General features: G+C 54.2%; 54 protein-coding genes, 1 tRNA gene, 1 pseudogene and 1 riboswitch (1 of these 57 running past the window's edge). Of the genes and pseudogenes, 48 read left to right on the top strand and 8 right to left on the bottom strand.

Annotated features, from left to right (window positions below; genetic code table 11):
• The 6 genes from NSS88_RS00005 to NSS88_RS00030 all read left to right on the top strand — a co-directional run.
• A partial coding sequence (locus tag NSS88_RS00005) for an IS110 family transposase (protein ID WP_341082413.1) occupies positions 1–1,254 on the top strand: 1,254 nt, incomplete at its 5' end.
• A gap of 496 nt (positions 1,255–1,750) precedes the next feature.
• Positions 1,751–5,911 (top strand): tetratricopeptide repeat protein, encoded by a 4,161-nt coding sequence (locus NSS88_RS00010; RefSeq protein ID WP_341082414.1) that lies wholly within the window; start codon positions 1,751–1,753, stop codon positions 5,909–5,911.
• An 81-nt stretch (positions 5,912–5,992) separates the two neighbouring features.
• Positions 5,993–6,262 carry a hypothetical protein gene (locus NSS88_RS00015; RefSeq protein ID WP_033016997.1) on the top strand — a complete coding sequence of 90 codons (270 nt, stop codon included), beginning with the start codon at positions 5,993–5,995 and terminating at the stop codon, positions 6,260–6,262.
• Positions 6,263–6,304: 42 nt separating this feature from the next.
• A complete protein-coding gene (gene yidC, locus NSS88_RS00020) occupies positions 6,305–7,054 on the top strand; it encodes a membrane protein insertase YidC (RefSeq protein ID WP_033017024.1) in 750 nt (249 codons plus the stop codon).
• 166 nt (positions 7,055–7,220) lie between these two features.
• Complete coding sequence (locus NSS88_RS00025; protein ID WP_121650087.1) at positions 7,221–7,772, top strand: cysteine hydrolase family protein; 552 nt, start codon at positions 7,221–7,223, stop codon at positions 7,770–7,772.
• Between the two features lie 80 nt (positions 7,773–7,852).
• Positions 7,853–9,322 carry a nicotinate phosphoribosyltransferase gene (locus tag NSS88_RS00030; RefSeq protein WP_015374911.1) on the top strand — a complete coding sequence of 490 codons (1,470 nt, stop codon included), beginning with the start codon at positions 7,853–7,855 and terminating at the stop codon, positions 9,320–9,322.
• A 383-nt stretch (positions 9,323–9,705) separates the two neighbouring features.
• On the opposite strand, the gene pepF is transcribed toward NSS88_RS00030, so the two are convergent.
• Entirely contained in the window at positions 9,706–11,562 is a 1,857-nt protein-coding gene (gene pepF, locus NSS88_RS00035; protein ID WP_341082418.1) for an oligoendopeptidase F, read from the bottom strand.
• 89 nt (positions 11,563–11,651) lie between these two features.
• On the opposite strand from pepF, the gene NSS88_RS00040 reads away from it, so the two are divergent.
• From NSS88_RS00040 to pflA, 4 genes are all read left to right on the top strand, one after another.
• The gene (locus NSS88_RS00040) at positions 11,652–12,542 is read left to right on the top strand and encodes an aldo/keto reductase (protein WP_055358323.1); all 891 of its coding nucleotides are present in this window, start codon (positions 11,652–11,654) and stop codon (positions 12,540–12,542) included.
• 12 nt (positions 12,543–12,554) lie between these two features.
• Positions 12,555–14,711 (top strand): DNA topoisomerase III, encoded by a 2,157-nt coding sequence (locus NSS88_RS00045; protein ID WP_049624865.1) that lies wholly within the window; start codon positions 12,555–12,557, stop codon positions 14,709–14,711.
• A 288-nt stretch (positions 14,712–14,999) separates the two neighbouring features.
• The gene (gene pflB, locus NSS88_RS00050) at positions 15,000–17,249 is read left to right on the top strand and encodes a formate C-acetyltransferase (RefSeq protein ID WP_049624864.1); all 2,250 of its coding nucleotides are present in this window, start codon (positions 15,000–15,002) and stop codon (positions 17,247–17,249) included.
• A 58-nt stretch (positions 17,250–17,307) separates the two neighbouring features.
• Positions 17,308–18,057, top strand: a complete 750-nt coding sequence (gene pflA, locus NSS88_RS00055; RefSeq protein WP_033016988.1) for a pyruvate formate-lyase-activating protein — start codon at positions 17,308–17,310, stop codon at positions 18,055–18,057.
• Between the two features lie 54 nt (positions 18,058–18,111).
• Here pflA and NSS88_RS00060 read toward each other — a convergent pair whose 3' ends face one another.
• On the bottom strand, positions 18,112–18,930 hold the full coding sequence (locus NSS88_RS00060) for an IS982 family transposase (protein ID WP_051049851.1): 819 nt from the start codon (positions 18,928–18,930) through the stop codon (positions 18,112–18,114).
• Between the two features lie 198 nt (positions 18,931–19,128).
• Here NSS88_RS00060 and NSS88_RS00065 point away from each other — a divergent pair, with 198 nt between their 5' ends.
• Positions 19,129–20,496, top strand: a complete 1,368-nt coding sequence (locus tag NSS88_RS00065; protein WP_341082419.1) for an ISLre2-like element ISGsp3 family transposase — start codon at positions 19,129–19,131, stop codon at positions 20,494–20,496.
• A gap of 368 nt (positions 20,497–20,864) precedes the next feature.
• Here the strand turns inward: NSS88_RS00065 and NSS88_RS00070 are convergent, their stop codons facing one another.
• Entirely contained in the window at positions 20,865–21,746 is an 882-nt protein-coding gene (locus NSS88_RS00070; RefSeq protein WP_033016982.1) for a glycerophosphodiester phosphodiesterase family protein, read from the bottom strand.
• 173 nt (positions 21,747–21,919) lie between these two features.
• On the opposite strand from NSS88_RS00070, the gene NSS88_RS00075 reads away from it, so the two are divergent.
• The 21 genes from NSS88_RS00075 to cobO all read left to right on the top strand — a co-directional run bounded on the left by NSS88_RS00075 (position 21,920) and on the right by cobO (position 40,654).
• A tRNA-Gln gene (locus NSS88_RS00075) sits at positions 21,920–21,991 on the top strand.
• 256 nt (positions 21,992–22,247) lie between these two features.
• Positions 22,248–22,733 carry a ribonuclease E activity regulator RraA gene (gene rraA / locus NSS88_RS00080; protein ID WP_049626337.1) on the top strand — a complete coding sequence of 162 codons (486 nt, stop codon included), beginning with the start codon at positions 22,248–22,250 and terminating at the stop codon, positions 22,731–22,733.
• 60 nt (positions 22,734–22,793) lie between these two features.
• Positions 22,794–22,987, top strand: a riboswitch (cobalamin riboswitch).
• A 185-nt stretch (positions 22,988–23,172) separates the two neighbouring features.
• Positions 23,173–23,571, top strand: coding sequence for a (2Fe-2S) ferredoxin domain-containing protein (locus NSS88_RS00085; RefSeq protein WP_033016979.1), 399 nt, complete (start codon positions 23,173–23,175; stop codon positions 23,569–23,571).
• A gap of 27 nt (positions 23,572–23,598) precedes the next feature.
• Positions 23,599–24,315 (top strand): energy-coupling factor ABC transporter permease, encoded by a 717-nt coding sequence (locus NSS88_RS00090; RefSeq protein ID WP_230581405.1) that lies wholly within the window; start codon positions 23,599–23,601, stop codon positions 24,313–24,315.
• Positions 24,316–24,319: 4 nt separating this feature from the next.
• Positions 24,320–24,613 carry an energy-coupling factor ABC transporter substrate-binding protein gene (locus NSS88_RS00095; RefSeq protein WP_011231298.1) on the top strand — a complete coding sequence of 98 codons (294 nt, stop codon included), beginning with the start codon at positions 24,320–24,322 and terminating at the stop codon, positions 24,611–24,613.
• Positions 24,597–25,322 (top strand): energy-coupling factor transporter transmembrane component T family protein, encoded by a 726-nt coding sequence (locus NSS88_RS00100; protein WP_011231297.1) that lies wholly within the window; start codon positions 24,597–24,599, stop codon positions 25,320–25,322. The genes NSS88_RS00095 and NSS88_RS00100 overlap by 17 nt, the downstream gene beginning before the upstream one ends.
• Positions 25,319–26,158, top strand: a complete 840-nt coding sequence (locus NSS88_RS00105) for an energy-coupling factor ABC transporter ATP-binding protein (protein WP_033016974.1) — start codon at positions 25,319–25,321, stop codon at positions 26,156–26,158. Before NSS88_RS00100 ends, NSS88_RS00105 begins: the two co-directional genes overlap by 4 nt.
• A 21-nt stretch (positions 26,159–26,179) precedes the next feature.
• A complete protein-coding gene (cobJ, locus tag NSS88_RS00110; protein WP_080986164.1) occupies positions 26,180–27,961 on the top strand; it encodes a precorrin-3B C(17)-methyltransferase in 1,782 nt (593 codons plus the stop codon).
• 37 nt (positions 27,962–27,998) lie between these two features.
• A complete protein-coding gene (locus NSS88_RS00115; protein WP_033016971.1) occupies positions 27,999–28,823 on the top strand; it encodes a sirohydrochlorin chelatase in 825 nt (274 codons plus the stop codon).
• A gap of 22 nt (positions 28,824–28,845) precedes the next feature.
• Positions 28,846–29,622, top strand: coding sequence for a precorrin-6A reductase (cobK, locus tag NSS88_RS00120; protein WP_049624533.1), 777 nt, complete (start codon positions 28,846–28,848; stop codon positions 29,620–29,622).
• Positions 29,623–29,678: 56 nt separating this feature from the next.
• Entirely contained in the window at positions 29,679–30,326 is a 648-nt protein-coding gene (locus NSS88_RS00125; RefSeq protein WP_049624532.1) for a precorrin-8X methylmutase, read from the top strand.
• Positions 30,327–30,332: 6 nt separating this feature from the next.
• On the top strand, positions 30,333–31,451 hold the full coding sequence (locus NSS88_RS00130) for a cobalt-precorrin-5B (C(1))-methyltransferase (RefSeq protein WP_049626335.1): 1,119 nt from the start codon (positions 30,333–30,335) through the stop codon (positions 31,449–31,451).
• Positions 31,417–32,622, top strand: coding sequence for a bifunctional cobalt-precorrin-7 (C(5))-methyltransferase/cobalt-precorrin-6B (C(15))-methyltransferase (locus tag NSS88_RS00135; RefSeq protein WP_049626334.1), 1,206 nt, complete (start codon positions 31,417–31,419; stop codon positions 32,620–32,622). The genes NSS88_RS00130 and NSS88_RS00135 overlap by 35 nt, the downstream gene beginning before the upstream one ends.
• Positions 32,619–33,320, top strand: a complete 702-nt coding sequence (gene cobI, locus NSS88_RS00140) for a precorrin-2 C(20)-methyltransferase (RefSeq protein WP_033016964.1) — start codon at positions 32,619–32,621, stop codon at positions 33,318–33,320. The genes NSS88_RS00135 and cobI overlap by 4 nt, the downstream gene beginning before the upstream one ends.
• Entirely contained in the window at positions 33,317–34,090 is a 774-nt protein-coding gene (gene cobM, locus NSS88_RS00145) for a precorrin-4 C(11)-methyltransferase (RefSeq protein WP_341082430.1), read from the top strand. The genes cobI and cobM overlap by 4 nt, the downstream gene beginning before the upstream one ends.
• Position 34,091: 1 nt before the next feature.
• Positions 34,092–35,276: a cobalt-precorrin 5A hydrolase gene (locus tag NSS88_RS00150; protein WP_061580585.1), complete on the top strand. Its 1,185-nt coding sequence runs from the start codon at positions 34,092–34,094 to the stop codon at positions 35,274–35,276.
• A complete protein-coding gene (locus NSS88_RS00155) occupies positions 35,222–36,589 on the top strand; it encodes a cobyrinate a,c-diamide synthase (protein WP_061580584.1) in 1,368 nt (455 codons plus the stop codon). The genes NSS88_RS00150 and NSS88_RS00155 overlap by 55 nt, the downstream gene beginning before the upstream one ends.
• Positions 36,582–38,084: a cobyric acid synthase gene (locus tag NSS88_RS00160; protein WP_061580583.1), complete on the top strand. Its 1,503-nt coding sequence runs from the start codon at positions 36,582–36,584 to the stop codon at positions 38,082–38,084. The genes NSS88_RS00155 and NSS88_RS00160 overlap by 8 nt, the downstream gene beginning before the upstream one ends.
• A gap of 221 nt (positions 38,085–38,305) precedes the next feature.
• Positions 38,306–39,361 (top strand): nicotinate-nucleotide--dimethylbenzimidazole phosphoribosyltransferase, encoded by a 1,056-nt coding sequence (cobT, locus tag NSS88_RS00165; protein WP_055358473.1) that lies wholly within the window; start codon positions 38,306–38,308, stop codon positions 39,359–39,361.
• Positions 39,358–40,128 (top strand): uroporphyrinogen-III C-methyltransferase, encoded by a 771-nt coding sequence (gene cobA / locus NSS88_RS00170; protein ID WP_055358472.1) that lies wholly within the window; start codon positions 39,358–39,360, stop codon positions 40,126–40,128. Before cobT ends, cobA begins: the two co-directional genes overlap by 4 nt.
• On the top strand, positions 40,109–40,654 hold the full coding sequence (cobO, locus tag NSS88_RS00175; RefSeq protein WP_055358471.1) for a cob(I)yrinic acid a,c-diamide adenosyltransferase: 546 nt from the start codon (positions 40,109–40,111) through the stop codon (positions 40,652–40,654). The genes cobA and cobO overlap by 20 nt, the downstream gene beginning before the upstream one ends.
• A gap of 118 nt (positions 40,655–40,772) precedes the next feature.
• Here the strand turns inward: cobO and NSS88_RS00180 are convergent, their stop codons facing one another.
• The 4 genes from NSS88_RS00180 to NSS88_RS00195 all read right to left on the bottom strand — a co-directional run bounded on the left by NSS88_RS00180 (position 40,773) and on the right by NSS88_RS00195 (position 43,582).
• Positions 40,773–40,922, bottom strand: coding sequence for a hypothetical protein (locus tag NSS88_RS00180; protein ID WP_193442140.1), 150 nt, complete (start codon positions 40,920–40,922; stop codon positions 40,773–40,775).
• A gap of 168 nt (positions 40,923–41,090) precedes the next feature.
• A complete protein-coding gene (locus tag NSS88_RS00185; RefSeq protein ID WP_020959919.1) occupies positions 41,091–41,186 on the bottom strand; it encodes a YjcZ family sporulation protein in 96 nt (31 codons plus the stop codon).
• A gap of 142 nt (positions 41,187–41,328) precedes the next feature.
• On the bottom strand, positions 41,329–42,237 hold the full coding sequence (gene metA / locus NSS88_RS00190) for a homoserine O-acetyltransferase MetA (RefSeq protein WP_055358470.1): 909 nt from the start codon (positions 42,235–42,237) through the stop codon (positions 41,329–41,331).
• Between the two features lie 178 nt (positions 42,238–42,415).
• Entirely contained in the window at positions 42,416–43,582 is a 1,167-nt protein-coding gene (locus tag NSS88_RS00195) for an IS256 family transposase (RefSeq protein ID WP_055358127.1), read from the bottom strand.
• Between the two features lie 213 nt (positions 43,583–43,795).
• Here NSS88_RS00195 and NSS88_RS00200 point away from each other — a divergent pair, with 213 nt between their 5' ends.
• The 7 genes and pseudogenes from NSS88_RS00200 (at position 43,796) to NSS88_RS00230 (ending at position 48,482) form a co-directional block, all read left to right on the top strand.
• On the top strand, positions 43,796–44,311 hold the full coding sequence (locus NSS88_RS00200) for a hypothetical protein (RefSeq protein ID WP_055358469.1): 516 nt from the start codon (positions 43,796–43,798) through the stop codon (positions 44,309–44,311).
• A gap of 59 nt (positions 44,312–44,370) precedes the next feature.
• Positions 44,371–44,847 carry a glutathione peroxidase gene (locus NSS88_RS00205; RefSeq protein WP_055358468.1) on the top strand — a complete coding sequence of 159 codons (477 nt, stop codon included), beginning with the start codon at positions 44,371–44,373 and terminating at the stop codon, positions 44,845–44,847.
• Positions 44,848–44,870: 23 nt separating this feature from the next.
• A pseudogene (locus NSS88_RS00210) lies at positions 44,871–45,500 on the top strand (HEAT repeat domain-containing protein); the annotation flags it as partial.
• Between the two features lie 298 nt (positions 45,501–45,798).
• Positions 45,799–46,236, top strand: coding sequence for a BrxA/BrxB family bacilliredoxin (locus tag NSS88_RS00215; RefSeq protein WP_033010047.1), 438 nt, complete (start codon positions 45,799–45,801; stop codon positions 46,234–46,236).
• Between the two features lie 71 nt (positions 46,237–46,307).
• Positions 46,308–46,439: a YuzL family protein gene (locus NSS88_RS00220; RefSeq protein WP_080706497.1), complete on the top strand. Its 132-nt coding sequence runs from the start codon at positions 46,308–46,310 to the stop codon at positions 46,437–46,439.
• A gap of 252 nt (positions 46,440–46,691) precedes the next feature.
• Positions 46,692–47,876 carry an LL-diaminopimelate aminotransferase gene (locus tag NSS88_RS00225; RefSeq protein ID WP_055358467.1) on the top strand — a complete coding sequence of 395 codons (1,185 nt, stop codon included), beginning with the start codon at positions 46,692–46,694 and terminating at the stop codon, positions 47,874–47,876.
• Positions 47,877–47,891: 15 nt separating this feature from the next.
• On the top strand, positions 47,892–48,482 hold the full coding sequence (locus NSS88_RS00230; RefSeq protein WP_033014071.1) for a YpjP family protein: 591 nt from the start codon (positions 47,892–47,894) through the stop codon (positions 48,480–48,482).
• Positions 48,483–48,822: 340 nt separating this feature from the next.
• On the opposite strand, the gene NSS88_RS00235 is transcribed toward NSS88_RS00230, so the two are convergent.
• Complete coding sequence (locus tag NSS88_RS00235; protein ID WP_289667381.1) at positions 48,823–50,259, bottom strand: DDE-type integrase/transposase/recombinase; 1,437 nt, start codon at positions 50,257–50,259, stop codon at positions 48,823–48,825.
• Positions 50,260–50,426: 167 nt separating this feature from the next.
• Between NSS88_RS00235 and NSS88_RS00240 the strand changes: the two genes are divergently transcribed.
• From NSS88_RS00240 to NSS88_RS00280, 9 genes are all read left to right on the top strand, one after another.
• Complete coding sequence (locus NSS88_RS00240) at positions 50,427–51,131, top strand: anthrax toxin lethal factor-related metalloendopeptidase (protein ID WP_033014073.1); 705 nt, start codon at positions 50,427–50,429, stop codon at positions 51,129–51,131.
• A 157-nt stretch (positions 51,132–51,288) separates the two neighbouring features.
• Positions 51,289–52,536, top strand: coding sequence for an RNA-guided endonuclease InsQ/TnpB family protein (locus NSS88_RS00245; protein WP_339240482.1), 1,248 nt, complete (start codon positions 51,289–51,291; stop codon positions 52,534–52,536).
• Positions 52,537–52,661: 125 nt separating this feature from the next.
• Entirely contained in the window at positions 52,662–53,456 is a 795-nt protein-coding gene (gene thyA, locus NSS88_RS00250; protein ID WP_033014075.1) for a thymidylate synthase, read from the top strand.
• 13 nt (positions 53,457–53,469) lie between these two features.
• A complete protein-coding gene (locus tag NSS88_RS00255) occupies positions 53,470–53,970 on the top strand; it encodes a dihydrofolate reductase (RefSeq protein ID WP_055358279.1) in 501 nt (166 codons plus the stop codon).
• Between the two features lie 90 nt (positions 53,971–54,060).
• The gene (locus tag NSS88_RS00260) at positions 54,061–54,504 is read left to right on the top strand and encodes a YndM family protein (protein WP_055358278.1); all 444 of its coding nucleotides are present in this window, start codon (positions 54,061–54,063) and stop codon (positions 54,502–54,504) included.
• A 262-nt stretch (positions 54,505–54,766) separates the two neighbouring features.
• Positions 54,767–56,038 carry a threonine ammonia-lyase IlvA gene (gene ilvA / locus NSS88_RS00265; protein WP_033014077.1) on the top strand — a complete coding sequence of 424 codons (1,272 nt, stop codon included), beginning with the start codon at positions 54,767–54,769 and terminating at the stop codon, positions 56,036–56,038.
• A 96-nt stretch (positions 56,039–56,134) separates the two neighbouring features.
• Positions 56,135–56,386 (top strand): YpmP family protein, encoded by a 252-nt coding sequence (locus tag NSS88_RS00270; protein ID WP_033014079.1) that lies wholly within the window; start codon positions 56,135–56,137, stop codon positions 56,384–56,386.
• Between the two features lie 175 nt (positions 56,387–56,561).
• Positions 56,562–57,434 (top strand): DegV family protein, encoded by an 873-nt coding sequence (locus NSS88_RS00275; protein WP_055358277.1) that lies wholly within the window; start codon positions 56,562–56,564, stop codon positions 57,432–57,434.
• Positions 57,435–57,470: 36 nt separating this feature from the next.
• Positions 57,471–57,671: the beginning of an SCO family protein gene (locus tag NSS88_RS00280; RefSeq protein ID WP_061580917.1), read on the top strand. 372 nt of this gene lie beyond the right edge of the window; only the first 201 of its 573 coding nucleotides appear in the window; it begins with the start codon at positions 57,471–57,473; its stop codon lies beyond the right edge, outside the window.

Here is a 57,671-nt window from a genome sequence, read left to right on the forward strand (position 1 = left end):
GATCAAGTTACGGAACAAACGCTTGTCGTGGGCATCGATATCGCGAAACGAACCCACTACGCCTGCTTCGTGGATGACCGGGGGCGCGTGCTTCGCAAGTCGTTCCCGATCTTCCAGTCGAAAGAGGGGTTTCAGCAGCTGTATAAAGCGATTCAGGAGGCGATGCAAGCGTTTGGGAAGTCAGAGGTGATCGTCGCGGTGGAGCCGACCGGGCACTACTGGTTGAACCTGGCCTACTTCCTCGAGGAGCACGGGATCCCGTTGGTCATGGTCAACCCGGCGCATGTGTGCCGGTCGAAAGAACTTGATGACAACCTGCCGACGAAACACGACGCCAAAGACGCCCTGGTCATTGCCAGACTGGCAAAAGACGGACGATTCCTCGTTCCCCGGCTGCTGCACGAGATTGAAGCCGATTTGCGCGTGGGAAGCACGCTCAAAGAGAAGCTCCGCAAGGAACAGACGGCGGTGAAAAACGCGATCGTCCGCTGGACGGATCGGTATTTTCCAGAGTTTTGGACCGTGTTTCGTGACTTGGGGAAAACGGCGCTTTCGGTGTTGGAGTGGACGCCGCTTCCGGCTGATATGGCCGGCCGGACGGTGGAGGAGCTTCTTGAGGTGTACCGGCAAAGCGAAGGGATGAAATGCCCGCAGAAGGCCAAAATTCAGGCGTTGATCAACACCGCGAAGGACTCGATTGGGGTGACGGAAGGGACAGCGATGGCCCGGTTTGAGATCGCCGCGCTCGTCCGCCGATACCGCCAATTGGAGGCGGAGATCGCTGCACTGGACGCCGAGTTGAAGGCATTGGTTCAAACGACGATGGAGTACCAATGGTTGAAAACGGTCGACGGGTTGGGAGACGCCACGATCATCGATCTGCTGGCGGAGATCGGCAGCTTCGCCCATTATCGGGACCCGCGCCAATTGGTGAAGTTGGCGGGCCTGACGCTCAAGGAGAACTCCTCCGGCCAGCGCAAAGGGCAAAAGCACATCTCCAAACGGGGACGGAAACGGTTGCGCTCGGTGCTGTTTCGGGCGATGATTCCGCTGATTCGGCATAACAAGGCGTTTCGCGAGCTGCATGAGTATTATACGACCCGATCCGTCAATCCGCTGACCGGAAAGCAGTCCATCGTCGCCTTGTGCCGGAAGCTGTTGAATGTGCTGTTTGCGATTTGTACGAAGAAACAAGCGTTTGACGCGGAGCGAATGAAACAGGACGTCTTGTCCCAGGTGCAACGGGCGGCCTAAGGCCTCCCCCCTGCGAACGGAAGAATCGTTGGACAACGAGATGACACCGGAGAAGCTGGCGTGATTTCATCCATTCGACCTTGAGTCCCTAAAGGAGCTTGGCCGGCCTCCGCCTGATGACGAGACCGAACGAGGGAATGTTGGCGCGAAGACGCCCGGAGACATGGGAGGGTTCGTCCTCATCAGCGACGCGGAGATCCAAAGGGTGCATCGAATACGCTTCCCCCACGGCAGGAAAATATAACCAGCCGTGGCCGCGAAGCGCACCCTAGGTCTGTAAGATATCCACAAAACTGAAAAAGGATGTAAGGGATTTTGTCGAAAAATATTTTTTGGACACCCCTGAGAGGCCGAAAAGCCTTGATAGATCAACATTTCTAGAGGGAGAGGCCATTTTTTGTTTGTCGGTATTTTTGTGAAAAAATATGTGGCTGTTTTGCCGGGCTTGTTCTACACTTAATAAATAGCTGGAAAAAGAATAAGGGAGTTTCTTTGTATGAATCATATCAAACCGATCGCATTGCTCGTTGAAGAAAAACGAATCGTGGATGCCCTTGCCCAGGTGCGGCCGCATTTAGAAAACATGGGATTGTTTCAATGGCGGCCGCTCATGGCTTCGTGGGACGAGATCGAACCGTTTCGGACGCTTGTCCGCCTGTTCGACTACGCGCTTATGTACCGGCATAGCGGGCTTGTCGCCCGGTACGCCCACCGGAAGTTCAACACGCTGCAGACGCTCGCGTGGTTGTGCGACGAATGGCTCGATCAACGCCGGCCGCTCGATGTGGAAGAGGCGCTCACTCCGCGCCTGACCGCCGCGCTCGAAGGCCGGGTGGAGGAGCCGAGGGAAGCGATCGCCCGGGCGGCGTTTGCGTTGGTGCGCGCTTTATTGGATATGCAGCGGATCGATGAGGCGCACGAATGGATGGATGTGGTTGCCCGCTATGAAACGGCGCCGATGCATGACAAGTGGGGCTATTTTTATATCGAGACCGGCGACCGGAAGCGCGCCGAACAGGTGATTCGCGCCGGTCTCGATGACCCGGAGCGCGGCGATATGTGCTATTTGCTTCTTGCCGATTTGTATGCGCTCGATGGCCGCCACCGCGAGGCGCTTGCCGTTTTGGAAGAAGGAAAGCAGCGTTTTCCGCAAGTGTTAGCGTTTTACGCTGAGCGCGTGCGCCGCCTGCGCGATGTGCGCGCCTACCGCGAGGCGCTCGCGGCGATGGAGGAGCTTGACCGCCTGAATCCGCTTCATATGCATCGCCGTTATTTCGCCCATTTGCGCGCCGAACTGTATTACCAGCTTGAGGAATGGGAGAAGCTTGAATCGCTTGTGAAAGCGGAGCCGCAGCTTGAAAAAACGCCGTACGCCCGCGCGCTTGGGCGGAAAGGGAAACGGTCGGTGGCGCTGCCGCTTGTGCCGGTCGTGCAAAAGCACAACTATTGCGTGCCGGCGAGTCTGGAAATGATGCTTCGATTGCTTGGTTCCCCCCGCACGCAGGATGAAGTGGCGGAACATATTTTTGATGTGCGCGGATCGAAGTTGTCCACGACCGTACATTATTTGGAAGATATTGGATTTGTTTGCCGCTTTTTCATCGGCACGCTGCCGCGCTGGAAGCGGCTCATTGATGAGGGCGTTCCGGTGCTGTTAAGCGTCGATTACGAACAGTCATCACACGTCCAAGTGCTGTTTGGCTATGACGAACGGCTCGAGGCGTTTTATGTGCAAGACCCGAATCTGTTTGATCCGTTTGTCGTTTCCGAGGACGAGCTTGCCAAGTGGTATGCAGGGACGCATTATTTGTCGATTGTGGCGCTTCCCCGGGAAAAAGCGGCGCTCGCCGCCGAGCTTCCGGAGGAGGAGGACCGCTATTTCCGTGAGCTGCACGCGTTGGCTGAAAAGATGGACGAGGACGAACAGGCGCATTTCGCCGCCTTTGTCGCCTTTTTGCGCCAGCATGAGCACATCCCGTACACATGGCTGTATGTCATGAAGCATTTCGGCATCGACGAGGCGAAGCCGCTTGTATTGGAGTATACGGAACGAGTCTTGAACGAGTATCCGGAACATAACGACTTGCTGCTGATGGCGGCGAAAGCGTACGTCTACACGCAAGAAATGGAGAAGGCTGAAGACGTGCTCAAACGGGTGAAAGGAAAGGCGCAAAGCCCGCTCTACCATTATTTGCGCGGCCGAATCGCCTTTTTTGCCAGCCGCTATGAAGAGGCGGCTCGCTATTTTCGCACCTCGCTCCAGTTGGACCCAGACCAGCCGGAAGTGTGGAGCTATTTCGGGCTCGCCTCGGCGTACGCCGGTCATATCGAAAAAGGGCTCATCTCTTCGCGCGTGGCAGTCAGCCTGTATCCGGGCGATTTGTTTATCGAAACGAATCACGGTGTGCTGTTGTTCCATGCGAAGCGGTTTGCCGAAGCGCGCGACTGGTTTGATCGTCTTGTGCGCCGCGAGCGGCGGGATGCCCAGCTTTGGTATGAGCGGGCCCGCTGCGATCGGGAGCTCGGCCGCCGGCGCAAGGCGGAACGCGGCTTTTGCGTCGCCAAAGCGCTCGACCCGCAGGAACCGTACCCGTATTTGATGTTGGCTGACTTGTATGATGACGACGGTGATCGGGAAAAAGCGAAAGCGGTGTTGGAAGAGGGATTGGCCGCCGCCTGGCGGTTGGCGCCGCTTTACGTCCGCCTTGGTGATCTCTATATGGAGGAAGGAGAGGCGGAACAAGCGGTTTCGTGCTACGAAGAGGCGATCCGCCATGACAGCGATGACGTGTTCGCCCATCTCGGCTTGGCGGCCGCCCTCGCGGAGCGCGGGGATGTGGAAGCGGCGCGCCGGTATGTAATCAAGCAGCGCACCCGTTTTGCCAACAACAGCGAATATTGGCTGAACGCGGGAAGATGGCTTGTCGCCCATGGGTTCGCCGACGAGGAGGAAGGACGCGAGACGGCGCTGTCGTGGTTGGAAGAAGGGTTGCGTCTGGCTGAGTTTGAGGCGGAAGAAGCGTACGAGTTTTACCTTGATCAGCTGGCAACGCCGTCTTTAGAGGAACGCGGCCGGGCGTTTTTAGAGCAGCTTGTCTCGGCTCGCCCGACACTCGCTTCGGCCCATTCCGCTCTCGGCGCCCTTTATGAACGGCAAGGCCGGCCGTCGAAGGCCATGGCGTTTTACCGAGAAGCTGCCGCCATGGGCCATGCGCTTTCCCTCTTCCGGCTCGCGGAGCTGTGCGCCTCGCTTGGACGCCACGAAGAGGCGAAACAACAGTATGAGGCTTGTCTCAAAGCCGATCCATCGTTTGTCCTTTGCCATTTTCGCTTAGCTTCACTCTATGAGGCGGAAGAAAACGAAGAGCGGCAGCACGCGCATTTGCTTCAGGCGGTGCGCTTGGCCCCGAAGCGCATCGATATGGAGCAGCTTGCCGCGATCGCGGAGCCTTCCGCGCTTCTCCGCGCGTTGGCTGACGCCCGTCCGCATGCAGGGGAGGTGTGGTATTACGACAGCCTTGGATATGTTTATGGAGCGCTTAAGCGCCGCGATCAAGAAAAGGCGGCCGTCGAGAAGGCGCTTGCTCTTGACCCGGACCATCCTGAAGTGCTCCGCCATTGGGCGATGGTGCTGATCGCGGAAGGAAGCCAAAAAGAGGCGGCGAAACTGCTCGAACAGTTGATGGTGCGCCATCCGGACGATGAATCGTTGTACCCGTTGTATGTGGCTCTCTTTCCGAAAACGATGCGCGGCTTAGGGAAGCTGCGCCATCGACTCGAGCGGCTGAAGGCAAGCCGCGAGGCGAAAAGCGTGATGTATCGGAACACCGCCTCGGCTCTTTTCCCGTATTTTGGCGAGGAGCAGGGGGGGCATGACGAACCGGTGCGATGGTGGACAAAAGCGAAAGAATGGGTCGGCACCGTTGTCTTGTTTTCGATTGTGACCGATTTCTACGACGAAGCGATTCGCCTCAACCGCAGCGATGCGGAAGCCTACAGGCGGCTCGCCCGCTTATATGCCGCGCTCGAATTGGACAGCGATGCCGTGAAAACGTGGCGCAAAGCGCTCGCCCGCGTTTGGGATCCGTCTTTGGCGCAAGAATTTGTGGAATATTTATTGGCCGCCGATGAGGAAAGAAAACGCGAGGAAGCGAAGCGCTGGCTGGAGCGGCTGCTGGCTGATGACCCGGATGATGTCGACCTGCGCGTGTTGCAGGCGGTCGTTTGGCTTCAAGAAGGACAGCGCGAGAAAGCCGAGCGGCAGCTCGAGGAGACTGTGGCGGAAGAACCGCTCGCCCGTGAGGCGCTCATGTTGCTTGGCGAGCATTATATGGAAACGGGCCGCTATCAAGAAGCAGCGGCGCTTTGGGAGCGCTATGCTGATTGGTATCCTGAGGATGAAGAGTTCCATATGCAGCTTGCGGCTGTTTATGAAGAAGCGGGGCGCATCGATCAGGCGCTCGCGACCATCGAGCGGTGCGTCCATATGGCCAACGATGCCCGGCTTCGCTACGAACGAGCCCGCTATCTCGCACTGCTTGGACGCTTCGATGAGGCGAAAGAAGAGCTTCGGGCGGCGCTGGCGGCCGATGAAAGCGGGGAGCTGGCCGTCTTGGCAGCCGACGAGCCGGCATTTCACCGCTTGGAGCGGATGTGATCAATTGTTGCTTTTCTTTCGGTTGAAAGTTTGCTATTGTATGGAAAGAGAACAATCGACAGGCGAAAGGGAGGTGGACGCATGGAAGCGCCTATTGATTTGCTTGTGTATATGTCGCTTGTCGGCGCGCTATGGATCATCATGAAAGGACATACGAGCGCGCGCCGGATGGCAGGTTCGCTGTTTTATGAACCGGCGTTGGCAGCGGTTCGCGAGCATGAAGCAGAGGGAGGCGCCGAACGGGCGGCGCTTCCATGGCGCCCGCTGTTTTTGCCGCAGCGGCGGAAAATTCCCGTTTGGGAACGGACAAGCCGAACGGATGAGGATGGAAGGCCCTTTCCTTTATGTTGAAACGGCATGATTTTGCAACATGATATTGAAGGAGGGCTTTTCATGAAAAAATGGGTATTGGTGCTGCTTGGCGCCGTTTTGCTTCTTGCCGGCTGTAACCGCAACGAACCGATCGACGAACATAGTCAAGGCATTTGGAACCATTATTTTGTCTATCCAATGTCGAAGCTTCTTTTGACGCTTGGGCACTGGTTTGGCGACAATTACGGCATCGCCATTATCGTGCTGACGCTCATCGTCCGCTTTTGCTTGCTGCCGCTCATTTTGAAGCAGTTCCGCGCATCGATCGCCATGCAAAAACTGCGCCCGGAGCTTATGAAGCTGCAAGAAAAATATAAAAGCAAAGACCCGGAAACGCAGCGCAAGCTCCAGCAAGAAATGATGCAGCTGTATCAAAAGCACGGCGTCAACCCGGCGAGCGGCTGCCTGTCGGTGCTCATTCAAATGCCGATTTTTATGGCGCTGTATTACGCGATTTCGCGGACGCAAGAAATTAAAACGCATTCGTTCTTATGGGTCGAGCTCGGCCATCGCGATCCGTATTTCATTTTGCCCGTTTTAGCGGCGTTGACGACGTTCATCTCGCTCCGCCTGTCGCCGTCGATGGCTGAAGAACAAATGCCGCAAATGGCGATGATGTCGTACATCATGCCGGTTATGATTTTTATCGGCGCCAGCTCCGTTCCATCGGCGCTGTCGCTCTATTGGGTCGTTGGCGGCTGCTTCTCGATCATCCAGTCGCTCATTTTGCGTGCTCAAATGAAAGCGGCCAAAGCGGCGGAAAACAGCTAAAACGACTTCGACAATCCCCTGTCTGCTTCAAAGCAGGCAGGGGATTTGTTGTCTTATCTGCTATCCATATTGCTATGGTATAATGGTAGAAAAGCCCAACAAGATGTAGGCGGGATGAAAAAACAGCAACCCGACCATGCAGGAAGAGGAAAAGGAGTGAACGGGAATGAACAAAGCGCTTATTAACATCGACTACACCGTCGATTTCATCGCCGATCATGGCGCGCTTACATGCGGGAAATCGGGGCAGGCTATTGAAAAAGAGCTCGTGCGGGTGACGAAACAGTTTATTGACAACGGTGATTTTGTCGTCTTTGCCATTGACAAGCATGTGGCGGGAGACGACTATCATCCGGAAACGAAGTTGTTTCCGCCGCATAACATTGAAGGGACGGAGGGGCGAAAGCTGTACGGGGAGCTCGAGGCGGTGTATCAGGGGAACAAGCATAAAAACAATGTGTATTGGATGGACAAAACGCGCTACAGCGCGTTCGCCGGAACGGATTTGGAGCTGAAATTGCGCGAAAGAGGCATCACGGAAGTGCATTTGGTCGGCTGCTGCACCGATATTTGCGTCCTCCATACGGCGGTCGATGCGTACAACAAAGGATTTCGCATCGTCGTCCACCGGCGGGCGGTGGCGAGCTTCGACGCGGCGGGACACGAATGGGCGCTCCGCCATTTTCGCCATACGCTAGGCGCGAAAATAGTGGAATAATGGAGAAAACGTGATAGAATAGACGATGAACATTGTTTTATTCGGCGGCGCCGTCATTCGTGTGTTGGAGGTAGCAATTCATGAAGACATATGCTGATGACAGCTTGATGCTTCATACGGACTTATATCAAATCAATATGGTCGAGACGTATTGGGAAGATCGTATGCATGAGCGCCGCGCTGTGTTTGAAGTGTTTTTCCGCAAGCTGCCGTTTGGCAACGGCTATGCGGTGTTCGCTGGGTTGGAGCGCGTCATTCAGTTTTTGCAGCAGTTCCGATTTTCTGACAGCGACATCGACTATTTGCGCCAAGAACTTGGCTACCGCGACGACTTTTTAGACTATTTGCGGACGCTTCGCTTCACCGGCACGGTCCGTTCGATGCGCGAAGGGGAAGTGGTGTTTGCCAATGAACCGATTATGCGCATCGAGGCGCCGCTCGCCGAGGCGCAGCTCATCGAAACGGCTATTTTAAACATTATCAATTTCCAGACGCTCATCGCCACGAAAGCGTCGCGCATTAAGCATATTCTCGGGGATGAGCCGGCCTTGGAGTTCGGCAGCCGGCGGGCGCAGGAGATGGATGCGGCGCTTTGGGGCGCGCGCGCAGCGTATATCGGCGGGATTGAGGCGACATCAAACGTGCGTGCCGGGAAGCTGTTTGGCATTCCGGTCGCCGGAACGCACGCCCATTCAATGATTCAAGCGTATCAGGATGAATACACGGCCTTTTTGAAGTATGCACGCCGCCATAAAGACTGTGTCTTTCTTGTCGATACGTACGATACGTTGAAGTCGGGGGTGCCAAACGCCATTCGCGTCGCGAAGGAGCTGGGCGACCAAATCAACTTTATCGGCATCCGCATCGACAGCGGCGATTTGGCCTATTTGTCGAAAGAAGCGCGGAAAATGCTCGATGAAGCCGGATTTCCGAACGCGAAAATTTTCGCCTCAAACGATTTGGACGAAGATACGATTTTAAACTTGAAGTCGCAAGGGGCGAAAATCGATGTGTGGGGGATCGGCACCAAACTCATTACGGCGTACGATCAGCCGGCGCTCGGCGCCGTGTACAAAATGGTGGCGATCGAAAACGAACGCGGTGAGATGGTCGATACGATCAAAATCAGCGGCAATCCGGAAAAAGTGACGACGCCGGGGCTGAAGCGGGTGTACCGCATCGTCAACAAAATCAACCATAAAGCGGAAGGCGACTACATCGCCTTAGAGAGCGAAAACCCGCAGCAAGAAGAGCGGTTGAAAATGTTCCATCCGGTGTACACGTTCATCAGCAAATTCGTCACCAATTTCGAAGCGCGTGACTTGCATGTGACGATCTTCGACAACGGCCGGCTCGTGTATACGTCGCCGCCGCTTCCGGACATTCAAGCGTACGCAAAAGAAAGCTTGCGCTTGTTTTGGGAGGAGTACAAACGGACGCTCAATCCCGAGCAATATCCCGTTGATTTGAGCCAAGCGTGTTGGGACAATAAGATGGAAAACATCCGCAAGGTGAAAGAAAAAATTGCAGGCGCATCTTTAAGTGAATAACCGTCTTGGCTGCGGGGCAAGCGCATGATGTCGCTTTGTACGCGATCGACCGCCTTAACCGGTCCCGCGCGTTGCAACGCAAAGCGATATTCTTTTTTCCGCCGCAATAACAAAGGTGTCCCGAACGGCGCGGGACACCTCTTTCATGTATATAGATGTAACGAAGAAGTTTAACATATCCTTGACGGAAAAGCGGTTTGTCCATTTTCGACTGTCGAAGGCAAGCGTGTGGCTTGCCCCGTCACGCCAAGGCGTGACGGAAGACCGAACAACCACCTGCTTCACAGACCCATATATGGGTCTTTAAGCGGCGTTGTTCGGTCACTCGACAGTCGGATGCAATGACCGGCAAAGTCAAAAAATGTTAAAGCTTTAAATTGCATCTATATAGACCGCTGACGGTTTTGGCTTGGCAGCTGTCGATCGAGTTCGTCAACGAGTTCGGCGAAATGACCTAAGACCCGCTCGATCGGTTCGGGGCTTGTCATATCCACTCCGACTCGCTTGAGCAGACGGATCGGATCATCGGATGCGCCGGAGCGCAAAAATTGTGTGTACCGCTTCACCGCCTTGCCGCTTGCATCGGTTTGGATGCCGCTCACAATGGTGTACGACGCCGCGAGCGAAGTGGCATATTTGTATACATAAAAGGCGTCATAAAAATGTGGGATGCGCAGCCAGCCGCGCGCGGCGCCGGGATCGGCGGCGTACGCCGGGCCGTAATACGTTTTCAGCAGGCCAAGCCAAAGATGGTTCAGTTCGTCCGCTGTCAGACTGCCGCCTTGGCGCACTTTGTCATGAATCATCCGTTCAAATTCGGAATACATCACTTGCGTGTACAACGTGCCGCGGATTTGCTCGATTTGTTCGACGAGCAGGCGGAGTTTTTCTTCTTTTGTTTTCGCCTGTTTGTACAAATAATCGAGCATGAACCATTCGTTCGCGGTCGAGGCGACTTCGGCGGTGAAAATCGAATGACCGGAATAATGGTACGGCTGCGCGCGGTTCGTGTAGACGGAATGCATGGCGTGCCCAAGCTCGTGAGCCATCGTCAATACGCCATCAAGCGAACCGTTGTAATTGAGCAAGATGAACGGATGGGTGTCATACGCTCCCGTGTTGTAGCCGCCGGTATATTTTTTCGGGCGCGGGAAGACATCAAGCCATCGCTCTTGAAACGCTCGGTGCACCTGTTTGATATAGTCGGCGCCGAGCGGCTTGAGCCCTTCGACAATGAACGTTTTCGCTGTTTCAACTGGGATCGATTTCGCCGTTTCGCCGACAAGCGGCACGTACAAATCATAGCTGTGAACGCGGTCAAGCCCGAGCGCGCGCCGCCGCAATTCGATATAGCGGTGCAGCGCCGGCAAATGGCGGCGGGTGGCGGCGATTAAGTTGTCGAACACTTCCTTCGGGACATCGTCGGCGGCCAGAGCGGCGGCCAGGCCGGATGGATAGCGGCGCACGTTCGCATACAATTCGTCCGCTTTGACCGAGGCGTACAACGTCGCCGCGGCGGTCTGCTCGAGCGCCTCATAGCTTTTCGCTTTCGCTTCAAACGCCGCCTTTCGATAGCGGCGGTCCGGGTGCTCGAGCATGGCGGCGTATTGGTCGTCGGTCAATGTCACTGTTTTTCCATTCGGCATCGTGACAGACGGCGGCTCGTAATCGCCGCGGACGGCGTGGTCATAAATGTTCTCCGTCTCGCCGAGCACCGGCGATAGTTTCGCGAGCAGCCGTTCTTCGCGTTTCGTAAGCGTATGCGGCTTTTGCTCGCGCAACTCATGGAAGTAATAGCGGTACGCTTTCAGCTCTTTGCTCGTTTGGAGCTTCTTGAGCGTCCGCTCGGGTAGGGCGAGCAGTTCCGGCTCGATGAACGCTGTTTTCGCCGCATATTGGGCGGCGAGCGCTTCCACTTTTGCCCCAAGCCGGGCCGCTGCCTCGTCTTCAATGTTCAGATCGCGTTTTAAATGGGTGTAAAGCGCCAGTTTTTCGAGCTTGCGGGCCGTTTGTTCGTTGAGGGCGAACAGTTTGGCGATCGTCTTTTCATCATCGAGTTTTCCTTCAAACGCCGCCAGTTTCGGCAAGGCGTTTTGCACCGCCTTGTAGTCGTGCATCCACTCGGCTTCGGATGGATAAATGTCGGCTAGGTTCCATTCGTATGCGGTTTCGGCGGCTGATGCCGGCCATGGGGAGGCGAAAAGAAGCACAGCGGCGAGCCCAAGAAGCCAGCGCTTCATATCATCACGTCCTTTCCGTTTTTTCCTCTTGTTGGTAGTATGCGCAAGCGGAACGATTTTAGCCAAAAATAAAGAAAGGGAGACAATCAATGGAACGAATTCGGTTGGCGGACGATTTGACGTTTTCCCGCCTCATTCACGGCTGTTGGCGGCTTGCGGACTGGGGCTATTCGCGCGAGCAGCTGCTCGGGCTCATTGAATTTTGTCTTGAGCGCGGCATTACGACGTTTGACCATGCTGATATTTACGGCGACTATACGTGTGAATCGCGCTTTGGCGAAGCACTGGCGTTAAAGCCAAGCTTGCGCGGTCAGATCGAGATCGTGACGAAATGCGGCATCAAGCTGCCATCGAAGTACGGGATGAAATTATACGATACAAGCAAAAATCATATCATCGCTTCGGTTGAGCAATCCCTTCGACACTTCCATACCGATTATATTGATGTATTGCTTATCCACCGCCCGGATCCGTTTATGAACCCGGAAGAGGTGGCCGAGGCGTTTCTCCAACTCAAGCAGGATGGAAAAGTGCGCTATTTTGGCGTTTCCAACTTTAAACGTTTGCAGTGGGAAATGCTTCAGTCGTATTTGCCGTTTCCGCTCGTGACCAACCAAATCGAAGTATCGGCGTATCGGTTGGAAAATCTTGAAGACGGCACCGTTGACCTTTGCCTTGAGAAGCGCATTCCGCCAATGGTATGGTCGCCGCTCACCGGCGGGGCGATTTTTTCCGCTGACGATGACCGGGCGGTGCGGTTGCGCGGGACGCTTGAACAAGTGCGGGGTGAGGTGGGCGCTGAGACGATCGACGAAGTGTTGTACGCGTGGCTTCTCGTTCATCCAGCGCGGATGATGCCGATTGTCGGCTCGGGGAAACAAGAACGCATCGAGCGGGCGGTGCGGGCGTTGTCGCTTCCGCTTTCCCGCGAGCAATGGTTCGCTATCTTACAAAGCTCCATGGGGCATGATGTGCCGTAAGGGGAGAGGACGATGAAGGTCATTATCGCGGAAAAGCCGGACCAAGGGGCGACGCTCGCCTCGATTTTTCGGACGAAAAAACGGCAAGGCTATATCGAAATTTTGCCGAATGACTTGTTTCCCGACGGGGCGTATATGACATGGGCGATCGGGCATTTGTTCCAGCTCGCCCCGCCGGAGCGGTATCGGCCGGAGTGGAAGCGGTGGACGCTCGGCACGTTGCCGATCATCCCGGAACGGTTTGAGTATGAGATCGAAAAAGCGAAGGCGAAACAGTTCAAGGTTGTGAAAGAATTGCTGCGAAAGCCGGAAGTGACGGAAATCATCCATGCCGGCGACGCGGGGCGCGAAGGGGAGCTCATTGTGCGCAACCTCATCCGCCTAAGCGGCGTGAACAAGCCGATGAAGCGGCTTTGGCTGTCGTCCTTGACTCCGAAGGCGATCGAGGAAGGGTTCCGCCGCCTGCTTGATGAACGGACGACGCGCCCGCTCTATGAGGAAGCGTACGCCCGCGCCTGCGCGGATTGGCTCGTCGGCATGAACGCCTCGCGCGTGTACAGCCTCTTGCTGAAGGAGCGCGGGATGAACGATGTGTTTTCCGTCGGGCGCGTGCAGACGCCGACATTGGCGCTGATCGTCCGGCGTGAGCGGGAAATTGAGCAGTTCCGCCCTGAACCGTTTTGGGAAGTCGTCGCCTCGTTTGTCATTGGCGACAAGCGTTATGAAGGAAAATGGACGGATAAAAACGGCCAAACGCGTCTTGGGGACGAGGAGATGGCGAAAAAGATCGCTGCCTTTTGCCAAGGAAAACGGGCGGAAGTCGCCGACGTCCACACAGAGCGGAAAACGTATCAGCCGCCGCTGTTGTTCAACTTATCGACGCTGCAAGCGACAGCGAACAAGTTGTACCGCTTCTCGCCGAAAAAGACGCTTGATGTGCTGCAATCGCTCTACCAAAAAGGGATCGTTTCGTATCCTCGTTCCGATTCGATGCATGTGACGAAAGGGGAAGCGGAAACGTTTCCCGCCATTTTGCAAAAGCTGTCCTCGTTTCCGGCGTACGCTTCGTATTTTCCGCTGCCGCAGCCGTCGATTTTACAGAATAAACGTTATGTAAACGAGAAAAAGGTGACGGACCATTACGCCATTATCCCGACCGAGCAAGTGGTGGATCCCGAGAAGCTGTCAGCCGACGAACGGAAGGTGTACGATTTGGTCGTCCGCCGCCTAATTGCCGCCCACCATCAGGCGGCGGTCATCGATTATACGACCGTCACAACGCTCGTTGACGGCCGGGCCCGCTTTGTTTCGAAAGGAAGACAAGTCGTCGAGGAAGGATGGCGCGCCGTCATCCGTCCGCATGAGGAGGAGAAAGATGCTGCGCTGCCTCTCCTTGAGCGAGGGGAGGCGGGGGAAGCGGCCGCTGTCAAGGTGAAAGAAGGGAAGACCGAGCCGCCGAAACGGTATACAGAAGGCGAACTCATCACCTTGATGAAAACGGCGGGAAAATTTTTGGACGATGAGGAACTGGAAAAAGTGCTCGCCAAAACGGAAGGGCTCGGCACGGAAGCAACAAGGGCGGCGATCATTACCATGCTGAAAGAGCGGAAGTATATTGAAGTGAAAAACAACCTCGTATATGCGACCGACAAGGCGAAAGTATTGATCGAGGCGCTCGGCGGCACGATTCTCGCCTCGCCGGAAATGACGGCGAAATGGGAGCAGCGCTTAAGCGAAATCGGCGAAGGGAGCGCCTCTCCCGCTGCCTTTATGGAACAGGTGAAAAAGTTGGCGCAAAAAGTGGTCGCTGACGCCATCGCCACTGCGCCGAATTGGAATTTCAGAGGGGTTGACACCGCCTCGATCCAACGGACAAGGAAGAAAAAAACGATGGGCGAGAAGCTTGGACCGTGCCCGCTTTGCGGCGGGACCGTCGTCGACAAAGGAACGTTGTACGGCTGCGACCAGTACGCGAAAACAAAATGCCCGTTTACGATCTCCAAACGCATTCTCGGCAAATCGATTTCGGCGGCCAATGTGAAAAAACTGCTGGCGCAAGGGAAAACGAATGTCATCAAAGGGTTTAAAAAAGGCGAAAAAACGTTTGACGCCATCCTTGTCTGGGATGAAAACGAGAAGAAATTATCGTTTCAGTTTCCGAAGCGGTGACAAGGGCGGGGGAGGAAAGGATGGAGCGCTTGGCAAAAAGGCGGACCGATGGCGGACCGCCGATCTGACCTCCCGATTTATAACAAGGGATGGAGATTTTTTATTTTTACATCCTTCTTCATGTTCATTGGTTGTCATTTCTTCTTTTTTCACTGTCTTTAAATTAAAATTGTTCAACATTTCACAAACTATTCAATAATAGATGATTCTAAGCATCCAAAAATATAGTATCATAGAGATGAGATCTGTTATATATGATTGTTCTGAACAATTGGGAGGGGATCTGTTATGAAACAAGCTGTTGCTGTATTAGACCCGTGGCGAAATTTTAAAGGGTCTAAATGGAAAAAGTCCATTGACGTCCGTGACTTTATTTTAAAAAACGTAACCGTTTACTATGGGGATGAATCGTTTTTAGAAGGACCGACCGAAGCAACGAAAAAACTTTGGGAACAAGTGATGGAATTGTCGAAGCAAGAACGCGAAAAAGGCGGCGTTCTTGATATGGACACATCCATTGTTTCCACCATCACTTCCCACAGACCAGGTTATTTAAACAAAGACTTGGAAAAAATCGTTGGCTTTCAAACGGATAAACCGTTTAAGCGCGCATTAATGCCGTTCGGCGGCATCCGCATGGCGCAGCAATCATGTGAAGCATACGGCTACAAAATAAGCGACGAAGTGAAAAAAATCTTTACGGAATACCGAAAAACGCATAACCAAGGTGTATTTGACGTTTACACCGAAGAAATGAGATTAGCGCGCAAAGCAGGAATCATCACCGGTCTTCCAGACGCGTACGGACGCGGCCGCATTATTGGCGACTATCGCCGTGTAGCATTATACGGTGTCGATCGTCTGATTGAAGAAAAACAAAAGGATTTGAAAAACACCGGCGCAAGAACGATGACGGAAGACATTATCCGCCTTCGCGAGGAAATTGCTGAACAAATTCGCGCGTTAAACGAATTGAAACAAATGGCATTAAGCTACGGTTACGACATTTCCAAACCAGCGCGAAACGCGCATGAAGCATTCCAATGGCTCTATTTCGCTTATCTCGCCGCCATTAAAGAACAAAACGGCGCAGCGATGAGCTTAGGGCGCGTTTCCACCTTCTTAGATATTTATATCGAACGCGACCTACAAGAAGGTACACTAACAGAAAAAGAAGCGCAAGAGCTTGTCGACCATTTTGTGATGAAATTGCGCCTTGTCAAATTCGCAAGAACGCCGGAATATAACGAACTATTTAGCGGCGACCCGACATGGGTAACAGAATCAATTGGCGGAGTCGCTATCGACGGTCGTCCGTTAGTAACGAAAAACTCGTTCCGTTTCCTTCATACGTTAGATAACTTAGGACCTGCGCCAGAACCAAACTTAACCGTACTTTGGTCGAAACAATTACCGGAAGCGTTCAAAGAATATTGCGCGAAAATGTCGATTAAAACAAGCTCGATTCAATATGAAAACGACGACTTAATGCGCGTTGAATTTGGCGATGATTACGGAATTGCCTGCTGCGTATCGGCGATGCGAATCGGTAAACAAATGCAATTTTTCGGAGCGCGCGCCAACCTCGCGAAAGCATTGTTATATGCGATTAACGGCGGCGTCGATGAAAAATTAAAAATTCAAGTTGGTCCTGAATTTGCGCCAATTACATCCGAATATTTAGATTATGGCGAAGTAATGCGTAAATTCGATCAAGTGCTTGAATGGCTTGCCGAACTTTATATTAATACACTCAATGTCATCCATTACATGCACGACAAATATTGTTACGAACGCATTGAAATGGCGCTTCATGATACCCACGTTTTGCGCACAATGGCAACTGGTATTGCCGGGCTATCGGTTGTCGCCGATTCGTTAAGCGCGATCAAATATGCAAAAGTAAAACCGATTCGCGATGAAAACGGCATTGCTGTTGATTTTGAAATTGAAGGCGACTTCCCGAAATACGGAAATAACGATGATCGCGTCGACCAAATTGCGGTTGATTTAGTCGAACGCTTTATGACGAAATTGAAAAAACATAAAACGTATCGCGATTCAAAACATACGTTATCGATTTTAACGATTACATCAAACGTCGTATACGGTAAAAAGACAGGCAATACACCAGATGGCCGCCGCGCTGGCGAACCGTTTGCTCCAGGAGCGAACCCGCTACACGGCCGCGACATGAAAGGTGCGCTCGCTTCGTTAAGCTCTGTGGCAAAATTGCCGTATGAACACGCCCTAGACGGTATTTCAAACACGTTCTCGATCGTTCCGAAAGCGTTAGGAAAAGACGAGGAAACACGTATTCACAATCTTGTCGCTATTTTAGACGGTTACATGGAAAAAGGCGGGCATCATCTCAACATTAACGTGTTGAATCGCGAAACATTATTAGACGCGATGGAACATCCAGAAAAATATCCGCAATTAACGATTCGCGTCTCTGGATATGCCGTCAACTTCATTAAACTAACTCGTGAACAACAAATTGACGTCATTAACCGCACGTTCCATGAAACAATGTAATCTCTCCCCCCTCCTTCTTGTGAGGGGGTATATTTCTCTTAGGAAGGAGAACATGCGTATGAAAGGATTTATTCACTCCATCGAATCATGCGGTACCGTCGATGGCCCGGGCCTTCGTTATGTCATCTTTACACAAGGATGTGTATTGCGCTGCCAATATTGCCATAACGCCGATACATGGGAAATCGGAAAAGGAAAAGAAATGACCGTAGAAGAAATTATCGATGACGTGAAAACGTACTTGCCGTTTATCAACGCTTCCGGCGGCGGGATTACCGTCAGCGGCGGAGAACCTTTGCTACAAATCGACTTTTTAATTGAGCTATTTAAAGCATGCAAAAAACTCGGCATTCATACAGCAATCGATTCGTCAGGGGGATGCTACACGACAGAAGCATCGTTCCAGCAAAAATTAAATGAATTGCTTTCCTATACGGATTTAATTTTGCTTGATTTAAAACATATCGATGAAAAAAAACATCGGAAACTGACAGGAAAAACAAATAAACACATTTTACAATTTGCTCGGTTTTTATCCGAAAAAAACGTTCCTGTTTGGATCCGGCATGTTCTCGTTCCAACCATTACCGATGACCCTAATGACTTGCGCCGTCTCGCCGCTTTTATTCGTACGTTAAATAATGTGGAAAAAATTGAAATTCTCCCGTACCATAAACTAGGGGTATACAAATGGAAAGCGCTTGGATTGAAGTATCCTTTGGAAGGAATTGAACCTCCTTCGGAAGAAAGCGTACAAATGGCCCAACAAATCTTAAATGGAACGGAAAATAGCACGCCTCTTACGTAATGTAAGAGTTTTTTTCTGATTTCACATATATATACCCGTGGTGCTAGTTGAGCTTTATCGCTCAACTAGCCCAAGTGTAACCAGGGAATAAGCTAACAATATACCGTCTAGTGCCACTTCAAATCCGATAATCGAATTGGCTCGGATCCCCGTGATGCGATAGTGGTCAACCAGAACCGAGAACACCGTCTCGATCACTTTGCGTTTTTGTTGGATCCACTGCTCCCATGTCTCAGACGCACGATGTTTCTGGTTTTTTCGAGACGGAGTCCAAAGCGCCATTTGGTATTCTTCGTACAGCCTTTTTTGCAAGTCACGGCTAATGAATCCTTTGTCCCCAAAGTTATACGGGTGGGGAATTTGGGTCATCACGCTTTCGGCTGCGATTCGATCGTGGCAAGATGCTTCCGTCACCACATACCCCATTGGCAGCCCTTGATCGGTCACTTGAAGGTGCAGCTTCAACCCGTAGTACCATTGCTTTTTGGAAGCGCAATACCCGATGTCGGCGATCTCTTGAAACCGTTTGACGCGATGCATTCTTGCCGTATGGCACAACGGGAGCGGCAAGCTGTCCACGACGGCATAGGCATGATGTTGACCGCGTTTTGCCAGCTCATGACGGATCCATTTGATGGCGAAACCAAGCGCCCGGCAACGGCGGTTGTATCGGGAGCGTTCAAGAAACGAGCCGTTTGTGAACAAATTTCCCGTGACAAAACGATGCCATGCCCGTTCGGATGTAAAACCGAGCAGCTTTCCTAAAAGATGAATGGCGATGATGACAGCGTCCTCTTGCTTGACCAAATGGCGATTTCGACGATGAAGATGCACCTGAATGCATGAAAGTTGAGCAGAAACAAAAACGAAAATGGCGGCAGTGTAAGTAAAATATTTGTGGGTGACATTCCGAAATGATCCCCGACGAGGGTTGCGAACTTTTGTTCGCGACGCTCGTCGGGGCCACCAAGCGAAGCGCGGTAGAAAAAAGCAAATGTCATGCAAAAAGGACTCTCTCCCTGCTATGATGGTGATTGTCAACATCAACCGAAAACAGGAGGGAGAGAGTCCATGAAACATCTTACCACAGAATGGCCTTTATTAAAAGAGCTGGAGGAACAATTAGTCAGAACTCTTCAAAAGGTGTTCGCTGTCTTGTTGGCGGCCCTTTTGGAGGAGATTGATCAACAACTGGCGGAAGCGCGGGACAAGCGCCGGTATCAGCTGAAAGACAAACGGCCGACTACGATCCAAACGCTGTTTGGAGAAGTGACGTTTCGACGGAACTACTACTATGACCGGCAAACGGGGAACTATACCTTCTTGCTGGATGCCGAACTGGGCTTTGATGGAGCGCAGTCGATCAGCCCTTGCCTCGAGGAAACGGCGGTCGAGTTGGCCGTAGAGTGCTCTTCCTACCGCAAAGCGGCCCGTACGTTGGAGTCGATCGTGGGGTATGCGGTCATGAGCCACGAGGCGATTCGCCAACTGGTGCTGGAGGCCCCTGTCTCGCTGCACCGCCCTGTTTCCCAACGGCACGGCCGGGTGCTGTTTGTGGAGGCGGATGGACTGTTTATTTCCCGCCAGGGGAAAGGGAAACGGGCGAAAGAAGAGAAAATCCTGGCGGTTCACGAGGGATGGAAACGAAACGGTTCGCAGCTCGAGCTCGTGAACCGGCGCCACTACCTCCATGAAGGGGAGGGAGACGTGTGGGAACGGTTCGAAGAGTGGCTGATGAACGAATATGCCTATGATCCGTGCCGGGACCTGTTGATCATCAACGGCGACGCGGCGTCGTGGATCACGGCCTGCCGGGAGTATTTTGGGAAGCGGGCGTGCTTTCAGCTGGATCGATTTCATGTGGCGCGGGAGCTGCGTCAGTGTCTGTCCGGCCATCCGCGTTGGCGGGAGGTGCGGAAGAAGCTGGCGAAACAAGACGAAGAGGGGCTTCTCGTGGAGCTGAACAGCGCGGTCGGCACGTTGGAGGACGAAGGCAAAGAACAACAGCTGGCCGCCTTGATTCGCCGGATCGAGTCGATGCCGGGATGCATCCGGGACTATCGGGAGTGGCTGTCGGAGCAAGGGGTGGAGACGACCGGCATGCGTCCGATGGGCCACGCCGAGAGCGTGATGAGCCGGTTTGCGCATCGGGTGAAATCCCGCCGCAGCTGGAAAGACCAAGGGCTTCGGGCGTTTCTGAGGGCGATGGCAGCCCGAATCGACGGGATTTGGCGGAGAAATGGGCAGTTGGTGGAGGAAGAAGAGACCCGAACGGCGGCCTCGGCCTCAACAAAGTCCAAGCGGATCGAACAGGCCAAACGGAAGGCCGGACGGTTATGGGCAGATGTGGTGCGTCAGAATCTACCGTGTCTGCAGCGGTCATCCGGGACACCGATCCATCAAGCGTTGTCGGCGCTCCGGGATGGTGGTTGGGTGTAAAAAAATGGAATATCGTATCATCGCCTCAAGATGAGGGATGAGAGTCCGAAAGCGCTTACGATATGAATTCCTGAAAATGGTTCGCTAACTAGTGATTGACAACACCCGTAGTGAACCGAAAAAATGTTCTCCACAAAGTCTTGACTGACTCTGGCGGCATATTGCTTTTGAATCTTGGCCCGATCTGTAGTAAAATGAAAGTGCTCTTGCATGGGGATTCTCCTTTCGAATGGCAGGTCGCACTTTCATTCTACAGGAGATCCGCCAGCAAGGGCTATTTTTATGCTTGCCCAAGTTTATCTAGCACCACGGGTAACCATAATAACATTATGTAAAAAATAAGCTCCCCCTGGCTCCCTGAAGGCGGGTCAATGACGGGGCAAACGACGGCAGGCGGCAATGCGGCCAGGGCGGTCTGGATAATCGGTGAACACACCGTCCACGCCCATGGCGCATAGGCGAGCGAGATCGTGTGGTTCATTGACGGTATAGACGTGAACCATGAGCCCGCGGCCATGGGCGGCGCGCACCCACTCTTCGGTGACGGCTGGGAGCGGCAAGCCGATGCCATCGGCATAGACGGCGATTTGTTGCAACAGCTCGTCGCGGCCACTTCGCGCTTCCTTTTCGCCGACCAACTGAATGAGCGGGACGCCGCGCGGGATGAGCGGGCGGAGCGCCTGCAAACTTTCTGGATGGAACGATTGAAACATGACGCTTCTGCGCTGGAGAACGCCGTGTTTTTGCAATAGGCGGGCGACCGCCCGTTCGATGCCGGGCTGTTTCGTTTCGACGTACAACGGAACGTTTACACGTTCCGCTTTCAGCATCCGAACCACCTCATCAAGCGTCGGAACGCATTCGCCGGCAAAGCGTGGATCGAACCACGATCCGGCATCCAATTTTTTGAGCTCACGCAATGAAAAATCGCTGACCCGCCATGGCGACCGGTGTGGGTAGACCGTTTCGACATTTGTCGTCCGGGCGAGCGTCGCATCATGCAGGGCAACGAGCTTCCCGTCTTTCGTTGCGCGCACATCGACTTCGATATAATCGGCATTCATGCGGGCGGCGAGGCGGTAGGATGAGAGCGTATGCTCCGGCGCGTGTCCGGACGCGCCGCGGTGGGCGATGACGGTGGTTTTCGGCTGGCTGGGTGGCTGCCAGGCAGCCGCGGCCGCTAAGACGATCGGCAGCGATAACAAAAACAATGCGCAAAGATAGATGCGAAAAACCGTGATCCGGCGCATAGACATCTCTCCCTTCCAGTATCATATCGGAAAAACAAGTGCGAGAGAAAACGAGGGGATATAGCAGGGAAAGGATGTTTGTACCGATAGTGTCGCACATCAAGCAAAAGAATATTCAGGTTGATGCATAACGTGCACCATCATGACGCATACTGTAAACGACAACAAAACGTTGGGCTATAGCCAAGCGGTAAGGCAACGGACTTTGACTCCGTGATGCGCTGGTTCGAATCCAGCTAGCCCAGCTGAATCGCCGGACGGGGTCCGCACGTCCCGGCGGCCAAAACGGCTTCCGCCATGTTGTGCGGGGCCGTTTTTTCGTTCGCCGGAAAGCGGGGACGAGAACATCTTCGGGGACGAGAACATCTTTTTATCGTTTTCAGCGGCCCCGCAAGGACACGCATCCGATGCCCGAGCAGAAGCAGCGCCGCAAAAAAATGTGGTGTCGGCAGGATTTTGACGAATGGTGGCGAATGAAAAAAAACGAAAGGGGAGAGGATCATGAAAACAGCTGATTTATGCGATCAATGTTTAGATGAGTTGCAAGTGTGCGAACTTTCGTTTCAATCGTACGGCGGAAAACGGATGTTTTCCGGGCCGATCGCGACGGTCGACGTGTTTGAGGACAACGTCCTTGTCCGTGAAGCGCTCGAGACGGTGCTGCCGGGGACGGTGCTCGTGGTCGATGGAAAAGGCTCGCGCCGCGTGGCGCTATTAGGCGACCGGTTGGCGCAAATCGCCTGCGACCGGGGGCTTGCCGGCGTCATCATCCACGGCTGCATTCGCGATTCGGCGGAAATCGGCCGCATGCCGCTTGGGGTCATGGCGATCGGCACGTGCCCAGTGAAAAGCAAAAAAGAAGGAAAAGGCGCCCGCGACGTTGTGCTCGAGTTCGGCGGCGTCCGCTGGGAGCCGGGCGCATACGTGTACGCCGATGCCGACGGCGTTGTCGTCGCCCGCGAAGATTGGTCGGCAAAAAACGGTTGACGGCAACGCATTGGTTGTACTACGATGAAAACGGATGCTTGTTCCATGACAGCGCATATATGGCGGTAAGACAAACAAGGTGCCTAAGCCTGCTCTAGGGTTTGGGTGAAAAGGGAAGCCCGGTGAAAATCCGGCACGGTGCCCGCCACTGTGATGGGGAGCTTTGCGGCAACAAGTCACTGAAGGATGCTTCGGGAAGACGCCGTCAAGCGATGATCCTAAGTCAGGAGACCTGCCTTGTTTGGATCGGACGGATGCCTACGGGACTATAGGCAGACGTGCGGGAGAATGATGGCTGCATTGGGCCTGTTTGGGCCGTTTACGGCTTTCGTATACATTTTTCTGCACCTCTGCTGTAGAGGTGCTTTTTCTTTTGCCGAAAACCTGCCCGTCTGTCTGCGTCTAAATTCTATCATTCTAGCCAAAAAGGGGGGATTCGGTGGCGACATGGGATTTGCGGGGAATGAAGCATCATGTGCTCATTTGCAACGGAGGGACGTGCCTCCGCCATGGCGGGGATGATGTGACAACGGCGGTGCGCGAGGAGATCGCCCGTCTCGGGCTTGACGACGCTGTCCATACAACAAGGACGCGCTGCAACGGACGATGCCAAGACGCGTGCGTGATGATCGTCTATCCGCAAGGCGTCTGGTATCGACAGATAACGCCGGAGCGGGCGAAGGAGGTTGTGCGCGCTCATTTGGGTGAGGGGGTTCCGATGCGGGAGTGGGCGACGTATGAATACGAAGGCGAATTGGTGTTGACGCCAGCCGGCGAACGGGAGGCGCCAAGCGGAAAACGGAAAACGGAACATGCTGCGAAAGGAGTGAAGGGATAAATGAAGAGAGCGGTTCGATGGAGCAAAATGGCGGCTTTGTTCGTTTCCTATTTTTTGTTGACGAATGAAAATGAAGCGTATGCCATGCACATTATGGAAGGATTTTTGCCTGTCAAATGGGCGCTGTTTTGGTGGCTGTTGTTTTTGCCGTTCTTTGTGTTCGGATTGCGGCGGCTTGTGCATACGCTGAAGCAGCACCCCGAACATAAGCTTCTGATGGCGTTAGCTGGCGCGTTTACATTTGTATTGTCGGCGTTGAAAATTCCATCCGTCACCGGCAGCAGCTCGCATCCGACCGGGATCGGCTTCGGCTCGGTTTTGTTTGGACCATGGGTGATGGTGGTGATCGGCACAGTCGTTCTTCTCTTTCAAGCGCTGCTTCTTGCCCACGGAGGAGTGACGACGCTTGGGGCCAATGCGATGTCGATGGCGATCGTCGGCCCGTTCGTCGCGTACGGAGTGTATCAACTGTGCCGAAAAGGGGCGGTATCCAATCGAGCGGCTTTGTTTCTTGCCGCTTGTTTGTCTGATTTGGCTACATATGTCATGACGTCCCTGCAGCTTGCCCTGGCGTTTCCGTCTCCTGATGGGGGAGTCACCGCCTCGTTTTTGAAATTCGCCGGCATTTTTGCCATTACTCAAGTGCCGTTGGCGGTGACGGAAGGCATCATAACGGTAATCGTCTGGAACTGGCTTTCCTCCTATCAAGCTTCTCCGCTGTTCCAAAAGGAAAAGGAGGCGTAATGCGATGAAGAAAAATGGCTTGCTCGTGTTGCTGGCTGCTTTGCTTGTCATCATTCCTCTTTGGTGGGCGCGCGGATCGGAATTCGGTGGAACGGACGATCAGGCGGAAAAAGCCATTCAAACGCTCAACCCGCATTATCGGCCGTGGTTTGAGTCGATCTTCACCCCTCCAGGCGGCGAAGTCGAAACGCTTCTGTTCTCGCTGCAAGCCGCGCTTGGCGCCGGCGTGATCGGCTACGTCGTCGGGTTGTACAAAGGGCGTTCGGAGCGGAAAAACAGCCATGATTCGCGAGTTTGACCGTTGGGCGTATGACAACCGGCTGCGGGCATGGCGGGCGGAGTGGAAGCTGATCGTGGCGTTTGTTATGCTTGCCGTTGTCATGATGGGCGGCTGGCGCGAACAATGGCTTGTGCTCATCGGAATGGCGTATTGGATTGTCGCTCGTGCACGAGTGCCGTTTTCCGTGTATGGAAAAGCGATGCTCGCCGCCTCCGTTTTTTTAGGGCTCAGCCTGCTGACGCTCGTTGTGTCCGTGTCGGTTCCTTTTCAAATAACTTTCATCGACAGCCAGCTGCAGCCGGCTGCAAAGCTCGCCGTCCGCTCCCTTGCCGCCTGGTCGTGCTTGTTTTTCCTTCTCATTACGACGCCGGCGCCGGACTTGATTGCGGTGCTGAGGCGAATGCGGCTGCCGGCGGCGCTCGTGGAACTTTGCTTTCTTATGTATCGCTTTATCTTTTTGCTCGAGCAGGCGGCCGCAGAGCTGATGCTGGCGTTGCGGGCCCGCAGCGGGGGAACGCATTGGCGGCATGGCGGGATGCTGATGTACCAACTATGGATGAAAACGTGGCAGTCGTATGAAGCGTTCAGCCGTTCGCTTGCGGCGCGTGGAGGCGTCGCGTCGGCTGGGCATACGCATCAGCGGGAAAAAGCGCATGTGCCTCTTGTCGATGTTGCGGCCGGCATCATCATGGCCTTGCTGCTTGGGTGGGCATGGCGGAAAGGGTGAAAACGTTGCTGCTGCGAATGGAACGAGTGAAATACGCTTATCAAGCAGAACGGTACGTGCTGAATGGGATTGATTGGGAAATTCCAGAGCGAAAAAAATGCGCCTTGATCGGGCCAAACGGCTGCGGCAAAACGACGTTGTTTCTTCATTTGAACGGGCTGCTGCGGGCGCAGGAAGGAGCGGTGTATTGGAAAGGGCGCAACATGTATGAACGCGGCGCTGATTGGACGCAATGGCGGCGTGAAGTCGGCATCGTCTTTCAAAACCCGGAGCATCAAATCCTCGCCCCGCTCGTGCGTGATGAATTGGCGATCAGCTTAGTCCATGCCGGAATCGATCGAGAAAAAATGAGGGAGGCGCTTGCCGCGATTACGGCGGAATACCACCTTCAATCTTGGCTGGACCGCCCGACCCATCAATTCAGTCTCGGACAGAAAAAATGGCTGACGCTCTGCTGTACGATGGCGGCCAAGCCGGACTTGCTCGTATTGGACGAACCGACCGCCTATTTGGATCAGCATCAGACAAAGCAGTTTCTCAAACAAATTGACGCCATTCACCAGGCGGGGACGACTGTGTTGATCGCCACCCATGACATGGATTTCGTCTGGCAGTGGGCGGATGTCGTCGCAGTCATGCACGAAGGACGGATCGTGATGCAAGGGGCGCCCGAAGACGTATTCGCCGACCGCCAGCGGCTGTTGGACATTCGCTTGGATGTTCCGCTGTTCGTGCGGCTTTGGCAAGCATGGCGGCCAGAGGAAAAGATCGTCCCCGATGTGTTGCGCCGTGAAAGGGACATGAGCGGCGAATGGAGTGTGAAAAATGGGTGCTAGTCGGCAAAAGGAGGGATCATGATGAGCGGCAAATTGCTCATTGTCGGCTTCGGCCCGGGAAGCGTCGACCATATGACGAAACGGGCTCGGGAAGCGATTGAAGAAAGCGACGTCATCATCGGCTACAAAACGTACATCGAACTTGTGCGCGATCTCATTGCTGGAAAAGAGATCATTAGCACGGGTATGACCGAAGAAGTGAGCCGCGCCCAAGCGGCGGTGAAGTGGGCCGAGCGCGGCAAAACGGTTGCCGTCATCTCCAGCGGCGACGCCGGGTTGTACGGCATGGCGGGGCTCGTGTATGAAGTGTTGATCGAAAAAGGGTGGACGAAAGCGCGTCCGATTGAAGTCGAAGTCATCCCCGGCATTTCCGCGATTCATTCGTGCGCGGCGCTGCTTGGCGCCCCGATTATGCACGATGCCTGTACGATCAGTTTGAGCGATCATTTGACGCCGTGGGAGCTGATTGAAAAGCGGATTGACGCCGCGGCGGCGGCCGATTTTGTCATCGCGCTGTACAACCCGAAAAGCGGGCGGCGCACTCGGCAGATTGTGGAGGCGCAGCGCATCCTGCTTCGCCACCGGTCTCCGGAGACCCCGGTCGGTCTGGTAAAAAGCGCGTATCGCGAGCGTCAGCATATCGTCCTCACCGACTTGGCGCATATGCTGGACCATGAAATCGGCATGTTGACGACGGTCATTATCGGCAACTCGACGACTTTTGTTTACGATGGGCTCATGATCACGCCGCGCGGCTACCAGCGCAAATACCAGTTGACTGCCGCCGTCCAGCCGCTCAAGCCGCATGAGCGGCTGCGCAAAGAGGCGGAGCCATGGGCGCTCGACCAGACGAAGCCGCTGAGAGAGCCGGACGAAGAAAACGGAGAAGCGTTTCGGCCGTTTGTCGCGGCTGCCTCCGCTTTCGGCGACGAGAAAGACCGCGGTTTTGCCGCCGTAGCGGTTTTGCCGCCGGCTGTGGACGCGGCCGCGAAGGAAGCTGGATTGGCGCCGGCAGCTTCCGCTTTTCCGCTGCCGGAGGAGCCATTCGTCCAAACGGAAAACCGGCCGTCATCCGCTCTGTTGCATCGGGTGAGAGAAACAGCGGAGGACGCGCTTGTAGCATTGGAAAGAAGAACGACAAAGAAGGCGTCCGCTGTGCTGTTCGAAGCGGCAGTGAGCCCAGGGGTGGCCAACAAGCAGTTTACTCCGGAGCAGCTCATCGCGCTTGCCGAAGCGGTCGGACCGGACGGGAAAATGACGTACACGCCGGATCATTATATCAAAATCGAGCGGGTGACAGAGAATCCAAAAGGGCTTGTCGATCGGCTCGCTGCTGTCGGACTGATGGTAATGCCGGTTGGTGATGTGCTGACGGTGAAGGCATGCGACTTTTGCGATGGAGAGAAAAAAGACGCCATTCCATATGCCGAGGAATTGGCGCGGCGATTTGGGGGCATGGCGCTGCCGAAAGAGTTGAAGCTTGGCATCAACGGCTGCGGCATGGCATGCTACGGCGCGGTGCACGAAGACATCGGGCTTGTGTACCGGAAAGGGAAATTTGATTTGTTTTTGGGCGGGAAAACGGTCGGCCGCAACGCCCATCCCGGCCAGCTCGTCGCGGAAGGCATCCCGCCGGAAGAGATGGTGGCCATTGTGGCGGACATCATTGAACAGTACAAAGAACATGCTTACCCGAACGAACGATTTCATAAGTTTTTTGCCCGCGTGAAACAAATCGGCCGCTTTTCGTACGAGGAGGCCAAGACGGCGGCGAATATCGAAACGCCGGCATGCAGTGAGTAACCTCGGATGGAGCGATATAAAAGAGAGGAGAGCGAATATGAGAGCCATTTTGTTTGTCGGCCATGGAAGCCGCGACCCGGAAGGAAATGAGCAAGTACAGCAGTTTGTCGACCGCCTGCGGCCGCGTCTTTCTGCTTCTTTCCATGTTGAAACGAGTTTTCTAGAGTTTGGCCGTCCGTCGATCAGCGAAGGGATCGCGCGGTGCGTTGAGGCCGGAGCGGCGGAAGTGGCGGTCATTCCGCTCATTTTATTGCCGGCTGGGCATTCGAAGCTGCACATCCCGGCGGAAATCGATGAGGCGAAAGCGCGCTATCCGCACATCATGTTTCGATATGGACGGCCGATCGGCGTCCATGAGCAGACATTTGCTATTTTGCGCGAACGATTGCAAGAAATCGGCGAGCGGCCGGAGCAGCCAGACGACGGCACAGCGGTCATTTTGCTCGGCCGCGGCGGGAGCGACCCGGACGCGAACAGCGACTTGTATAAAATCGCCCGCTTGTTTTGGGAACAAACGGGCTATGCGCTCATCGAGCCGGCGTTTATGGGGGTGACGACGCCGTCGCTTGATGACGCCGTCCGCCGCTGTCTCATGCTTGGGGCGAAGCGGATCGTCGTTTTGCCGTATTTTTTGTTCACCGGTGTGCTCATCAAGCGGCTTGAACAGCAAGTGGCGCAATACCGCCTCGATCACCCGCACGTCTCATTTGCGCTGGCCGATTATGTCGGTTTTCATCCGAAACTGATCGATATCGTGCTTGACCGCCTGCAAGAAGTGCTCGATCAAACGGTGGCGATGAATTGCGACATCTGTCAATACCGGCTGCACGTTTCTCACCATCATCATCACCATCATCACTAAAAAACAAAAAGGGGGAGCGCTGATGATTTTGATGTTGGCAGGGACGAGCGATGCCCGCGAATTGGCGGTGATGATCCAACAAGCTGGCTATTCGGTCACGGCGACGGTCGTCACCGATCACGCGGCCGAACAGCTTCGGTCATCCGGCATTCGCGCCTATGTCGGCCGCTTGGATGCGTCCCAGCTTGCCGATTTGGCCAAAGCCGAGGGAGCCAAAGCGATTGTCGATGCGAGCCATCCATTTGCGGAGGAGGCGTCGAAAAACGCCATGCAAGCGTCGGCCGCTGCCGAATTGCCGTACATCCGCTATGAGCGGCAGGCGTCTTCGCTTTCATCCGAGAAGGTGACATTTGTCGATAGCTATGAAGAAGCCGCCGAGCTGGCGGCGGAAAAAGGCGGCGTCGTGATGCTGACGACCGGCAGCAAAACGCTCGACATTTTCGCCGCCAAACTGCTCAATCGCCCAAACGTGAAGGTGATCGCCCGGATGCTCCCGAGAAAAGACAATTTGGACAAATGCGAGCGGCTCGGGTTTTCGCAAGAGCAGATCGTCATGATGCAGGGGCCGTTTACGAAAGAGCTCGATCGGGCGCTATACCGCCATTTTGGCGTCACGGTCGTCGTCACGAAAGAAAGCGGCAAAGTCGGGTTGGTCGATGAGAAAATCGCTGCCGCCGAGGAGCTCGGCATTGATGTCATCGTCATCCGCCGCCCGCGGCTGTCATACGGCATCGTGCATCACGATTTTGCCGGCGTGCTTGAGTCGTTGAAGCAGCATGCGCCGCTTCCGGCCGTGTAAAGAATGGGATTCTAGTGGCCGCTCATGCAAGCGATCATGAAGAAAGGAGAATTGTCATGGACTTCCATACAACATTTCGTCCGGCGACGGTGCAGCCGGAACAAATTGAAGCGCGCAGCTTTCAAATCATTGATGAAGAGATCGGCGAGCATTCATTTACAGAAGAACAATACCGAATCGTTCAGCGCGTCATCCATACATCGGCTGATTTTGAGCTTGGCAAAAGTCTTCTTTTCCACCCGGATGCGATTCGCTCAGGCATTGATGCCATCCGCAGCGGCAAGCTCGTCGTCGCCGATGTGCAAATGGTGCAAGCCGGCGTCAATCAAGCGCGGTTGGCGAAGTTCGGCAGCGCGGTGCGTGTCTATATTTCTGATGAAGACGTGATCGCGGAAGCGAAACGGCTGAATACGACGAGGGCGATCGTGGCGATGCGCAAAGCGGTGAAAGAAGCGGAAGGCGGCATTTTCGCCATTGGCAACGCACCGACTGCGCTGTTGGAGCTCATTCGTCTCATCAAAGAAGGAGAAGCGCGGCCGGGATTGGTGATCGGCTTGCCGGTCGGATTCGTCTCGGCGGCGGAATCGAAAGAAGAATTGGCGAAGCTCGATGTGCCGTTCATCACCAACCGCGGCCGCAAAGGAGGAAGCACCGTGACCGTCGCTGCCTTGAATGCGTTATCGCTGCTCGCCGAGCGAGCGTGACGAACGATGGAAACGAAAAAAACGCTGCGTGAAGGATATACGACCGGATCGTGCGCGGCAGCGGCAACGAAAGCCGCGCTCACAGCCCTCATCACTGGCCAAGTGCAGACAGACGCGACGATTCGCCTTCCGATCGGGCGGGTCGTCACCTTTTCACTTGCCTCTTGTTCGTTCGAAGGTGAAACGGCGACTGCAGCTGTGGTGAAAGACGGCGGCGATGATCCGGATGCGACGCACGGCGCGCTCATCGTTTCCACTGTCTCATGGGCTTCGTCGCCGGGCGTTCATATTGACGGCGGAGAAGGGGTCGGACGTGTCACCAAACCCGGCTTGCCGGTTCCGGTCGGGGAAGCCGCGATCAATCCAGTGCCGCGGCAAATGATCCGCGAAGCAGTCAACGAAGTATTGGCGCAATACGGTTTACATCGCGGGGTGAACGTTGTCATTTCTGTGCCCGGCGGCGAGGAAATCGCCAAAAAAACGTTGAATCCGAGGCTTGGCATTATGGGCGGCATTTCGATTTTAGGAACGCGGGGCATCGTCGTTCCGTTCTCGACCGCCGCCTACCGGGCGAGCATCGTACAGGCGCTTCAAGTGGCGAAAGCGAACGGCTGCCGCCATGTCGTGATCACGACCGGGGGGCGGAGCGAGAAATATGCCATGCAAGAGTATCCGCATTTGCCGGAAGAAGCATTTATTGAAATGGGTGATTTTGTCGGGTTTACGCTGAAGCAATGCAAACGGCTTGGCATCAAGATGGTGTCGATGGTCGGGATGATGGGGAAATTTTCGAAAGTCGCCCAAGGGGTGATGATGGTGCACTCGAAAAGCGCTCCGGTTGACTTCGGTTTTTTGGCGGCGCTCGCTGAGCAAGCCGGCGCCTCTTCCGCGCTGGTGGCCGCGGTGCGCGGCGCGAACACGGCGGCGCAAGTCGGCGACATGCTGCAAGAAGCCGGCTGCACGAAGTTTTTCGAACTGTTGTGTGAGGCGTGTTGCCGGGCAGCGCTCAACGAAGTCGGAGGCGGCTTGACGGTGGCGACGTCCATTTACACCTTGAACGGACAACGATTAGGAAAGGCGGTGCAAATTGATGGGGACGATGAAACTGATCGGCGTGGGAGCTGACGGGAAGGCAAGTCTTCCTGAGCTGTATCGGCGCTGGATTGATGAAAGCGAACTGCTTGTCGGCGGCGAGCGGCAGCTGGCGATGTTTCCTGAATACAAAGGAGAAACGATCGTCATCCGCCGCGGACTGGCGGAGCTGGTGGAGCGGCTTCGGCACGAGACGCGCCGTACTGTCGTGCTGGCGTCTGGCGATCCGCTCTTTTACGGCATCGGCAGCTATTTGGCCGGCAAATTGCCGATTGAGGTGTATCCGGCGGTCAGCTCGGTGCAATGGGCGTTTGCGAAAATGGGGGAGTCTTGGCAAGATGCCGCATTTGTAAGCGCCCATGGCCGCCCGCTCACCGGCCTTGTGCAACGGATCGACGGGCGGCGCAAAGTCGCCATCTTAACCGATGAGACGAACTCGCCGGCCGTCATCGCCCGCTATTTGCTCGAGTACGGCATGACGGAATATGAGGCGTTTGTCGGCGAGGAGCTCGGCGGCCCGAACGAGCGCTGCCGCTTGTTTTCGTTGGAAGAGATGGCGGAAGCCGAGTTTCTTCCATTGAATATAGTCATTTTGCGGCAGACAGCGCCAAGCCCGGTTTGGCCGTTCGGCATTGAGGATGACGAGTTTTTTCAGCGCAAGCCGGACAAAGGATTGATTACGAAAAAAGAAATCCGAGTTTTAAGTCTAAGCGCCTTGCGCTTGCGCCCGGACAGCGTCGTCTGGGATATTGGAACGTGCACCGGTTCGGTGGCGATTGAAGCGGCGAAAATCGCCCGCGACGGTGCCGTGTTTGCGATTGAAAAAAATGAACAAGATATCGAACTTTGCCGGCAAAACTTGCGCAAATTTCGCGTCGATATCACACTTGTGCACGGCAGGGCGCCCGATCGGCTCGATGAGTTTGCCGACCCGGATGCCATCTTTATCGGCGGCACGTCAGGCGCGATGTCGCCGTTGTTGGACGTCTGTGCGAAACGGCTGAAGAAAAATGGACGCATCGTGATCAACGCGGCAACGGTTGAGACGCTTGCTGAAGCGGGCCGCGAGCTACGTAGCCGTGGATTTCATGTTGACATCACGCTCGCGCAAGTGTCGCGAAGCAAGCCCATTTTAGAGTTGACGCGCTTTGAGGCGCTCAATCCAGTGTATATCATGACAGCCAAGCGGGAGGGAGACGAATGACCGGCACGTTGTACGGCATCGGTGTTGGCCCGGGCGATCCAGAGCTCATGACGGTGAAAGCATACCGCCGCCTAAAAGAAGCGGATGTCATCGCTTATCCAAAAAAAGGGCGGCAAAGCAAAAGCTATGCCGAACAAATTATCGACGCGTATTTGGCGCCGGAGGAAAAACGCCGGCTTGGGCTTCATTTTCCGATGACAAAAGACGTGGCCGTGCTTGAACCAAAATGGAACGAAGCAGCCGACGCCATTTGGGCGGAACTGTCGGCTGGGCGCGATGTGGCGTTTGTCACCGAAGGCGATCCGCTGTTGTACAGCACGTTCATCCATTTGATGCATGTGATGGAGCGACGCTATCCAGACGCGCCGATCGAAGTCGTCCCCGGCGTCAGCTCGGCGAACGCCGCCGCCGCCCGGCTTCGCCTGCCGCTTGCGGACGGCGATGAAACCGTGGCGATCGTGCCCGCCCGCGACGATGTTGAGGCGATGAAAGCAGTGCTTCTTGAGCACGATTGCGTTGTCTTTTTTAAAGTGGCGAAAGTGATCGATTTGCTGGTTCGTCTGTTGCGGGAACTCGATTTGCTTCATCGCGCCGCTGTTGTGACGAAAGTGACGTCCGGCGAGGAAGTCGTGTGGAAGGTCGAGGAGCTCGACGGAGCGGAACTCGAATATTTGACATTGATGGTGGTGAGAAAGTGAAGCTGTATATCATCGGAGCGGGGCCTGGAGCGCCGGATTTGATCACCGTTCGAGGAGCGGAGCTGTTGGCCGCGGCGGACGCCATTTTTTACACCGACTCGTTAGTGAGCGAAGAACTGATTGAGCGTTACCGGAAGCCGGAGGCAGAGGTGTTTCATACAGCCGGCATGCATTTGGAACAAATGGTGGCGATGATGGCCGACAAGGTGAGGCAAGGCCGGCTCGTCGTCCGCGTGCATACGGGTGATCCATCGATTTACGGGGCGATGCTCGAGCAAATCGCCTTATTGAAAGGAGAAGGAATTGAAGTCGAAATCGTCCCCGGTGTCAGTTCGGCGTTTGCGGCCGCGGCCTCGGTGCAGGCCGAGCTCACCGTCCCCGAATTGACGCAGACGGTCATTTTCACCCGCGCCGAGGGTCGGACGCCGGTGCCACCGCGTGAGAAATTGCAGGAGCTGGCCCAGCATCATTGCACCCTTGTCCTTTTTTTAAGCGCGACGCTTGCCAAAAAAGTAAGCGCGGCGCTCCTTGACGCGGACTGGAGCGGTGATACGCCGGTGGCGGTCGTCTATAAGGCGACATGGCCGGATGAAGTGGTGATTCGCTCCACGGTGGCGACATTGGCTGAGGATATGCGGCGCTATGGCGTGACGAAGCACGCCATCATCTTAGCCGGCTGGGCGCTCGATCCGCATATTCATGGACAAGGCTATCGGTCGAAGCTGTATGACCGGACGTTTACGCACGGATATCGAAAGAGGGAGGCGTAAGGTGGGGGCTGTTGCCATAAACAACGAAAGGAACGGCGTCTATGCGGTCGTGGCCATTACGAAACACGGGGTCGAGATCGCCCGCCGGCTCGGCGGCGCTCTAGTTGGAGCGGACGTGTATTATACGGAGAAATTCGCCCGCGGCGATGAAGCCGAGCACGGGATCCGCTTGTTTTCCGGCAACGTGAAGACGTTGCTGCCGGAGCTGTTCGCCCGCTACGACGGGCTCATTTGCATCATTTCGCTCGGCGCGGTCGTCCGGATGATCGCTCCATTGCTGAAAGATAAAAAGACCGATCCGGCGGTTGTCGTCATTGATGATAAAGGAGAACATGTCATCAGCGTATTATCCGGCCATTTAGGAGGCGCCAACGAACTGACGCGGCGTGTGGCCGCCATATTGGGCGCCCGCCCGGTCATTACGACCGCTTCCGATGTGCAGCAGACGATCGCTGTTGATCTATTCGGCCGCGAATTCGGCTGGGAATGGGAGTCGGATGACAACTTGACGCCGGTGAGCGCGGCTGTTGTCAATGAAGAACCGGTCGCCATTGTGCAAGAGTCAGGAGAACCAAATTGGTGGCCGGCGGGCCGCCCGCTGCCAAAAAACATCACCGTGTACGGCTCGATCGCGGAGGCGCTGTCCGCTCGCCCGACGGCGGCGCTTGTGGTCACTCACCGGCTGCTTGCGCCGGAAGAAGAAGCGATTTTGCAAAACGGCGTCTTGTATCGCCCGAAAGTGATCGCCCTTGGCATCGGCTGCAACCGCGGCACATCGGCTGACGAAATCGAAGCGGTCATCCGCGAGACGCTCAATGAGCTGCGTTTTTCGCTCAAAAGCGTCAAAGCGGTGTGCACCATTGACTTGAAAAAGGATGAACAAGGCCTTTTGGAGGTAGTCAACAAATATCGATGGAAATTGGTTGCATATACGCCAGAAGAGCTGAACACGGTGCCGATCGAAGCGCCGTCGGAGACCGTGTTTCGCTACACCGGCGCCCACGGGGTGAGCGAGCCGGCGGCGAAATTGTACAGCGGGGCCGATCGAATGGCGCTCGTGAAAAAGAAATCGGGCAACGTGACGATTTCGGTGGCACTGATCGATCACAGACGCAGAAAGGAGAGCGAGCCATGCGACGGCTTGTCATCGCTGCGCCAGGAAGCGGAGCCGGCAAAACGACTGTAACGCTCGGCTTGATGGCGGCCATGAGGCAGCAAGGATATACGGTGCAAGGGTTTAAATGCGGCCCGGACTACATTGATCCGACGTACCATACGGCTGTGACCGGCCGGCCGGCGCGCAACTTGGACAGTTGGATGATGGGAAGCGAAGCGGTCAAAACGGTGCTCGCCAACGGTTGTCAAGGGGCTGATATCGCCATCATCGAGGGGGTGATGGGGCTGTTTGACGGGAAACAGCCGCTTTCTGACGAGGGGGCGACGGCTGAAATCGCCGTATTGACCGAAAGCCCGGTGCTGCTTGTCGTCGATTGTTCCGGCATGGCCCGCAGCGCCGCCGCCATCGTCCATGGGTTTCAAACGTTTCGCCCCGATGTGCGCCTCGCCGGCGTATTTGCCAACCGCGTCGGCAGCGAAGGGCATTTTCGGCTCGTCAAAGCGGCCATCGAGCAAACGTGCGGGGTGCCGGTCGTCGGGTTTCTCACGCAAGACGAAGCGTTGGCGCTACCAGAGCGCCATTTAGGGCTCGTGCCGTCGGTGGAGCGCGGCGAATTGGATGCTTTTTTTGCCGCCCTTGGGGAAAAAGTAGCGGAAACAGTCGATTGGGAGGCGCTGCTTCAAATCGCCGAGTCCGCTCCGCCTCTGGAGGCGCCTGCGCCGCTTGTCCAGCCAAGCCGGACGTATCCGGTTCGCATCGCGGTGGCGAAGGATGCCGCCTTCCACTTTTACTATCCAGAAAACTTGGAGATATTGGCCGCCTATGGCGCGGAACTTGTTTATTTCTCTCCGCTCGCCGGCGAGCCGCTTCCGGAAGGCGCCGACGGGCTGTATATCGGCGGTGGCTTCCCGGAGGAATTTGCCGCTGAGCTGGCGCGGCAGACGGCGGCGAAACAGTCGATCCGGGCGGCGATTGAATCCGGTTTGCCGACGCTGGCTGAGTGCGGCGGATTTATGTTTCTCACTGAACAGCTTGTGACGACGAGCGGGGAGGCGTACGACATGGTCGGCGTCATTCCGGGGCGGGTCGTCATGCAGCGGACGCTGGCGGCGCTTGGGTATCGCGAAGTGCGCGGGCGGAAAGGGAATTTTCTATTGCCGGAAGGAGAAACAGCGCGCGGACATGAATTCCATTATTCGGTGTACGAACCGCGGAGCGAGATGCCGTTTGCTTATGACACGAGCGGCCGGAAAGGAATAAAGCCGGACGGTTGTCTAATGCACCGGCTTGTCGCCGGCTACGTCCATTTCCATTTCGCGTCCGCCCCGGCGATGGCTGAACGATGGCTCGCCGCATGCGAGCGGGTGAAACGCGATGGCTAGAGCGCTGCCAGTCATGTTTCAAGGCACCCATTCCGATGCCGGCAAAAGCGTCATCGCAACCGCCTTTTGCCGCATGTTTGCCCAAGACGGCTGGAAGACGGCGCCGTTTAAGTCGCAAAACATGTCGTTAAACTCATATGTAACGCCGGACGGGAAAGAAATCGGCCGGGCGCAAGGCATTCAGGCGGAAGCGGCCGGAGTGGCGGCGCGCGTCGAGATGAATCCGATTTTGATTAAGCCAAGCCGCGATCACGAGTCGCAAATCGTCGTGCTTGGCAAACCGTATGCCAATATGCAGGCGTTCGCCTACCGAAACGAGTTTTTCGACCAAGGACTGGCCGTCATTCGCCAGTCGCTTGAAACGCTGATGAACGAATACGACCGGCTTGTCATCGAAGGAGCGGGAAGCCCGGCCGAAGTGAATTTAAACGACCGTGAGCTCGTCAACATGCGCATCGCCCGCCTCGCCAATGCTCCGGTCGTGTTGATCGGCGATATTGAGCGGGGCGGGGTGTTCGCGAGCCTCGTCGGAACGCTGTCGCTGCTTGAGCCTGAGGACCGAAAGCGGGTCATCGGCGTCATCATTAACAAGTTTCGCGGCGATGTGTCACTGCTTAAACCGGGGCTTGATTGGTTTGAGCAGCACACCGGCGTGCCGGTGCTCGGCGTTGTCCCCTATTTGCCGGATTTGACGATCGATGCGGAAGATTCGCTGTCGCTTGAGCGGTTTGCTTCATCTGTCGGGGGAGAGGAAGCGATTGACATCGCCGTCATCCGCTGTCCGAAAATCGCCAATTTCACCGATATCGACCCGCTTTTGGCCGAACCGGACTGCCGCGTCCGGTTGGTGACGCACGTGGGTGAACTCGGCGAGCCGGATGTGATCGTGCTGCCGGGAAGCAAAAACACGATCGAAGACTTGATTTATATGAAGAAAAGAGGACTCGCTTCCCGCATTGTGTCGCTTGTCAATGAAGGAAAAGCGAGGGTCGTCGGCTTATGCGGCGGCTACCAAATGCTTGGCGCCGTCATCCGCGATCCGTATGGAGTCGAGACGCCGCTTTTGGAAGTCAAAGGGCTTGGGTTGCTGCCGATGGAAACAACGCTTGAGCGGACGAAAATCACGATCCGTTCCGAAGGAGTGCTTACATGGGGCGGAGAGCGATTTGCCGTGCAAGGATACGAAATTCATATGGGCCGCTCGGCGCCGCTTTCTGGCTATGCGCCGCTTATTGAGGCGGACGGCCGTCATGAAGGGGCGAAGCACAGTGATGAGCGGGTGCTGGGCACGTACATGCACGATTTGTTTCATAACGATGCGTTCCGCACCGCTTTTTTGAATGCTATTCGCCGCGAAAAGGGAGCTCCGTTGCACGGCGCTGTATCGTTTCACACCCGTAAGGAAGCGATGTTTGACCGGCTTGCCGCCCATGTCCGCGAGCATGTCGACGTCGGACGGATCGAACAGATGATGCGTCAATTTCAGCGGCTGTGATCGATATGGAAAATGGTGGTGCGGAGGAACGGCCGATATGGCCCGCTTTTGCCGAGCGATTGGCTCGGTTTGGGGGTGCGAATTCCTCTGTAAAGCGGGGGGTGGCCGGCCTTCCACTGCGCTAAAGCGTGACGGGGGAAAGCTGCTTTTTCGCCCCTCAATCATAGACGAGAAAGGAGGAAGCGCCTATTCCCGCTTGATGGGGATATGGTGCGACCGTGATGAATGCTTCCATCCCACCGATCCGCCGTGAAATGGTGGAACAAGCACGTGATTACATCAATCAGCTGACGAAACCGCCCGGCAGCCTCGGCCGTCTGGAAGAAGTGGCGGCCGCGCTTGCCGGTATGACTGGAGAGCTGCTCCCACGCGTCACTCCGCCCGGAGTGCTCGTGTTTGCGGCCGACCATGGCGTCGCGGAAGAAGGGGTGTCCGCCTATCCAGCCGAAGTGACGGCGCAAATGGTGTACAACTTTGCCAACGGCGGAGCGGCAATCAACGCCTTCAGCCGGCAAATCGGCGCGTTGCTTCAAGTCATTGATGTCGGTGTCGCCGTGCCAATTGCTGATGAGCGTGTCATTCAGAAGAAGGTGCGCCCGGGAACGAACAATTTCGCCAAAACGGAAGCGATGACGCCGTCCGAGGCCGAACAGGCGCTTCATGTCGGTTACGAACAGGCGGCGTCCATCATTGAACAAGGCGCCCGCACGCTTATTGTCGGCGAAATGGGCATCGGCAATACAACCGCTGCGAGCGCTTTATTGGCCACGCTCTCCGAGGAGCCGCTTGAGCGCATCGTTGGCAAAGGAAGCGGCATTCAAGAGGAGATGCTTGCCCATAAACGGGACGTCATCCGCCGGGCGCTCTTGCTTCATCGCCCCAATCCGGCGAAGCCAGTTGAATGGCTTTCGAAAATCGGCGGGTTGGAGATTGCGGCTATGGCCGGGGCGATGTTGGCAGCCGCTGAACGGCGCATTCCGATTTTGCTTGACGGCTTTATTTGCACGGTGGCTGCCCTTGTGGCCCGCCAGTTTGCCGGGAACGTCGCCGACTATATGATTGCCGGCCATCGTTCCGAAGAGCCGGGGCACAGCATAGCCCTTCGTTTGCTTGGGAAAGAGCCGCTTTTGGATCTTGGCCTGCGCCTTGGCGAAGGAAGCGGAGCTGCTGTGGCGTTTCCGCTCTTGGTGTCCGCGACGGCGATGGTGAACGAAATGGCGACATTCGCTTCGGCGGGCGTTTCCACCGCTGATGCGAAAGGAGAGAACGGGAAATGACCATCGGCAAAGTGTATTTAGTCGGCGCCGGGCCGGGCGATGAAAAGCTCATCACGGTTTACGGCCGCGAATGCCTAGAGCGGGCGGATGTCATTATTTACGACCGGCTCATCAACCGGAAGCTGCTGCGCTACGCAAAGCCGGGCGCTGAGGTTCTTTACTGCGGCAAAGAGCCGGGAAAACATGACACCGTTCAAGAACAAATTCACGAGCTGCTCGTTTGGCATGCGCAACAAGGCAAAACGGTCGTCCGCTTAAAAGGCGGCGATCCGTGTGTGTTTGGCCGCGTTGGCGAAGAAGCGGAAGTGTTGGCGAAAGCCGGCATTCCGTTTGAAATCGTTCCCGGGGTGACATCCGGCATCGCTGTTCCGGCGTATGCCGGCATTCCGGTCACCCACCGGGATTACGCTGACTCGGTGGCGATCGTCAGCGGGCATCGGAGCGAGCAAGTCGATTGGGAGGCGATCGCCCGCGGATGCGATACGATCCTTGTCTACATGGGAGCGGCCAATTTACCGGATATTTGCGGCCGGCTGATGGCGGCGGGCAAGCCGTCGGATGCACCGGCGGCCGTCATTGAATGGGGGACGACTGAGCGGCAGCGCACCGTGGCGGCGCCGCTGGCGACGTTGCCGGACGAGGCGGAACAGGCGGGCATTTCCCATCCGGCCATCATCATCATCGGCGATGTCGTTCGCCTGCGTGAGACGATTCGATGGTTTCCAGAGGGGCAAGGAGGCGTGGGCAATGCCGACGCCTCGTCGTAGAGGGCGTGTCATCGTGTATACGGGCGATGGGAAAGGAAAAACGACGGCCGCATTGGGGCTTGCCCTGCGCGCGGTTGGGCGGGGAATGAACGTCGCCATTTTGCAATTTGTCAAGTCTCCAGAGCGCACGTACGGCGAGCAGCTCGCCCTTCGCCGCCTCGGCGTCGAGGTGCGCCAACTCGGCGCTGGCTTCACTTGGACGAAAACGCCGGACATCCACCGTGAAGCGCTGAGACACGCATGGGCGCTGGCGAAACAGTATATTCATTCCGGCCGGTATGACCTTATTGTGCTGGACGAATTGAACAATGCTCTCGCTATCGATCGGTTTCCGGTTCACGACATTGTATCGGTCGAGGAGGTGCTCGAGGCAATCCGGACGCGTCCGCCGGCGCTTCATCTTGTCATCACCGGGCGCAGCGCTGATTCGAAGTTGATTGCCGCCGCCGATATCGCGACCGAGATGGCGCTCATCAAGCATGATTATGAACAAGGGACGAAAGCCATGAAAGGAATCGAATTTTAGCGACTAACAGGGGCCGGCTTAAAAGGCTGTCTGTCCTTCGGGGAAAGGCACAATATGAACGACGAACCGGTTCGATACGAAAAAGGTGTCTCGCTACTTTTGAGACACCTTTTTCCATTTATCGGTCCGTATCCGTTTTATCGCTTTGCTCTTTATGCTGCCGCCGTCCTTTGCTGTTGTCGCCGGTTATCGGGCCGTGAAGCAATGCCATCGGGTCTTGCGTCGGCGCGTTTTGATTCCGGCTTCCGTTGTTCGGTCGTTTCGTCATACGTCACACCTCCTTTAGGCACGCTGACCATACCATTAGCATAGACCGACGAACCCTTTTTATTCCGCCGCAACATGAAAAAACGCGGGGAACGCCGTTCTGGCGCTCGCCCGCGGTGATGACGGCCGGGTGCTGGCAAACACGGCGGCCGGAGAAAGGGATTACGGTTTAGTAAACGTAGCCGCCGAACGCAGCCCCGACAATAATGAGCAAAATAAACAAGACAACGATCAGCGCAAAGCCATTGCCATGCCAAGCGCCCATCCCGTTCACCTCCCTGCAAAATCTACTATATGGTATGCCATTCATTGCACGAAGGAACGGGGCAATTGTCGGAAAATGACAAAATAAGAAAAACGCCTTGCTAGGAAAAGCAAAGGCGTTATTGTCGAATGATATTTTCCTTTCATTCCCAAACGTAGGGCGTTTCCTGATACACGTAATAGTTCAGCCAGTTGACAAACAACAAGTTCGCATGCGAGCGCCATGTATTGAGCGGCGGCTGGCTTGGGTCGTCGTTCGGAAAGTATGATTCCGGAATGTGAATCGGCAGCCCTTTCGCCAAATCGCGTTCATACTCGTCCTTTAACGTCGTCGCGTCATATTCCGGATGGCCGGTCAAGAAAATTTGCCGCCCGTCGTTCGAAGCGACGAGAGAAACACCGGCTTTGTCGGCGGTCGACAAAATCGTCAGCTCCGGCACTTTTTCAATGTCCTCGCGTTTGACATCCGTATGGCGGGAGTGCGGCATGCGGAACACATCGTCAAAACCACGCAATAGTTTTACGTTTTTCACTTCCACCGTATGGTTGAACACACCGAAGCATTTTTCCGGCAATGGGTATTTCGGAATGCCGTAGTGATAATATAAGCCAGCTTGTGCCCCCCAACAAATGTGCAACGTTGACGTGACGTTCGTTTTCGTCCATTCCATAATTTCCGTCAATTCTCCCCAATAGTTGACCTCTTCAAACGGCATTTGCTCGACCGGCGCTCCGGTGATGATCATCCCGTCGAACTTGCGATGGCGAATGTGCGGGAAAATCGTGTAAAATTGTTCTAAATGATGTTTGCTTGTCGTTTTCGGCTCATGGGTCGCCGGGCGCAAAAAGGTGATGTTCACTTGCAGCGGCGAGTTGCCGAGCAGGCGCAATAGCTGCGTTTCCGCTTTTTCTTTTTCCGGCATTAAGTTTAAAATAACGATATTGAGCGGGCGGATATCTTGCGAATACGCCCGTTCTTCGTCCATCACGAAAATGTTTTCTTGTTCGAGTATTTCTTTCGCCGGCAAGTCTTTTGGAATGTTGATTGGCAATGGTGTCCCCTCCGTTTCCGGTACCGTCAAGAATTTTGTGTAATGTAATGGGGTAGGGTTTCTCTGAAATGGATTTGGAATGAATAGGGAACTAGTTTCCTCCACACAGGAGACTGAATATTCAGTCTCTTGTGTGGAAAGGGAGAATCCCCCTATTTTGTTTATTTACAGTATTTGGTTAATGATAACGTTCTTCAAACATTCGCTCGAGGGCTTCCTGCGCTTCGGCAAATCCTCTTAACTTTCGCCCTGCCCATTTCTCATTAAAATCTTGAATGGTTAAATACACGACTTTTTCCGCGGCTTCTAAACTGCTCAAACTGTTCATCGGCTTTAGACGTTTCCGAATCTCTTTGATCGTTCGTTCGATGACATTCGTCGTGTAAATCACACTTCGAATACTGCTTGGATAATCCATAAATGTAAGGAGGACATCCAACTCATTGGCCCAAGATTGAACTTCTCTTGGATATTTGCTGGACCATTTCGACTCAAACTGTTGAAACATTTGTAACGCCATCTCCTTATTCGGCGCGCGATAAATCAGCTTGAGATCCTCGGCCACTTCGAATTGGTCTTTTTTCCGAACACGGCTGAGGGTGTTGCGGACTTTGTGCACGACACAGCGCTGCACATCGGCTTTCGGATACACCGACTTAAAGGCTTCCTCCAGCCCCGGAAGGCCATCGAAGACGCCAAGAAGCACTTCCTTGACGCCTCTTTGGTAGAGGTGTTGAAGAATTTCCTGCCATACATAGGCGCTTTCTTGTCCTCCCACAAAGAAATCAAGAATTTCGCGATATCCTTCTTCGTTCACCCCTAACACCACATAAATGACTTCTTTCTCCACGGTTTTGCGACGAAGTTTTACGTATAAACCATCCAAATATAAGACGGAATAACGCTTGTGCAGTGGACGAGTGTGCCATTTCTCGATGTCTTCCTTCACTACATCGGTAATACGGCTGATCGTTGCAGGAGAATAGGCATTGCCTAAAATTCGTTCAATAAACTTGCCAATTTCACGCGTACTCATGCCACTTTGATACATCCTGATGATGGCTTCCTCAAGCCAGCCGGTGTGCCGTTGGTAAGGGGCAAACAACTGCGTTTGAAATTCCCCGTTTCGGTCTCTTGGAACCAAAAGACCCTCAATCCGGCCATATTGCGTATCTAGATTTCGCTGATAGTAGCCGTTTCTCATATTCGGCGTTCCAGCCTGTTCGATTTCAAGGAAATGTTTGATTTCTTCCCGCATAATCAGTTCTAATTTTTCTTTTACAAACTGACGAATGGCATTTTCCAGTTGATTTGCCCAGTCTACATTCGGTATACTTTTAGACATAGGTAGGGTTCTCCTTTCTCTAAGATTTTTGGTCCAATCAGAGAATACCCTACCTTTTTTCTTTTGTTCTAGCAAAATGCTTTACACAAAATTTTATACATCATCCCGTTTCCGTCTCGTTACTAAATACCTTAATTATAAAAACTTTGTCAACATTCTTCAATTGATTTTTTGACCTTAAAACAGCTTGTGAACAAAAAGGGGGAATCCCGATTGGATCCGACCGCCTTTGACAATTTAAAAACGGTGTTGGAAGGAGCCGTCTATGATGCCGACTTGCAAGGGCGCATTGCCGTCACCGACCGCCGCGATCTCGCCGATTTGGCCCGCCTGTCGCGCGAGTACGCCATTTCCTTTCAACAGGCCGGTGCGCCTGAACCGCCGGTCGTCTGCACGGTGCGGCTTACGATCGATTTTGCCGAACTGGTGAATGAACGGCTCCATCACGGCCAGGCCGGCTGCCGGCTTGCGGTCTCGTTCGCCTTGCCGGTGCGCCGCCTGTCCGTTTGTGCGCTTATCGAAGGAACGCTGCGGACGATTTGGGGCAAGGAGCGAATCATTCGGCAAACGCTCCGCTTTCCGTTTCCGCATGAACGCGGCTCGTATGAAAATGAAGCCGTGGTCGAATTTGCCCGCCTCATTTACGAAAAAAACGCGGCCGATTTACCGGAAATGGTGCCGTATATGATTTCCTCGCTCGAACAGCTGCAGCCATTTGCCGGCCAGTAACGGTGCAAAAAGTGGAAACAAACGGAGAAATCGGCTATGATGGGGGTGAGGTGAGAACGATGAGTGTGTATGAATTCAGCGTCAAAACGATTCGCGGAGAGGAACAACCGCTTTCCGTCTATCGAGGCAACGTGCTGTTGATTGTCAACACGGCGAGCCGTTGCGGCTTCACCCCGCAGTATAAAGAACTGCAGGAGCTGTATGACGAATATCGCGATCGCGGGTTTGTTGTGCTCGGCTTTCCGTGCAACCAGTTCGGCGGCCAAGAGCCGGGGACGGAAGAGGAAATTGAACAATTTTGCCAGTTGAATTACGGTGTGACGTTCCCGCTGTTTGCGAAAGTGGATGTGAATGGCGATCACGCCCATCCGCTGTTTCAATATTTGAAAGAAGAGGCGCCGGGGGCATTGGGAACAAAGGCGATCAAATGGAATTTCACGAAGTTTTTGGTCGACCGCAACGGCAAGGTTGTAGCTCGTTTCGCACCGCAAACAAAGCCAAGCGAGCTGAGAAAGGAAATTGAAAAGCTGCTGTAAGGCAAGGAGGGGTAACGCTTGCCGTCGATGAGCTGTCGGCAGCCTATCCGCCCGAGCGGCTGGAGCGGATCGTCAACATGTTCCGCCGCGGCGAGCAGGAAAAAACGGTGCAAAAGCGTCCAAGCCTCAAAGTGACGAGCGAGATGCTCGATGACCCGGATTGGCGCAAACGGTATGCCGCGCTCGAACAGATGGCCGAGCCGACCGAGGACGATATCCCGGTGTTGGCCAAGGCGCTCAAGGATGAAAAAATGGCGATTCGCCGCCTGGCGACGGCATACCTTGGCATGATCGGCGGGAAAAAGGTGCTTCCGTATTTGTACAAAGCGCTAAAAGATCCGGCTGTCGCTGTCCGCCGCACTGCCGGCGACTGTTTGTCCGACATCGGCGACCCGGACGCCATTCCGGCCATGATCGAGGCGCTCAAGGACGAAAGCAAGCTCGTTCGTTGGCGCGCGGCTATGTTTTTGTACGAAGTCGGCGATGAATCGGCCTTGCCGGCGTTAAAAGCGGCGGAAAACGATCCGGAATTTGAGGTCAGTTTGCAAGTGAAAATGGCGATCGAACGGATTGAAGGCGGCGAAGAGGCGAAAGGCTCCGTCTGGAAGCAAATGACGGAAAGTCGAAAAAAAGAGAACAAGACGGAGAAATAAAAAAAGGCGCGCCGGCCGGCGCGTCTCTTTCTTTGGCCAAAAAAGCGATTCTTGTTAAGTCGTCACGGTTGTGCTCAAGATACGTTCATTCTATTTGAATGTTCCACGCTGCAGTCACTGACGGCAGCCACTTCATTTTCGGGTTTGCGGCTGTTTCCCAGCCGGCGCTGATTTGGAGGGGCGTCTTCCCCCGGCCATCGGCTTTTCACTTGCCGCTGGCAGCCGTCTTCATTGATTTTTTCGTGCGAAGTATAGTATGCTGATAGCACAACGATGATCATATGGAGGGATGATGGCCATGTCGATGGCATATGAAGAATATATGCGTCAGCTCGTGCAGCCGATGCGCGATGAGCTCGTCCGCGCCGGTTTCCGCGAATTGCGCACGAGTGAGGAAGTCGAGCAGTTTATGGAACAAGTGGAAGGAACGACGTTTGTCTTTGTCAACTCAGTGTGCGGCTGCGCCGCCGGACTGGCGCGCCCGGCCGCGACGCAGGCGGTGCTTAGGAGCGAGAAAAAGCCGGATCATCTTGTGACGGTATTCGCCGGCCAAGACAAAGAGGCGACGGCGAAAATGCGCGAGTACTTTGTCGGCTATGCGCCGTCCTCGCCGTCGATGGCGCTCTTAAAAGGAAAGGAAGTTGTTCATTTTATCCCGCGCGAAGACATCGAGTTTCACTCGATGGAGGACGTGATGGAAAACATTTTGGCTGCGTTTGACAAATATTGTAACTGATGCCTTATGCCTTCCCAGGCCTTGCATACCACTGCCGGCGCCGGGGAACGATAAGGGCGGAGGTGATCGGCATGCCGAAGCGGAAAAAAGACCGTTCGAAAACGGGCGTCAGCGCCCCGGAGGTGAGGGGACAAGGCACGACGCAAACGGAAACATGCGCCTACGAGCTTGATTCTGCGCGCAAAAAAACGAAAATCGACTGAAAGAAAACGGAGCTCCTGTGCGGAGCTCCGTTTTCGCTGCCGCCGTCAGGCATTGGCGATGCAGCTGTAAATGAAATACAACAACGTAATGAGGCTGGCCGCAAAAAAGATGGTTGTCATCGCTGTTTTCCCGCCTTTCTGTCTATGTTTTCCCCTTGAACATATGATACACTATTCATGTAATCATAGTATATACCAACCAAAAGTGAAAAGGAAAAGCGGTTTTTGTTTTGGCAAGGGAGAGGAAAGACGATGAAAAGGGCGAAACGAATGAACGCATTTTCTGCATCGATTTTTGCCGAATTGGCGGCGTATCGCCAACAGCGGTGCCATCTTCATGACGAGTGGATCGATTTAAGCGTCGGCAGCCCGGATTTGCCCCCGGCGCCGTTTGTGCGTGAGGCGATCGCCCGCTACGCCAACGAGCCGAATGCGTACGGCTACACATTAAGGGGCATTCGCGAGTTTCGTGAAGCGGTCGCCGACTATTATCGCACGGCGCATGGCGTCGTGCTCGATCCGGAGACGGAAGTAACGTACGTCATCGGATCACAGGACGGGCTCGTGCATTTGCCGATGGTGTTCGCCGACCCGGGGGATGTCATTTTATTGCCGGATCCCGGGTATCCGGCGTATGCGGCGGGGGTGGCAATGGCGGAAGCGGAGCCGTATTTTCTGCCGCTGAGGGAGGAAAACCGCTTTTTGCCGGATTTGCGTGCGATCCCGGAGGACATTGCCAAACGGGCGACAATCATGTTTATCAACTTCCCTGGAAATCCAGTTCCAGCTATAGCGACAGAATCGTTTTATCGCGAAGTGGTCGAGTTTGCGAAGCGGTACGATATTCTCGTTGTGTCCGATTTTGCTTACGGCGAGCTGTATTATGACGGAAACAAACCGGTGAGTTTTCTTTCTGTTCCAGGCGCAAAGGACGTTGGCGTGGAGATCAATTCGTTGTCCAAAAGCTACAACATGGCCGGCTGCCGGGTCGGCTATTTGTGCGGAAATGCCGAGGTGATTCGCACGTTCGCCGAGTTTAAGTCGAATTTGGATTATGGCGTCTTTTGGCCGATTCAAAAAGCGGCGGCCGAAGTGCTGCGTCATGGGGCCGACTTTTGCGCCGAAAGCCGCGCGATCTATCAATCGCGCCGCGATGCGCTCGTTGACGGGTTGGCCGACATCGGCTGGGCGGTTGACCGTCCGCAAGCCGGTATGTTCGTGTGGGCGAAAATTCCGGACGGCTTTACATCGCTTTCGTTTGCGAAGGCGCTCATCGACCAAGCGGGCGTCGTCGTCACGCCCGGGCACGCGTTTGGGCCAAGCGGCGAGGGCTATGTGCGCATCGCCCTCGTCCAGCCGGAGGCGGTGTTGCGCCGGGCGGTCGCCAAATTAAAAGCGACCGGTTTGTTTGCGTCTTTAGCCGCTGATCGGCGGTAGTGGGAGGTGAAGGCGATGAAGCTGCCGTCTTGGCTTCGAAAAACGCTTGTTGCCGCCATTACCGTCTGCACGTTTGGACTCGTCACACCGCCCGCTTCGCTGCTCGCGGCCAAAGAGCCGCCGTCAGATGACGCCCCGTCTCCCGATTGGAAGCATTCCCAAGCAGACCATGCGGCAGAAGCTGTTTCTGTTTCGTTAACTCGTGAACAGTTTATCGAAGAGACGATGGAAAAGGCAGTGGCGCAGTCGTACGAAAAGTTTGGCCGCAAAATCGCCCCGGTTATTGAAGATGAATTTCGCACCGTCATCTTGCCGCGCATCGAAGAGGTGATTGCCGGGCTGGCTGAACGCTGTCCGGAAGAAGAGCTCCGTTATTTGGCCGTATCGGAAAATCCGTCCGGCGGGCAAGGGGAACGCATTTTCCATATTTACCGCGCCGATACGGCAGAAGATGTCATTCGCTTTCACGTCCGCCGCGAACATCCGCCGCAGGACGGGTACTGGTTTCAATTTCACTATCATACTTGCGATGATGGCTTTCAAGCTCACTATGAACTCGGGAAAATCTACTGGTCCAAAAATACGCCGCCGAATTGGCGCACATAAACCGCTTGCGGTTCTTTCCTGATTTTGCGCGTTTTTCCCTGCTTCGTTCTATGATATCATTTTCATAGAATAAAAGGGTAGCGTCAAAAGTTCTATGAAAACTCCACACAGATCATACCATTGAGCATCGTGGGGCATGCGGAGGGCCGGATTCGCCCTTGACCAACACCCGCCAAAGGTGGGAAAGAGTCGTCAAGGGCGACGGGGACAAAAAGAAGGCAATAGGAAAGCCGCCCTTGCCATGACCGAATTTTACCTTTGGCGGTGTTCGGTTGGTCAAGGGTTCGCTTCGCCGAATCCGGCAGGAGTTCTGTTCAACGGGCTCCGGCGGACAAAAAAGTCAGGCCGCCTCTTGTTGGAGAAACGCTTGTGCCATGGCGATGAGCTTCGTCCACCGGGCCGGCATATGCGGAAGATCCGCCAGTTCCGGGATGACGACCGGGACCCGGCCTTCGAGTGCGCTATGCGGGCGCAGGAAGTTGAAATACGCCACAAACAGCGTCACAAAGGACACCGAGCCTTCTTCCGCACCAAACCCATGGGTCGGGCGGTAGTTGCCTTTAAAGGTCCGGTTGAATCGCTCGATGATCTGTTTGAGAGGGCGAAACTCTTCCGAGACCGGATCTTCGTTGGTTAGGCCGATCACCTGGCGGACGTCAAACGAAATCCCGTGCTGGGCGAAGAAGTGTTGCGCCAGCCGGTAAATCGGGTTGCCATCCACGACAAACGACAAGTCGTCTGGGAGGGACGGCAGCTTTCGCAGGACATCATCGATGGCCTGGATGGCCGAGAGCGTGTCCCGCTTGGGCGAGACGCGATACGACAGCACGATCTTTTTGACGGCATCAAACATAAAGAACAGGTAATGCCAGCGCCCTTTGACGCGAATATACGTCTCGTCCCCGCAAAACGAACCGGACAGCTCATACGGGAACCGGTCGACAAAGGGCTTGATCCAAAGCGCGACGCTGTTGGCGTAGTTGAGCACCGTCTGATGGGAGATCGAGACGCCATGGATGTCCTTCATGGCGGCGGCGGTCTCCCTCGAGGACATCCCAAAGTTGACGTAGTACGTCAACACGAGCCCCAACACGTGCGGCGACGCAGCCAGCCGGGACAAATCGACCTTCGGTTGGATGGGCGACGAGGAAGCCAACGGGAGAAAGTCAAACAAGAACTCTCGAAACAAATACCGCACCTTGAAGGCTTGAGGATCCTGTTGAAACTGTTGGCGCTCCTTCTTGGTCATCCGGCGAAGGTTGGCCTGGTAAAACGGGCAATCGTTGTTCTTGCACTTATAGATGTGGTATTCTTTGCGTTCCTTGATCTTTTCCAGCGTCTTTTTGCAGTGCGGGCAGCGAAAGACCGCTTGCTTGGTGAACCGATTTCGGTGGTTGAACCGGCACTGGCACACTTTGCATTGGTATTGCCCGTTTCCGCCGTTATTGGCGTACAGGTAAGAAGAGGGAGCCTGGCAGCGAGGGCAGGTCAACGAATCCGGAACACGGTGTTTCGCATTCGCGCGGCGCTGGATGGGCCGTAAAGGACGTCCGTGCTGGGCTTCATAGTCTGCCAACAGCTTCCGGTAATCAAGGGTTTCCGGCACATCGATGATCGGAAGGTCATCGACCTGAAGTTTCCGGTACGGCTTTTGGATGGGTTCGTCCAAGTCCTCGAGATTCAAGGATTTTCCCACGATCACACCCATCAAATACACAATGATTTGATATTGGGTCTTGATTATTTCGAGCAAATAGGCTAATAATTGAGGTAACAAAGCTTGTCACTCCTTTGTTTTGGCTGTTGGGTGTCGTTACCTCAATGATGGCCGAAAACAACGGGGGTGGCAAGCTTTTTTTCGTTCAACCGTTGAAACTCAAGGGAAAACCGTGAGTGTGGAGGATACACTTTTGACAATACCAATAAAAGAAGCGGGGGAACACCATGAAACGATTGTGGACTAGTTTGTTGGCAGCGCTGTTCGCGATTCCGCTTCTATCGCTTTCGCCGTACCCGGCCGCCCACGGCGTGCTGCTTCAAGAAAGCGGCCTTGATCTTCGGGACATTCCGTCCCGTGACGTGCTCGGCCGCATTGTGATCGTGCCCGAGACAGCGTTTCCCGCTGCGGAGGCGAACAAGACCATTCAGACGCTTGCCCGCATAGATCGCAGCATTTTAGAGCAGGCGGCTGCTCATCATATTTACATTCAGCTGTTGACAGGCCCTATTACGAATGAACCGACAGCTCGCCACTTGCGTGGGAAAACCCCGCGCGGCTATGCGCCGGGATCCAAAACATGGGATGACGTGCCGGGCATCGGCGGGTCGCATTTGGTGCTCGTCCGTCTCGGCCATAGCGAAAAAGGGAAAGGACACGGCTCGGTCAATTTGGAGCTGCATGAGTTTGCTCATTCGCTCGATTACATCGTATTTGACCGCATTCATGAAACGGACGAATTTCAAGCGATTTGGCGGGAGGAGGCGCCGCGGCTTTTTCCTGGCGAATCTTATTTTTTGACCTATCCAGAAGAGTATTTTGCCGAGTCGTTTGCCTATTATTACGCAAGTGAAGAGACGCGGCACACGCTGCGGGCGGTAGCGCCGAACACATACGCATTCATCCGTGGATTGGCGGAGCGGGCCTCGTAAAAGGCTCGTTTTTTTTATCTTAATTAGGCGAGAAGACTCCCACTTCAACGAAGCGAAGCGGAGTAAGTGGGAGATGAATCGCCTTAACTATATTTTGCTGAAAATAGGATAGATTCAGTAAAATATAGTATAATATAGTTAGATGGGAGGTGAAAAAATGTATTTTTGTATCAAACAACAGCTAAATGGTTTGACCAAAGAAGAATACTTGACTCTTCGAGAACTGTGCCATATTGCCAAGAACATGTACAACGTCGGATTGTACAATGTCAGACAATACTATTTTGAACACAAGGAATTTCTTAATTATGAGAAAAACGATCATCTTGCAAAAACTAACGAAAACTATAAGCTGTTAAACAGCAACATGGCACAGCAAATTTTAAAAAAGGTCAATGAAGCCTTTAAATCTTTCTTTGGTTTGATCAGTCTTGCCAAACAAGGAAAATATGACCACAAGGCTATCAGTATTCCAAAATATCTTAAAAAAGATGGCTTTCATTCACTGATCATTGGCCAGATTCGTATAGACGGCAACAAATTCACGATACCGTATTCTCGCCTATTTAAAAAGACTCACAAGCCTATCACGATAACGATTCCGCCTGTGTTACTGGACAAAAAGATTAAGCAGATTGAAATCATTCCTAAGCATCATGCCAGGTTCTTTGAGATTCAGTACAAATATGAAATGCCTGAAGATCAAAGAGAATTAAATGACCAAAAAGCACTGGCAATTGATTTAGGATTAAACAATGTTGCCACTTGTGTCACATCAGACGGCAGATCATTCATCATTGATGGGCGGAGATTAAAAAGTATCAATCAATGGTTTAACAAAGAAAATGCCAGACTTCAAAGCATAAAAGATAAGCAAAAAATCAAAGGCACCACTCGTAAACAGGCTTTGCTTGCTATGAATCGCAATAATAAAGTGAATGATTATATCAACAAGACTTGCCGTTACATCATTAACTACTGTATTGAAAATCAAATTGGCAAACTTGTCATTGGCTATGCGGAAACATGGCAACGCAATATGAATCTAGGAAAAAAGACAAATCAAAACTTTGTCAATATTCCTCTCGGTAACATAAAAGAAAAACTAGAATATCTTTGTGAATTTTACGGCATTGAATTCTTGAAACAGGAAGAATCATATACGTCTCAAGCCAGCTTTTTTGACGGCGATGAGATTCCTGAATATAATGCCGACAATCCAAAAGAATATAAGTTCAGCGGCAAACGTATTAAGCGCGGCTTGTATCGAACAAAGTCTGGCAAACTAATGAATGCTGATGTCAATGGCGCATTAAACATCTTAAAGAAAAGTAAAGCTGTAGACCTGAGTGTCTTATGCTCTAGCGGCGAAGTGGACACGCCTCAAAGAATAAGGATTGCTTGAAGCAGTCAAACTTCTTTGGAAGCCCCCACTTCAAATTTTCGCTAGAAAATTAAGTGGGGGTAGTTCACGGACAAGTGGTTCACCATGCGTTGCTTTATGGTATGATAGAGCGTGAGGTGAGGACATTGCGGCAATATTTACAGCTTTTGGAGGATATTTTGGAAAACGGCGTCGAAAAAGAAGACCGAACGGGCGTCGGCACGCTGTCGGTGTTCGGCCGCCAGCTCCGCTTCAACTTACAAGATGGATTTCCGCTCGTGACAACGAAAAAATTGCATATCCGCTCCATCATTTATGAACTGCTTTGGTTTTTAAAAGGCGATACGAACGTCCGCTATTTGCAGGAGAATGGCGTGACGATTTGGGACGAGTGGGCGGACGAAAACGGCGATCTCGGCCCGATTTACGGCGCGCAATGGCGCTCGTGGAAGGGAGCAGACGGGAAAACCATCGACCAGATCGCATGGGTTGTCGAAGAGATCAAACGAAATCCGCATTCACGCCGGCTGCTGGTGAGCGCTTGGAATGTAGCGGAATTGGACGAGATGAAGCTGCCGCCGTGCCATTACGCCTTCCAGTTTTACGTCGCCAACGGCCGGTTGTCATGCATGTGGCAGCAGCGCTCCGTTGATACGTTTTTAGGGTTGCCGTTTAACATCGCGAGCTACGCGTTGTTGACGCATATGATCGCCCAGCAGTGCGACCTCGATGTCGGCGAACTCATTTTCACCGGCGGCGACGTCCATTTGTACAAAAATCATCTGGAACAAGCGAAACTGCAGCTGACGCGCGAGCCGCGCCCGCTACCGAAGCTCGTGATCAAACGGAAGCCGCCGTCTATCTTTGACTATGAATACGACGACTTTGAAATCGTCGGCTACGATCCGCATCCGGCGATTAAAGCGCCGGTGGCGGTGTGAAGGGGAGAGCGCGATGATGTCGCACATTGTGGCGATGGATGAAAACCGGGTGATCGGCAAAGACAACGGTTTGCCTTGGCATTTGCCGGCTGATTTGGCGTATTTCAAACGGGTGACGATGGGGCATGCCATCGTGATGGGGCGAAAAACGTTTGAGGCGATCGGCCGGCCGCTTCCCGGCCGGGAAAACATCGTCGTCACGCGCAACCGTTCGTTTCGCCCGGAAGGCTGCCTTGTGCTTCACTCGCTCGACGAGGTGAAACAGTGGGCCGCCGGCCGCAACGATGAAGAGGTGTTTATCATCGGAGGAGCGGAACTGTTTCAGGCGACGATGCCGCTTGCCGCCCGACTGTATGTGACGAAAATTTTCGCCTCGTTCCCTGGCGATACGTTTTATCCGCCGATTTCCGAGCAAGAGTGGGAGATCGTTTCATATACGCAAGGAACGATCGATGAAAAAAACCGATACGATCACGCCTTTCTCATTTATGAGCGAAAAACAGGGCGCGCTTAGCTTTGGGCTGGGCGCGTCTTTTTGCATAGAAGCGGGGCGAACAAGGAACGATAACAAGTAAGACCCAACAATGGAAATGGGGGAAGACAAATGAAGCATATCGTTCCTTTTATCGTCAAGCTCGCCGCTTGGAGCGTCGTCTTATTTTCCATGTTTACGATCTTCAACGCCCCGCTTTCGTTGATTTCGCTCATGACGGTCATCACGGCGCTCGTGTCTTACGTCATCGGCGATGTGTTCATCTTGCCGCGCGTCGGCCATTTTGTTGCTGCCGCACTTGACGTGCCGCTTTCCTTTTTGTTGATTTGGCCGTCCAGCTTTGCCCTCATTGCCCCGTCCGTCAACGTGGCATACGGCGCATTTTTCAGCGCCTTGGCGATCGGGGCGGTTGAAGCGTTTTTCCACTTGTATATGGAAAGCCATGTTCTCGAAGAGGCAAGGAGGGAAGAAGAGCACCGCTGGTATGATGAAGGAAGATGGGCAACGGAATTTGCCGAGGAAGAAGAGTTTAAAAAAGAGGACGACCGGACATAGCGCCGGTCGTTTTTTCGGTCCGCTTGCGCATGAACGAGCCGTTCGCTGTGCCTGTATTGGCCGAGTGGAAGAGGTTTCTAGAAGCTCATCCGATGACGTCAAGCTAGGACCGCGGAAGCGTCCGGTAAAGCGGGATTATCGCGATGATCGCGAGCCAGCCCCTCTTCACCCAAAAACTTTTCGAAAATTCCCTTTTCTTTTTACGAATTTGTGATATAATCTACAAATCAAAGACAACTTAGAAAAGAAAGGGAACGAGAACATGGAACAACAGCTGAAACGAAAGCAAGGGGCAGTATACGTCGAGGACATTTTGATCGCGTATCATACGTTGAAGGATGTTGTGTTCCATACGCCGCTGCAAAAAAATCCGCTGTTATCCGAGCGCTACGAATGCAATGTCTACTTAAAGCGCGAGGATTTGCAAGTCGTGCGTTCGTTTAAGCTGCGCGGGGCGTACAACAGGATGAAGCATTTAACGGATGAGGAGCGGAGAAACGGGGTGGTATGCGCCAGTGCCGGCAACCATGCCCAAGGGGTGGCCTATTCATGCCGAGCGCTTGGCGTGCATGGGAAAATTTATATGCCGGCGACGACGCCGCGGCAAAAAGTGTCGCAAGTGCAGCTGTTTGGCAAAGACATGGTTGAGATCGTGCTTGTCGGCGACACGTTTGACGATTCCTACAACGAAGCGGTGAAGTGCGCCGAGGCGGAAGGGCGGACGTTCATCCATCCGTTTGATGACGAATACGTCATCGCCGGACAGGGGACGATTGGCGTCGAGGTGCTCAACGACTGCGATGAGCCGATTGACTTTTTGTTTGCCAGCATCGGGGGCGGCGGATTGATGGCTGGGCTGGGGACGTATGTGAAAAGCATTTCCCCGTTCACTAAAGTGATTGGCGTCGAACCGGCCGGCGCCCCATCGATGAAAACGGCGCTCGAGCATGGACGTGTCGTCACGCTTGAGGAGATTGACAAGTTCGTGGACGGCGCCGCTGTCAAAACGGTCGGGGAAAAAACGTTCGCCTTATGCCGCGGGGTGCTTGATGACATCGTCGTCGTTCCAGAAGGGAAAGTGTGCACGACGATTTTGGAGCTGTACAACGAAAACGCCATCGTCGCCGAGCCGGCTGGGGCGCTGCCGATCGCCGCGCTCGAGTTTTACAAGGAACAAATCCGAGGCAAGACGGTCGTTTGCGTGGTGAGCGGCGGCAACAACGACATCGACCGGATGCAGGAAATCAAAGAGCGCTCGATGATTTACGAAGGGCTGCAGCACTATTTCATCGTCAACTTCCCGCAGCGGGCCGGGGCGCTGCGCGAGTTTTTGGATGAAGTGCTTGGGCCGACGGATGACATCACCCGGTTTGAATACACGAAGAAAAACAACAAAGAAAGCGGACCGGCGCTTGTGGGCATCGAGCTGAAACGGCGCGAAGACTACGCACCGCTCATCGAGCGGATGAAGAAAAAAGGTTTCCCGTTCCAAGAGGTCAACAAAGACCCGAACTTGTTCCATCTATTGATTTGACGAAAAAAGTCGGAACAAATTCGCCGCATTTCGACAAACTTTTTCACCGGATTGGTGTATAATAAAAGTAAATCGGTGAAAAAGAGGATTGATATTTTGCTATTCAAAAGCCTCGAGTTTCAAAACGTGTATGGGCAGAAGGTCAAGATTATCGAAATCCCAGTATTGGAGGAAGAGAACACATACCGATTCATGATCCAACTGCGCTTGGAGGCGTTTATTGCAAAGGTGTACCGATCGAGAACGAGCCGTTCTGTGTATTCGTTCCGCGAACATTTGAAGAAAGTGCTGAAATGGCCTGTATATGAACAGATCTTTAAAGAAACGGCGTTAAAGCATAATGCATGACTGTTGTTGTTTTGTCCTTGGCGGCAAAACAACTTTTTTTCTGCCGGTATCGTTCATAATGGGCGATGTTCCTGCTTGGGGATGAGCCGAGCTTGCTCATGGACGTTTTTAGGTAGGATTTTTGCCGGTTTCATTATATAATGGAAACGAGATCATCAGTATTAGGAGTGAGCGAATGAAACCAATCAAAATTGTAACCGACTCAACGGTTGATGTGCCGTCTTCGGTGCTCGCCGAGCACGGCATTGAAGTCGTTCCGCTTCATTTGACGGTTGACGGCGAGGCGTTTGTCGACCGGGTGACGATCACACCAGGGCAGTTTATGGCGAAGATGAAGGCAGCGCGTGAACTGCCGAAAAGCTCGCAACCGTCGGTCGGTGAGTTTCTAGCTGTCTATGACCGGCTCGGGGCGGACGGAAGCGAGATCATATCGATCCATATGGCCGGCGAGCTGAGCGGCACGGTCCGTTCGGCTGAGCATGCGGCGGCCCTGACCAAAGCGAACGTGACGGTCGTCGATTCCCAATTCATTTCGTATGCGCTTGGATTCCAAGTGCTTGAAGCCGCCCGCTTGGCGAAGGCGGGTCGAAGCGTTGACGAGATCATCCGGCGCTTAGACGACGTGCGCCGTCGTACGCGGCTGTATGTGGTGCTCGATACGCTCGATCATTTAGCGAAAGGCGGCCGCATCGGCCGCGGCAAAGCGCTCGTCGGCTCGTTGCTGCGCATCAAGCCGATCGCTGCGCTTGTTGACGGGCTGTATACACCGGTGTCGAACGTGCGCAGCTTTTCGCAAGCCATCGCCGATTTAGCGGGCCGGTTGGTTAAGGAGAAGGCGGAAGCGCCGGTGCGCGCGGTCGCCATTGCCCATGCCGATGCCAGGCGCTGGGCGGAGCGGCTGAGAGAAGCAGTCGCTGAGGCGATCGGTTCTGTGCCGGTTGACATTGTTGAAACGACGCCGGTTATTTCGATTCATACCGGACCCGGCGCGCTTGCGCTGATGTATTATACGGAAGAAGGGGAGCACAAGGGGTCGGGCGCAGTTTGAAACAAAGCGATACAGGATGAAAGGGACGAGCAGTGGATGTGGAAACGAATCATGATGATGGCAGCCGTTTGTTTGCTTGCCGCGTGCGGAAAAACAATTCCGGATGCCAAAAACTGGCCGGTCGCTGACTTTACGTTTGTCGATCAGACCGGCAAGCCGTTTGGACTTCGCGATCTGAAAGGAAAAGTGTGGGTCGCCGATTTTATTTTTACCAATTGCGAAACGGTGTGTCCGCCG

Origin of the sequence: Geobacillus sp. FSL W8-1251 (genome assembly GCF_038005945.1) — a bacterium.
GTDB classification, from domain to species: domain Bacteria; phylum Bacillota; class Bacilli; order Bacillales; family Anoxybacillaceae; genus Geobacillus; species Geobacillus stearothermophilus.

Coding starts and splice junctions, on each gene's coding strand:
- NSS88_RS00230 (WP_033014071.1), top strand. CDS start 47,892: ATGAAGCTGCCGTCTTGGCTTCGAAAAACGCTTGTTGCCGCCATTACC.
- cobI (WP_033016964.1), top strand. CDS start 32,619: ATGACCGGCACGTTGTACGGCATCGGTGTTGGCCCGGGCGATCCAGAG.
- cobK (WP_049624533.1), top strand. CDS start 28,846: ATGATTTTGATGTTGGCAGGGACGAGCGATGCCCGCGAATTGGCGGTG.
- NSS88_RS00070 (WP_033016982.1), bottom strand. CDS start 21,746: ATGCGCCGGATCACGGTTTTTCGCATCTATCTTTGCGCATTGTTTTTG.
- NSS88_RS00030 (WP_015374911.1), top strand. CDS start 7,853: ATGAAGACATATGCTGATGACAGCTTGATGCTTCATACGGACTTATAT.
- NSS88_RS00090 (WP_230581405.1), top strand. CDS start 23,599: ATGGCGGCTTTGTTCGTTTCCTATTTTTTGTTGACGAATGAAAATGAA.
- rraA (WP_049626337.1), top strand. CDS start 22,248: ATGAAAACAGCTGATTTATGCGATCAATGTTTAGATGAGTTGCAAGTG.
- NSS88_RS00065 (WP_341082419.1), top strand. CDS start 19,129: ATGAAACATCTTACCACAGAATGGCCTTTATTAAAAGAGCTGGAGGAA.
- NSS88_RS00205 (WP_055358468.1), top strand. CDS start 44,371: ATGAGTGTGTATGAATTCAGCGTCAAAACGATTCGCGGAGAGGAACAA.
- NSS88_RS00040 (WP_055358323.1), top strand. CDS start 11,652: ATGGAACGAATTCGGTTGGCGGACGATTTGACGTTTTCCCGCCTCATT.
- NSS88_RS00115 (WP_033016971.1), top strand. CDS start 27,999: ATGAGAGCCATTTTGTTTGTCGGCCATGGAAGCCGCGACCCGGAAGGA.
- NSS88_RS00260 (WP_055358278.1), top strand. CDS start 54,061: ATGAAGCATATCGTTCCTTTTATCGTCAAGCTCGCCGCTTGGAGCGTC.
- NSS88_RS00015 (WP_033016997.1), top strand. CDS start 5,993: ATGGAAGCGCCTATTGATTTGCTTGTGTATATGTCGCTTGTCGGCGCG.
- NSS88_RS00160 (WP_061580583.1), top strand. CDS start 36,582: ATGGCTAGAGCGCTGCCAGTCATGTTTCAAGGCACCCATTCCGATGCC.
- NSS88_RS00100 (WP_011231297.1), top strand. CDS start 24,597: ATGATTCGCGAGTTTGACCGTTGGGCGTATGACAACCGGCTGCGGGCA.
- NSS88_RS00185 (WP_020959919.1), bottom strand. CDS start 41,186: ATGGGCGCTTGGCATGGCAATGGCTTTGCGCTGATCGTTGTCTTGTTT.
- NSS88_RS00010 (WP_341082414.1), top strand. CDS start 1,751: ATGAATCATATCAAACCGATCGCATTGCTCGTTGAAGAAAAACGAATC.
- pepF (WP_341082418.1), bottom strand. CDS start 11,562: ATGAAGCGCTGGCTTCTTGGGCTCGCCGCTGTGCTTCTTTTCGCCTCC.
- NSS88_RS00180 (WP_193442140.1), bottom strand. CDS start 40,922: ATGACGAAACGACCGAACAACGGAAGCCGGAATCAAAACGCGCCGACG.
- NSS88_RS00215 (WP_033010047.1), top strand. CDS start 45,799: ATGTCGATGGCATATGAAGAATATATGCGTCAGCTCGTGCAGCCGATG.
- NSS88_RS00255 (WP_055358279.1), top strand. CDS start 53,470: ATGATGTCGCACATTGTGGCGATGGATGAAAACCGGGTGATCGGCAAA.
- cobA (WP_055358472.1), top strand. CDS start 39,358: ATGACCATCGGCAAAGTGTATTTAGTCGGCGCCGGGCCGGGCGATGAA.
- pflB (WP_049624864.1), top strand. CDS start 15,000: ATGAAACAAGCTGTTGCTGTATTAGACCCGTGGCGAAATTTTAAAGGG.
- pflA (WP_033016988.1), top strand. CDS start 17,308: ATGAAAGGATTTATTCACTCCATCGAATCATGCGGTACCGTCGATGGC.
- NSS88_RS00125 (WP_049624532.1), top strand. CDS start 29,679: ATGGACTTCCATACAACATTTCGTCCGGCGACGGTGCAGCCGGAACAA.
- ilvA (WP_033014077.1), top strand. CDS start 54,767: ATGGAACAACAGCTGAAACGAAAGCAAGGGGCAGTATACGTCGAGGAC.
- NSS88_RS00135 (WP_049626334.1), top strand. CDS start 31,417: ATGGGGACGATGAAACTGATCGGCGTGGGAGCTGACGGGAAGGCAAGT.
- NSS88_RS00275 (WP_055358277.1), top strand. CDS start 56,562: ATGAAACCAATCAAAATTGTAACCGACTCAACGGTTGATGTGCCGTCT.
- NSS88_RS00220 (WP_080706497.1), top strand. CDS start 46,308: ATGCCGAAGCGGAAAAAAGACCGTTCGAAAACGGGCGTCAGCGCCCCG.
- NSS88_RS00155 (WP_061580584.1), top strand. CDS start 35,222: ATGCGACGGCTTGTCATCGCTGCGCCAGGAAGCGGAGCCGGCAAAACG.
- NSS88_RS00095 (WP_011231298.1), top strand. CDS start 24,320: ATGAAGAAAAATGGCTTGCTCGTGTTGCTGGCTGCTTTGCTTGTCATC.
- NSS88_RS00025 (WP_121650087.1), top strand. CDS start 7,221: ATGAACAAAGCGCTTATTAACATCGACTACACCGTCGATTTCATCGCC.
- NSS88_RS00045 (WP_049624865.1), top strand. CDS start 12,555: ATGAAGGTCATTATCGCGGAAAAGCCGGACCAAGGGGCGACGCTCGCC.
- NSS88_RS00240 (WP_033014073.1), top strand. CDS start 50,427: ATGAAACGATTGTGGACTAGTTTGTTGGCAGCGCTGTTCGCGATTCCG.
- yidC (WP_033017024.1), top strand. CDS start 6,305: ATGAAAAAATGGGTATTGGTGCTGCTTGGCGCCGTTTTGCTTCTTGCC.
- NSS88_RS00225 (WP_055358467.1), top strand. CDS start 46,692: ATGAAAAGGGCGAAACGAATGAACGCATTTTCTGCATCGATTTTTGCC.
- NSS88_RS00245 (WP_339240482.1), top strand. CDS start 51,289: ATGTATTTTTGTATCAAACAACAGCTAAATGGTTTGACCAAAGAAGAA.
- cobJ (WP_080986164.1), top strand. CDS start 26,180: ATGAGCGGCAAATTGCTCATTGTCGGCTTCGGCCCGGGAAGCGTCGAC.
- NSS88_RS00195 (WP_055358127.1), bottom strand. CDS start 43,582: ATGTCTAAAAGTATACCGAATGTAGACTGGGCAAATCAACTGGAAAAT.
- NSS88_RS00130 (WP_049626335.1), top strand. CDS start 30,333: ATGGAAACGAAAAAAACGCTGCGTGAAGGATATACGACCGGATCGTGC.
- cobT (WP_055358473.1), top strand. CDS start 38,306: ATGAATGCTTCCATCCCACCGATCCGCCGTGAAATGGTGGAACAAGCA.
- cobO (WP_055358471.1), top strand. CDS start 40,109: ATGCCGACGCCTCGTCGTAGAGGGCGTGTCATCGTGTATACGGGCGAT.